The organism is Laceyella sacchari (genome assembly GCF_004343255.1).
Lineage (GTDB): Bacteria > Bacillota > Bacilli > Thermoactinomycetales > Thermoactinomycetaceae > Laceyella > Laceyella sacchari.
On record NZ_SMDD01000001.1, the window covers coordinates 801,263 to 858,051 of the forward strand.

The window sequence follows — 56,789 nt, forward strand, 5'->3', positions numbered from 1 at the left end:
GTGCACAGTGCCGCATTCCGGCGCTTGCAGTCTAAAACGCAAGTGATCGGCAGTGTGGCTGGCGATTTTCACCGCACCAGGCTGACCCATTCCATGGAAGCGGCACAGATCGCGCGAGGAATCGTGATCCATCTCAATGCTCATCACCCGTTGTTTAATCAAGAAAATGCACTGGATGTGTCGTTGATCGAAGCGGCCGCATTGGCGCATGACTTGGGACATCCCCCTTTCGGACATCGGGGGGAAGAAGCCTTGCATGAATGCATGCGAGATTATGGCGGATTTGAAGGGAACGCCCATACATTCCGTATCCTCACCCGGTTGGAGGGAGAAGTGGAATTCGGCCTGAATCTGACTAGAGCATTGTTGCTGGCAATCATGAAATATCCCATTGTGCTGGATGAAGCGGTCAATGAAGAACAGTATCGCACAACGGGCAAAGTCTTACCCCCAAAGGCGAGCGTCTTTGCTTGTGACCGGCAGGTGTTTGCATGGGTGTGCTCTTCATTTACCAAAGAAGAGACCCGTCATTTTCTAGCTACGACGGATTATCCGGATCGGCACCGGCAGACCAAGCATAAAACGTTGGAGTGCTCTATCATTGAATTGGCGGACGATATCGCCTATGGAACTCATGATGCCGAAGATGCTGTCCATCTGGGTTTCATCCAGTTGGAGCAATTGAAGGAGTGCATTCGCCCCTTTGCCCGTTCTGAAGAATACCAAGAGTTGCGAGAAGCTTGGAATGTGTTGAACCCGTTGCATCAAGGGCATAATCATTTGCGATACAAATTGAAAAAAGTGATTACGGCATTGATTTCCACCTTCATCACCCACATTCAGGTGGAGTTGAATGAACGATCTTTTCACTCGCCCCGTTTGAAATACCGTGTGTATCTTCCGCCCGAGTTGCAGGCGCTTTTGGAGCAGTTGAAGCAATTGGTTTCAGACAAGGTAATTGATGCACAGCGGGTACAAACGATCTCATGGAAAGGGGCTTATGTCATCAAACAATTGTTCCAAGCGTTCATGAATGAAGAACGCCTGCTGACGGAACATGACCGCTACCTATTCCGCCGGGCTTCCACCGATGAACAACGTGCCCGGATCGTATGTGATTATATTGCAGGGATGACTGATTCCTTTGCGTTGCGCATGTATGACCGACTGTACGGGCAATCCCGCAGCTTTTTTGATATATAGGCTTGGTTGGGCTTTCGGCAGAAAGCCCTCCTCGACTTATTTTATCGAAGATTATTTATATTCAGATAAGGGTTTTGCTGTTGGTTTAGTAAGTGAATTTGTCAGAAGCAGAGTGATTTTGTTTTAACAGGCAAAAATAGTAATTGACAACAGGATTATGGTATGAGTAAGATCAATCTTAGAAAATCGTTAATGCATACCTGCTAACTTGGTATTATGCCGATAGGAGAGTTGGTTAAGATGAAAAAGATGAAACGCATGTTCGCTACCATCTTGTCGGCTGCACTGTTTGGCGTGTTGGCCACAGGATGCAGCGTGCAAACACAAGAAAAAGATCTGCTGAGCCAGATCAAAGAGCGCGGAACCATCCGCATTGGGACTGAGGGGACTTATAAGCCGTTTACTTTTCATGATGAGAAAAGCGGAAAATTGACCGGATATGATGTTGAAGTGGCCGAAGAAGTAAGCAAGCGAATCGGTGTTAAAGCGGAGTTTGTAGAAACACCGTGGGAAGGGATGCTCACCAGCTTGAAAACGGGCAAAGTTGACATGGTGGCCAATCAGGTGGGCGTCAAGCCGGATCGCCTAAAGGTCTTTGATTTTTCCAAGCCATACACGGTGTCTTTTTCCCAAATCGTTGTCCATCAGGACAATGAGGATATTAAAAGCATTGAAGATGTAAAAGGGAAAAAAGCGGGACAAACGCCGACAAGCAATTATGGACAAATGGCGCGTGACGCTGGTGCCAATCTCATTGCTTATGAAGACATGATGGGCGCGATGAAAGACGTGGCCGCAAAACGGGTTGATTTGAGCATCAATGACCGTTTGGCAGTGGCCGAAATGCTCAAGTCTGTGAATATGCCTTTGAAAACGATCGACGTAAAGGCTGATCGTTCAGAAAGCGCGTTTCCGGTGCCCAAAGGGAACAAGGCCTTGGTCGATGAAATCAACAAAGCATTGGATAGCATGCGCCAAGATGGTACACTATCCAAAATATCCCAAAAATGGTTTGGGCAAGATATCACGAAGTAATGGGATCGTTTGCTGGCAGTAAGGACTCTTCCTTTATCAGAGGAAGAGTTTTTTCATACCTTGAAGGCGCTGGAGATCGCCAAAAATGGAGGGCATGGAAAAAAATTCTGCCGAAAATCTTGCGCATTTCTTCATCTTGAAGCAAAATAGGGTTGTTTTGAAGTTGTTTCATTTAGAGCGAGTTTACTTATCTTACCGAATGATCATAGGTGCTCAAACACATATTAAGCGCAAAGACGTGTTCGAGCTATGTTATTCAAAGGAGTGAAACCATGTGTCCCACCATGCCCGAGTGAGTGAACCGTTTTCCATGGTCATTTTTGGTGCGACTGGGGATTTGGCCAAGCGGAAATTGTTTCCTGCCCTCTTCAGTCTTTATATGAATAAGTTATTACCTCCGGCTTTCCGAATCATCGGTGTCGGACGCAGGCCGCGAACCCATGAACAATTTAGGGAAGCTGTCCGCAAATCAGTGGATGAATTCTCTCGCATCAAGGTGGCTGATGAGGCATCATGGCAACAATTTATTAAAAACTTCACTTATACGGTTGCCGATGTGACAAATCCTTCGGATTACGAGGGAATCAAGTCATTGATTGAAGGATTTGAAACAGAGCATGGGGTAGAGCCTTGTCGCTTGTTCTACCTGGCGATAGCCCCGGATCTGTTCGCTACGGTTTCCCACAATCTGAAAGCGATTGGCCTTGGCGATACACGTGGAGTCAAGCGATTGATCATCGAAAAGCCAATCGGCAATGACTTCCTCTCTGCCAAAGAGATTGATGAACAGATCAAACAGACGTTTACAGAAAAAGAAATTTATCGGATCGACCATTATCTTGGTAAGGAAATGGTGCAAAACATCAATGTGATCCGTTTTGCCAACAGCATTTTTGAACCACTTTGGAACCACCATCATATTGCATGCGTCCAAATTACCGCCAGCGAAACGGTAGGTGTGGAAGAGCGCGCCGCTTATTACGACCGTGCAGGCGCTTTGCGGGATATGGTGCAAAACCATATGCTACAAATGCTGATGATGGTGTGCATGGAACCGCCAAGCCGCTTGAAAACGGAAGCGATTCACGACGAGAAGATCAAAGTATTGCGTTCGTTGCGCCGATACTCAGAAGAGGAAGTTGGTGCATATGTGGTGCGCGGGCAGTATCAAGCGGGTATCTTGAACGGCAAGGCCGTCCCGGCATACCGCGATGAGAAAAATGTGGATTCGGCATCTGAAACGGAAACCTTCGTGGCGGCCAAGCTGTATGTGGACAACCTGCGCTGGGCGGGAGTTCCTTTCTATATCCGTACCGGCAAGCGGATGGGCGCGAAGGCAACTGAGATTGTGATACAATTCAAAGAGATGCCTAAGAACTTGTATTTCAATAAGAATAACGATCTGGGCCCCAACTTGCTTGTTATCACCATCAATCCTGATGAAGGCATCCATATGGTGTTGAATGCGAAGAAGCCCGGCTCTGACAATCAGATTATGCCGATTGCGATGGAGTTCTGTAACAATTGTGAGCAAGGCACACCGGAAGCATATGAGTCCTTGATCCACGATGCGATCGTCGGTGACCAAACCTTTTTCACACATTGGGAAGAAGTGGCCTTGGCCTGGGAATTCATCGATCCGATTCGTCGGGCGTGGGACCGGAACCTGCACAAGCTCGACTTTTATGAAAGCGGCACTTGGGGGCCGGCGTCAGCCCATGCATTGCTGGCGGAAGAAGGGCACCACTGGTGGCCGGTCACCAAGGAACGACAGCACCGCGTTGTTAGAGCAACGGAAGTGATTACTACATAGAGGCAGGGGAGAGAACAAACCATGAAAATGTATGATGTGTCCATGACGATCACGGAAGGGATGCAAGTATACAAAAATAAAGAGTCCAAGCAACCCCGCATCTCGGTTGTACAGGACTTTGACACTGCGCCATGCCGCGAATCGCGGGTAGATATGGATGTCCATTGCGGAACCCATGTTGATTCGCCATTGCACATGTTGCCTGATGGTGGCACGATGGAAAGCATTCCGTTGGAACGGTTGGTGGGGCCCTGCCAAGTGCTTGACCTGACGGACGTCACAGGGGGGATCACCCGCGCTGATCTGGAAAAGTTCGACATTCGCCAGGGTGGGTTTTACCTGCTCAAAACCAAAAACTCTTTCCAGGAAGCTTTTGACTTTGATTTTGTTTTTCTGGCTGAAGACGGCGCCGAATATCTCGCCAGTAAGGGGATTAGCGGAGTAGGGATCGATGCGTTGGGTATCGAACGCGCGCAAGCCGGTCACCCCACGCATAAGACTCTCTTCCGTGCAGATGTCGTTATCATGGAAGGACTGCGTCTAAAAGAAGTGCCAGAAGGTGAGTATTTCATGGTGGCAGCGCCTATCAAATTGCTCACCACGGAAGCTGCGCCGGCGCGTGTCATCTTGTTTGAGGGCTTAACGGTTTGATTTTAGCCGAGAGCGACTTCTATTGGTGTGAATAGAAGTCGTTCTTTTGTTTGACAATAATAAATCCGAGATATATGATAGAAATTATTAACTATGAAATGGTAAGCGGTTGGAATCAATTTGGGGTGGGATGAATGGAGATATTGCGAGCAATACGATGGGAAAGTTTGTTTGATGTCGAATTGGCTATCAAAGCGGCGCCACAACTGTTGATTGGACTTATGGATACGATTTGGATTAGCTTATTGACGATGGCGATTGGGCTCGTCTTGGGATTGTTGACCGCGATGGCGCGCATGTCGAACAATCCGCTGTTCCGTTATCCGGCGCGGGCTTATATTTCGCTCATCCGTGGTACGCCGCTTCTGGTGCAGATTTTCATCTTGTATTTCGGCCTGCCGGTGATCGGGATTACCTTGACGCCGCTCTTGGCCGGGATCATCGGTTTGTCGTTCAATGTAGGGGCGTACTCAGCCGAAACGATCCGTGGTTCCATTCTTTCCATTCCGAAAGGGCAATGGGAAGCGGCAGCGTCACTCAATATGACATATTGGCAGACGATGCGGCGTGTGATTATCCCGCAGGCGACCAGAGTTGCCCTGCCTTCCTTGGCCAACACATTTATGAGTTTGGTCAAAGATACGTCCCTGTTGGCGATGATCACGGTGCAAGAGATGTTTTATCAAGCGAAAGTGATCGGTGCGCGGGAATGGGATTACATGACGGTCTTCATCATGATCGCGTTGTTTTATTGGGTGGTGTGCACCTTGTTAAGTTTTGCCCAAGATAAGCTGGAAGAACGTTATGGGCGCTATGCTTCGTAGGAAGGGGGAAAGACGGATGATTCGGGTCAAAGGATTGCAAAAGGCGTTTAAGCAAAATCAAGTGCTTAAGGGCATTGATTTGGAAGTGGCGCCGGGAGAAGTGATCTGTGTGATCGGGCCGAGCGGGTCCGGTAAATCCACTTTCCTGCGCTGTTTAAATATGCTGGAACACCCTGATGCCGGGGAGATCGAATTGGACGGAGATGTGTTGCAGTTCACCGGAAAAGATGTGCCCATGAAGCAAATGCGGAAGTTGCGGGCCAAAACGGGGATGGTGTTTCAAAGCTTTAACCTCTTTCCTCACATGACCGCACTGGAAAATGTGATGGAAGGGCCGCTGGTGGTTAAAGGGCATCCCAAAGAGCAAGTAAAGCGGTCTGCGGAAGCTTTGCTGGCGAAGGTAGGCTTGTCGGACAAAAAAGATTTGTTTCCGGGCCAATTGTCCGGTGGCCAACAACAACGGGTGGCGATTGCCCGCGCTTTGGCTATGGAACCAAGCGTACTCTTATTTGATGAACCGACATCCGCGCTAGATCCAGAGCTGGTCGGGGAAGTATTGAAAACGATGCAGGAATTGGCACAAGAAGGTCAAACGATGGTAATTGTCACCCATGAGATGGCTTTTGCGCGCGATGTAGCCGACCGCATTGTGTTTATGGATGGAGGGGTCGTGGTTGAGTCTGGCCCGCCTGAGCAGGTGTTCGCGCATCCCGCCGAAGAGCGTACCCGGCGTTTTTTAAGCAAGTTTCTCGTCAAACAATGATTAGAAGTAGTAGCGAACCGTTCGCCAAGTGGCGGGCGGTTTTTTGCGCTTTGCGGCCACTTGCAAGCGGTGCTCGTGGTTTCCTCTTTTTTGTCGTTTATGTTAACATATGTGTTAAGGGTGATTGTAAAGTTTGGCTAAGCAGTTGAATAGGATAAAATACAGGAGGATATCCTGACTGATGAGATTTAATGAATACGGCTTATTGGAACCAGGCGATTATCCACTTACTTTTGAGCAACTAAGAGAATCGATCCTTGTCAAAGGGGAAGAAAATTCCCTGCTTCCTTGGGATGGATACTGGCGAAGCCGTTTGGTCGAAAATCTGGAGATTTGTGTGAAGCAGCTGTGGGCCTGTGGGGTGGAGGAAATTTATATCGACGGTTCTTTCTGTACTGATAAATATCAGCCTAACGATATTGATGGCTACTTTATCCCCCCTGATCCCCAGGCGGTGTTTAACGGAAAGTTAATTGAGCAATTGAACCGCCTCGATCCCCACAAATGCTGGGGATGGGATCGTAATCGCTTTGATGCATACGGTAATCTGCAATTGGAGATGTGGCACCGCTACCGGGTGGAATTGTACCCTCACTGCAAGGGAGTGTACTCCGGGGTTAAAAACGGCCAAGGGCAGAACATGAAATTTGATGAGTTTTTTCGCCGGGACCGCGATTTTGACATGGTCAAGGGGATCGTGAAGTTGATGAAAGGATGATTGCGATGATTAAGACGGAGCAGGAGTATAAGCGTTGCATGATGCAGGTTGCGCAACAGGAACAGCTCTTGGCGGAGCAAAGGGCCGAACTGGAAAAGATGGGATTGACAAAAGAGCAAATCGAACGGGGATTGGCGCCGGCGAGGTTCTTTGGAGAGCGACTAAGGCGGGAAATCCATGAGTATGAAAGCTATAAGTCCGGTCAGTTCGATATGCGCTGTACATTGGATAATATCGGCCGCCAATTGATCGCTTTTCGCATCTACAAAGGGATATCACAGGCGGAACTGGCCAAGCGGCTGGGCGTTTCCCCGCCACAAGTGTCCCGTGATGAGCGCAATGAGTACGGTGGCGCTAGCATGGAGAAAATCAAACAGGTGTTGAAGGCGTTGGAGATGGAAGTGTGGATTGTACCGAGTGAATTGGAACAGGTGTCGGGTTAACGGCCCCACGGATGGTCATAATGGGTTGAATATCAGCTGGGACAAGGAAAAGGCAAGTGGCACGTGGGGCAAGCGTGTCGCTTCTTTTTTTGTTTAAGAAAATGTTTGGGTTTCAGCGTAAAACAGGCCGGCGTTGATGCAATGCAGCTCTGCGCGGGGAGCGTATTGCCACACGATTTCCTCGCGGCGCTGTTTTCTGTCTCGCTCTGCTTCTTCAGATAACGAGTCTGGATAAAACGAATCCAATTGGGCCAATTCCGCTTCACAGCGTTCTTGTGCTTGCTCGGCCCAGCTCAGGTCTTCGTTTTGAATCTGTTCATGGACATAATACTCCAATTCACCAACCGCTTCATTCAGAGAAAGCCGCGGCGGCAATAGATGGCGGTGGGCGGGTAGTCTGCTTTGCCACTCATAGGACTGGGCTTGTTGGTAAAAGTCAGGGGTGATTTCCCCACTGATCAGATTGATGCCCAGCGACAGCAAGCGGTCTTTTTTTTGGTCGCAGATGTAAGAAAGTTTGTAATTGACCCCCAACCACGGGGTATACGCCTTGGATTGGGAGGCGAACGCTTCTTTGCCTTTGGGTACTTGATACAAACGGGCAAAACGTCCGTGTTTTTGGGCGGAGCGCAACATTTGTGAAAATCGGGGAGCGCCGAAAAAGAGGGCTTCTCCTTTCAACCCTGGCGGTTGATTTGCGGGATCAAACACCAAGTTAAGTGTAACAGGTTGCGGTTCGATGTTCATCTTTTCTACATACATCCAATAAAACGGGCGGTTTAGCAAATCTTTGTCCGCTTGAATCGAGAGCCGGGTGGTGATATGCGCTGGCCCAGACTCGATGATATGGCATCCTTGCAATTGTAGATATCGTTCGGTAAACGACCTAATTTGTTGTTGGTTCATAGCGCAACAATTCCTCTTTCGCTTCGTTTTCGATGGTGACGGCATGGCGCACCTGATGGAATGTGTCACCCCAGCGATCCAGGTGTTGCCGAATTTGTGCTTCATCGTGCGTTTCCAGCATAATGCGCATGAGGTTGTGTTCCAAAGATTCGTCTTCCATCTTTTCCAAAATGGTTTCCAGCTCGCCGATAACTGTTTCAAATAATTGGATTTTCTCTTGTAGCAACCAAATGATATGTTCTTCGATGGTGTTGAGGGTGGAAAAGTTGTAGATGGAGACATCATGCTGCTGGCCCAACCGATGAATGCGCCCGATCCGTTGTTCGACGCGCATAGGGTTCCAAGGCATGTCAAAATTGATCATGTGGTGGCAGAATTGGAGATTGATCCCTTCCCCGCCTGCCTCTGTCGCAACCATCACCTGGGCTCGTTTTTGGAAAAGCTCCATCATCCAATCTTTTTTGTTCCGATTGAAACCGCCGCGAAAGGGTACCGCTGGAATCCCCGCTTGGGTCAGCTCGCGCAACAACATGTCTTGGGTTGCCCGGAATTCGGTGAAGAGAATCACTTTTTCGGGCGACAATTCCTTGATGAGGCGAAGTGCTTGCTCCACTTTGGAAGAGGAGCGAACACTGCGCAACAACTGAATCAAATGTGCCACTTCGGGCGAAACTTCCTCTTTTTGTTCTTCTGCTTTTTTGACCAATTTGAATAACGTGTGGAAGACTGCATCACGGCTGGAACAAACCTCTTTCTGCAACACCAAGAGCGACAGCATGCTTTTCAGATCGGTGCCTTCTCGGTATTTGGAACGTACGAATTGGGTGATGCCGTCGTATAGAGCCCGTTCTTCCGGCGACAACTCAATGGTGATTGTTTTCACCTTCCGCTTCGTCAGATTCAAGTGACTGTCGCGACGCCGGTTGCGGATCAACACCCGGCTGATTTCTTCCCGTAATTGGGCTTCGTTCTTCGCTTTTCGCTTGCCCGCTACATAATCACTCTGAAAATCGGTCTGTTTTCCGAGTTGTCCCGGCTTTAGCAAAGTGACCAGATTATACAATTCGGCCATTTCATTCTGCACCGGTGTCGCTGTGAGCAGGAGACAGTATTTTTTTCGCAATGCATTGATGAACTGCCAGTTTTTCGTGCGTCTGTTTTTCAGCTTATGAGCTTCGTCGACGATGACGATGTCATAATGTTTGCTGAGGACGCAGGAGCGGTGCGGGTCCCGTTTGGCAGTATCCAAGGAAGCGACGATAAAATCGTATTGATCCCACATCCATCCCTTTTTTTGTGCGACCGCCGGAATTTGAAATTTTTGATTCAGTTCGCGTGTCCACTGTAGCACAAGCGAAGAGGGGACGAGGATCAGCGCACGCTTCACCAAGCCGCGGATGATGTATTCTTTTAGAATTAAGCCCGCTTCGATCGTTTTACCCAGGCCGACTTCATCAGCCAGGATGGCCCGGCCGCGCATCTCATTGATAACGCGTTTGGTTACATCAATTTGATGCGGAAGTGGATCAAACCCTTGAATTTGTTTCAAACTTTGGATAGATTCAAACGTAGGGACAATTTCTGCTTCGGCTGCTTCGACAGCGAGCTGGAAGCGTTCCCAATCAGCCCAGTCGCTGTCACGGTCGACTCTTGTTTGAAATTCGTCCACCCAAGTACGATCCATGCGAATTGGGAGAGATTTCATTGTAAATCTACCCACCTTTCTTCGGCCATGAGTTCCCATTACAGTATGGGTTAAAATGAGGAAAATCATGTGTCTGGAGAAAAAACGAACTTTTTTGGTCGAAGGTATCGAAATTCATCGGGAAATGTGGCACAATGTGGTTGTGACAAGTTCATATTGTTCGGCGGTTGAATGCGGGAGGAGAGACCATGCCATTGGTATGGCGCCGAAGGAGCAAGCCAGTCACAGGTGAATCTCTCAGGCAAAAGGAGGCCCGCTGGACGCCACTCTGGAGAGAGCCCGTATTATCGCGGGCCACCAACGGGGCAACTCCATCCGACGGAATGGAGCAACTCTCAGGTAATCAGGACAGAGCAATCCCGATGTAGCTTCATCAAGGGACGTTTCTGTCTTTTTTATATTTGTTGAAGAACGCGAGGTGGAACAGATGTCTGAGTTGAAACGAACGCCGCTTTATGAGACGTACCGCACCGAGGCAAAAATGGTTCCTTTTGGCGGATGGGAAATGCCGGTGCAATTTGTCGGCATCAAGCAAGAACATGAGGCGGTTAGAACGAAAGCGGGTCTGTTTGATGTGTCCCATATGGGTGAAGTGCGGATCAGCGGTTCGGGCGCGCTCTCCTTTATCCAAAAGATAACCACCAATGACGCCAGTCGGTTGCAAATCGGGGATGCGCAATACGCGATCATGTGCTATCCCGATGGGGGTACAGTTGATGACTTGCTTGTTTACCGCACCGGAGAAAATGAGTATCTGCTTGTCATCAACGCATCCAACATCGATAAAGATGTCGCTTGGATGAAAAAGCACCAAACAGACGAAGTTAAGATCGAGAACATTTCGGATGACATCGCGCAACTCGCTTTACAAGGTCCGTTGGCGGAGAGCGTACTGCAAACACTGACGGAGACCGATTTGTCGGAAATCAAATTTTTTAAATTCAAGCAAAATGTGAATGTTGCTGGCGTTCCCACGTTGGTTTCCCGGACAGGCTATACGGGGGAAGATGGGTTTGAGCTGTATTTCGCACGTGCCGAAGCGCCCAAGCTGTGGCGGGAGATTCTCGCAGCTGGCAAGGAGCAGGGCGTATTGCCGTGCGGTTTGGGAGCTCGGGATACCCTCCGCTTTGAAGCGCGCCTCCCTTTGTACGGCCAGGAATTGTCGCCGGAAATTTCACCGCTTGAAGCAGGTCTGGGATTTGCTGTCAAGTTGGACAAAGGCGACTTCATTGGCCGCGATGCGTTAGCAAAACAAAAAGAATCGGGACTTGCCCGCAAGCTGGTCGGCATCGAAATGATCGACCGCGGCATTCCGCGCAGCCACTATCCGGTCTACGCAGGCGATGAACGGATCGGTGAAGTGACCACCGGAACGCAATCTCCCACTTTGAAGAAGAATGTTGGTTTGGCTCTTCTGAAGACAGAGTTCACTGACTTGGATCAAGTGGTCGAAGTGGAGATTCGCGGTAAACGCTTAAAAGCGCGCGTGGTGAAAGTGCCTTTCTATAAACGGCCGAAGTAAGCGCCGTACAGCTGAAGATGGTAGGGGGAGAACTGAAGATGAAATTTCGCTATTTGCCGCAGACGGAGCAAGATCGAAAGCAAATGCTGGAAACGATTGGCGTAGACTCTGTTGATGAACTGTTTGCCGAAATCCCTGAAAGCGTGCGTTTTAAAGGGAAAATGAACCTGCCGGCGCCGATGAGCGAGCCAACATTGGTGAAGCACATGAATCGTATGGCTGGACGCAACACTTCAATGGATCAGGCCGTTTCGTTCTTGGGGGCAGGTGTGTATGAACATCACATCCCAAGCGTGGTCGGGCATGTTGTATCGCGCTCGGAATTTTACACCGCGTACACCCCGTATCAACCAGAAATCAGCCAAGGGGAATTGCAAGCCATTTTTGAGTTTCAAACCATGATCTGCGAATTGACAGGCATGGATGTGGCGAACTCGTCCATGTACGATGGCCATACGGCGCTCTCGGAAGCAGCGAGCATGGCAGCTGCCACCTCCCGCAAACGGAAAATCGTCATCTCGCAAACCGTCCATCCCGAGGCGCGGCAAATCCTGTTGACCAGCGCCAAGGGCTTGGGACTGCAAGTGGTCGAAGTGCCGCATCAAGATGGCGTAACGGACTTGGCTGCGCTCTCCGCTGAGGCGGATGAAGAGACGGCGGCGGTGATTGTGCAATCACCCAACTTCTTCGGGAATATTGAAGATTTGGCGCAAGTGGAGCGCATCGCCCACGCTCACAAAGGCCTGTTTATCGTCAGCGCTAATCCTTTGTCGCTCGGCCTGTTGAAGCCGCCGGGGCAATACGGCGCCGACATTGTGGTTGGCGATGCTCAACCATTGGGGATTGCACCGTCCTTCGGTGGACCGCACTGCGGCTATTTTGCGACGACCAAAGCGCTGATGCGCCGCATTCCGGGCCGGATCGTCGGACAGACGGTCGATGAAAACGGCAAGCGCGGGTTTGTACTCACTTTGCAAGCGCGTGAACAACACATCCGCCGCGACAAAGCGACATCAAACATCTGCTCCAACCAAGCGCTGTTGGCCTTGGCAGCATCGGTTTACATGTCAGCGTTGGGAAAACAAGGGATGCAAGACGTGGCGCGCCTCAATCTGCAAAAAGCACATTATGCCAAAGAGCGACTCAGCCAGGTTGAAGGGATTGAGATCGCATTCAGCCAGCCGTTTTTCAACGAGTTTGTGGTCAAATTGCCTCATCCCGTAAGTGAAGTAAATCGCAAGCTGTTGGAACAGGGCATCATCGGCGGCTATGATCTGGGACGTGATTATCCGGAGCTGGCCAACCATATGCTGATTGCGGTGACGGAAGTACGGACGAAAGAAGAAATTGACATGTTGGCGAATGGTTTGGAGGGTCTGCTGTGATGAAAACAACCGAAGAAAAAGCACTCATTTTTGAAATGAGCCAGCCAGGACGTGTAGCATACAGCTTACCAGAATCGGATGTACCAGATGGGGATTTTTTGCCGCCGGAACTGATGCGGGAAACTCCGGCTGAATTGCCCGAGGTATCCGAATTGGACTTGATGCGCCATTACACGGAGTTGTCCCGTCGCAACCATGGGGTAGACAATGGATTTTACCCATTGGGTTCCTGCACGATGAAATACAATCCCAAAGTGAATGAAGATGTGGCCCGTTTCCCTGGGTTTGCCAAGATTCATCCGTATCAAGCGGAAGAGACGGTGCAAGGGGCACTGGAATTGTTGTACGAATTGCAACGGGATTTGGCCGAAATCACAGGTATGGATGCGGTGACGTTGCAATCCGCGGCGGGTGCCCAAGGCGAATGGACCGGGTTGATGATGATTCGTGCATATCATGAATCCCGCGGGGAGTCTAAGCGCGATAAAGTCATTGTGCCTGATTCGGCGCATGGAACGAACCCGGCGAGTGCGACGGTGGCAGGCTTTAAAACCATCACCATCCCCTCCAATGAGAAAGGCTTGGTGGATGTAGAGGAATTGAAAAAGGTGTTGGGTGACGATACGGCGGCGTTAATGCTGACCAACCCAAATACCTTGGGCTTGTTTGAAGAAGAGATCAATGTGATCGCCGACTTGGTTCACGAAGCGGGCGGACTGCTGTACTACGATGGAGCCAACGCCAATGCTATTTTGGGAATCGCCCGTCCGGGAGACATGGGGTTTGACGTCGTTCACTTAAATCTGCATAAAACGTTTACCACCCCGCACGGCGGAGGCGGCCCAGGAGCTGGACCGGTTGGCGTGAAAAAAGAGCTGTTGCCGTTTTTGCCGAAGCCGATGGTGGCCAAGGCTGAGGATGGTAGCTACTACTTCGATTATGACCTGCCACAATCAATTGGCCGTATCAAAGGGTATTACGGAAACTTTGGCATCTTGGTTCGCGCGTATGCGTACATTCGCACCATGGGGCCTGAGGGATTGCGGCAGGTGTCCGAAAACGCTGTGATGAACGCCAATTACATGATGCGACGGTTGGAGCCGTATTATGATCTGCCGTTCAAGCAGCATTGCAAGCATGAGTTTGTATTGTCGGGCAAAAGACAGAAGAAGTTGGGCGTTCGGACGCTGGATATCGCCAAACGCTTGCTTGACTTTGGATTCCACCCGCCAACTATCTACTTCCCGCTGATTGTGGAGGAGTGTCTGATGATCGAGCCGACTGAGACGGAATCCAAAGAAACGCTGGATCGTTTTATCGACACCATGATCCAAATCGCGAAAGAAGCGGAAGAAACGCCAGAATTGGTTCAGGAGGCGCCGCACCATACGGTGGTGAATCGTTTGGACGAAGTGACTGCGGCCCGCAAACCGGTGTTGCGCTGGTACAAGCAAGATTAAAAATGTAAATGGTTTAAAAGCGGATGGGCAAGGGTTCTCATCCGCTTTTTTTATTGGTGTTAATAAAATTAATAAAAATATATCCATATTTAAAAATGGGATAGGCTTAGTATGATAGGCGCCTGCGTTAAATTGGTATAAGAAAAATAGCGTGATTTATGTTATTAACTCCATTTAATCCTACCTTTTTTCTTGGGTTTAAGCAGGAAGAAGAGTAGGTTTTTTTAGGGAGGATATATGAAATTTTATACCATTGCGGTTATGAATGTTGTACAATGACAAAAGAAAATGTGGGAAAGGGAGAAACCCATGAAGCAGGGCAGGGGAAAATGGTGGCAACTCTTTCTTTCTTTTTGCAAAGTCAGCCCCGTCACTTTTGGCGGGGGCTTTGCTGTGTTGCCGTTGATTGAAAAAGAGATCCTTCACAGACGCCAGTGGATGGATGAGCGGGAGTTTGGAGAAGCGACCGCCATTGCCCAGTCGATCCCGGGGGCCATTGCGGTGAATGTGGCCATGGTGATCGGCTATCGGTTGGCAGGCATGGTGGGGGTGTTGTGCGCGACGGTGGGCATTGTGTTGCCTGCGTTTGCGATTGTGTTGTTGATGTGTTTCGGGTTTTATCACATTCATACTTGGAATTGGGTAAATGGCGCATTGGAAGGCGTGAAAGCCGCCATTGTCGCCTTGATCGTCTACGCGGCGATTCGTATGGGCAAATCGGCACTTTGTGACAAGTGGACTTGGGTTATCATGGGTGGAGCGGTCGGTGGATTGCTCTTTTTACATGTTCATCCCTTGCTTGTGATGGTGGCAGGGGCCCTGGCTGGGATGGGTTTTGCCAGTGGAAAACGAGTGTTGGCGGCACTTAGGCAGAGTAAAAGTGAGTAATGGGAAGGGGGATATGGGCATGCTCATCGAGTTGTTCGTCACTTTTTTTAAGATCGGCATATTTTCGTTTGGCGGGGGATACGCCATGATTCCAGTAATTGAACATGAAGTGGGGCTTCATGGTTGGATGGGTACCGGGGATTTTTCAGAGATGATCGTGTTGGCAGGGATGGCACCTGGTTCTCTGGCGATGAACAGCGCGGTGTTTGTCGGCTATCATGTGGGAGGAGTGCTTGGTGCGATCGTTGCCTTGTTAGGCATGGTGTTGCCCTCGTTGATTTTGGTGATGTTGGTTACAGCGTTAATCTTTCGTATGCACAAACACCCGTTGTACAAGTCGGCATTGTATGGATTAAAGCCCATCATCATCGGCCTGATCGTGTATGCGGCGATTCGCTTTGCGGATGGCAGCCTGTTCGTCGGACCATGGGACGGGCATACCATAAGCTTGATTGTGATCAGCCTGTGCGCGCTTTTGGCCTTGATGCGGTTTAAACTCCATCCGGTCATGGTGATGGCTCTGTCTGGTATGGTGGGCGTTTTTCTATATCAATGATTCACTCTTCACTTATAAATAGTGAAGAGTTTTTTTAATTAAATGATGTTAGCGAATACATTTTATTATAAAATAATGAATGAGTATTCAATCAATATAAAAGGAGCGTGTCGATATGAAAGGGAAAACAGCGATTGTCACAGGTGGCAGCAATGGAATGGGCAAAGCGATTGCCGCTCGTCTGTGTCAAGAAGGTGCGAACGTCGTTATCACCGCGCGCAATGAAGAGCGCTTGGAGGCGGCACGCCAAGAAATGGAAACGTTTTCAGGGCAAGTGTTGGCGGTTCCGATGGATGTACGGGAGTTGGATCAAGTAGAGGCCACAGTGCAAAAGGCAAAAGAAGTATTTGGTCGGGTGGATTACTTAGTCAACAATGCGGCGGGCAACTTTGTGGTTCCGGCAGAGAAATTGTCTCCCAATGGTTGGAAAGCAGTCGTCGACATTGTCCTTCATGGTACGTGGTTTTTCACGCAAACGGTGGCAAAAGACTGGATCGCCAATGGGCAAGCGGGCTCCATTGTCAATATAGTAGCTACTTACGCTTGGACCGGAGCAGCCGGAGTTGTTCACTCCGCCGCGGCCAAAGCGGGGGTATTGGCGATGAGCCAGTCGCTCGCAGTGGAATGGGGAAGCAAAGGGATTCGCATCAATTGCATCGCTCCCGGACCAATTGAAAACACAGGCGGTGTAGAGAAATTGATCGCCGATGAGCGTGCGTATGAGGCTGTCAGACGTGCGGTGCCGTTGCAACGATTCGGGAAGCCCGAAGAGATTGCTGCACTGGCCAAGTTCTTGTTGTCGGACGAAGCTAGTTATATCAACGGGGACTGCATTACCATGGATGGCGGCATGTGGATGAATGGAAGTCGTTTTTTATAAGACATGGATGGCTGTGTGGGTGAAAGTGCTCCAAACGTCATATTGATCGCGAAGTGGTGACCGACATTAAACTTAGCTTAGACCGCGATACAGGTCATGCCAATATTTTGCATGACCTGTTTTATCTAAAGATTTATGTAATAATTTTAAATATTATGAGATTATAAGTGAGAAGCCGCGCCTGCTGAGAGATGACGCTGTATAAGGGTGGTTGAGATGTTTGAAATGGGAGACCTCTATTTCAAATGTAAATAAAACGATTGCAAACACATGCTCCACATCAATAATTCGGGATTGATTTCTCACGGCTTTTTATCGTATATTGCTTGTTATCGGATCAGTGCTTGAGAGAGAGGTCGAAGCAAACATGAGTGAGCCATTTCGCATCAAAAAGGTCCTCAATAATAATGTCGTTATCGCGGTGCATCCAGCGTTGCGGGAAGTGGTCTTGATTGGCAAGGGCATCGGGTTCCAAAAAAAAGTGGGCGAACTGATCCAAGAGGAAACCGTGGAAAAATGTTTTGTTCTGCAAGACAAAAAAGAGCAAGAACAATACAAACAGCTGTTATCGCAAGTGGATGAGCGCTTAGTTGAGGTGATGAATGATGTGGTTCTTCATATTCATAAGCGTTTTCAGACACCCCTAAATGAACATATTCATACGGCGCTGATGGATCATATCGGTTTTGCTATCAAGCGGTTGGAGCAAGGGATTGCGTTCACCAATCCGTTTTTGGTTGAAACCCGCGCGCTGTACGAACGGGAATATGAAGTGGCGGAAGAGATTGTCGACATGATCGAAATGAAGATGGGAATTCGTTTGCCAGAAGCGGAAGCAGGCTTCATCGCCATGCACATTCACAGCGCTTTGACCCGCAGACGCCTGTCGGAGATCCACCAGTATTCACGCCTGATCCTCCGGCTTATCCGCATGGTGGAAACGGCACTGAACAAAGAAGTGGATCGCAAAAGCATCTCCTACTTGCGCTTGGTTACCCATCTGCGCTTTGCCATCGAGCGCACAGTGGCAGAGGAAGATATTACCGAACCGGAAGGGTTCACAGAATTGTTGCGTTCTCAATATCCGATGTGTTATGATATAGCATGGAAGCTGTCAAAAGTGATGGAGAGGGAATTGAAGAAAGCGGTTCCCTTGGCAGAAGTGAGTTACTTGACATTACATTTGCAGCGAATTATCAGCAACTGAATAAGGGCTGTTTCAATCCCCGTCCCAATAAAAAGGGTGCGAAACAGCTTTGTGGCTCTTGTTTTCACGTGTTACTGATTCGATCAGGCATGAGTGAAAAAAGGCTGGATGATCAGCGTGGCCAAAGGGATTTGTCCCCTTTTGCAAGCGCTCCCATCTGTCTTTTTTTGCTCATGCCTTATTTATTTTTTGACGGGTTGGGCAAAACAAGAAATGATTGCGTGGAGCGAAAAGTTCTCACGGATTTGCACTTATTCATGTTTTGACAAACCATGATAGGAGGAGACGTCTAAGATGTTTAAAAAACTTTTTGGCATCCTGCAACGCGTCGGTAAGTCGCTGATGCTGCCGGTAGCCATTTTGCCGGCAGCCGGTTTGCTGCTCGCGATCGGGAATAAATTGCAGATTGGGATTTTGGAAAACGCCGGGGGTATTGTATTTTCCAACCTGGCTTTAATCTTCGCGATCGGGGTGGCGATCGGTCTGTCCAATGGCGAAGGAACCGCTGGTTTGGCAGCCGTTGTCGGTTATCTCATCATGAATACAACCTTGGGTGAGATGGCTAAGCTCAACGGAGTGGAAACGGTAGATGTGTTGGGGATACCGAGCTTGCATATGGGGGTTTTCGGCGGGGTAATTATCGGGATTGTGGCGTCATTGCTATATAACCGATTCCATGATATCGAATTGCCGCAGTACCTCGGCTTTTTCGGTGGCAAGCGTTTTGTGCCGATCATCACGGCAGTGGCCGCCTTCCTGATGGGCTTGTTGTTCTTTTTTGTCTGGCCTCCGATCCAAACGCAGATCGACAAGCTGTCCCATATTGTGACGGCGCAAAATACTGCAGTGGCCGCGTTTATCTTTGGTGTGATCGAACGGGGATTGATTCCTTTTGGTCTGCATCACATTTTCTACAATCCGTTCTGGTATGAATTTGGTACCTGGACCAATGCGGCGGGTGAGATTATCAAGGGCGACCAAACGCGTTTCTTCCAAGGTGACCCGACAGCGGGTACATTTATGTCTGGTAAATTCCCGTTTATGATGTTCGGCTTGCCAGCGGCGGCTTTGGCTATTTACCATACAGCTCGCCCTGAGAAAAAGAAGCTGGTCGGCGGTATCATGGCATCTGCGGCTCTGACTTCGTTTTTGACGGGGATTACCGAACCGCTTGAGTTTTCCTTCTTGTTTGTAGCTCCGGTTTTGTATGCAGTTCACTGCATATTCGCAGGTCTGTCGTTTATGTTGATGGATGTGCTGGGCGTGAAAGCGGGAATGACTTTCTCCGGCGGGATCATCGACTTGATCATGTTCTGGGACATCGATACCAAACCATATCTCATCATTCCAGTCGGTTTGGCGTTTGCAGTCATTTATTACTTTGGCTTCCGGTTTGCCATCAAGAAGTGGAACCTGCGTACACCGGGTCGGGAAGATGATGAGCTGGAACACACCAACGAAACGGCGGCAACCGGCGATTTGGCTGAAAATGTGTTGAAAGCACTGGGTGGTAAAGAAAACCTCTCCAACCTGGATGCCTGCATCACCCGCTTGCGCATTTCGGTTAATGATGTGAAAAAAGTGGACAAGGAACAGTTGAAACAATTGGGAGCATCGGGTGTGCTGGAAATGGGTAACCATTTGCAAATCATCTTTGGTCCTAAATCAGATATCATTAAAGAACAAATGAAGCAATTGATGATGGGTAAGAAACCGACCTCCGCGCCTGTTGAAACGAGCGAGCCGGCGAAAACAGAGGCTACAACGGTAGAGCAAGGCGAGTTTGCAGCTCCGATGACCGGGAAGCTGTTGCCGCTCAGCGAAGTGCCGGATCAAGTATTTTCTCAAAAAATGATGGGCGACGGCTTTGCGATTGAACCGACAGAGGGAACAGTGGTTTCCCCGGTGGACGGCGAGATTGTCAACTTGTTCCCAACCAAACACGCTATCGGCATTCGCGCCCTTGATGGCCGGGAAGTGCTGATTCATGTGGGGATTGACACAGTGAACTTGGAAGGAAAAGGATTTACCTCCTTTATTGCTGAAGGGGACAAAGTGGAGAAAGGACAAAAACTGCTGGAAGTGGACTTGGCTTACATCAAGGAACACGCTACCTCGATCATCACACCAGTCATCTTTACCAATTTGCCGGAAGGAGCTGGCGTGAAGCTGAATAAGGACGAGTGCAAAAGCGGAGACGAAAAGATCCTTGCGATTGAGTAGGTGGCATGGCGCCCCGTAAGGAAAACGTGTTGACGGGGCCGGTGACAACGGCTTAATTCAAACGTTGTCGCTGGCCCTTTTTTATTAGCTGTAGCGTATGGTTTTGCTTAAAAAATTAGCAATCATCAGTTAATATGGAGTTGACAGGGTTGGTTTGTCATAAGGCGCACCTTTTCCACACGACATGTCATGTCATTACATCCTGCGAGGAGGAGTTTGGATGGCGAGATCGGCAAGTGGATGGTTATCCTTGGCTCTGGCTTTGGCGGTGGTATTTCAGACAGGATTTATGCCGGTGAATGATTCCACGGCGCCGACTGGGCAATTGGCGCGTATGACATTGGAAGAAAAAGTGGGACAAATGATCATGGCTGGTTTTTATGGAGAGAAACCGACGGAAGAGGCGCGCAAACTGATACAGCAAGGTCATGTGGGTTCGATGATATTGTTCTCTTATACCGGCAATGTGAAGGAACCTTTGCAAACAGCTCGGTTGACCAACGGCTTGCAAGCCATGGCGCAAAAGACACGTCTGGGCTTGCCGCTTCTGATCGCCACCGACCAAGAAGGGGGAGTGGTCGCCCGGCTGACGACTGGAGCGACGGAGTTGCCGGGCAATATGGCACTGGGAGCTACCCGCATCCCGTCACTGGCTCGACAGGCCGCTGAAATCACAGCCAAGGAATTGAAAGCGATTGGCATCCAGATGAATTTGGCGCCCAATGTGGATGTGAATGTGAATCCGGCCAATCCGGTGATTGGTGTCCGTTCCTACGGCGAGGATCCAAAGCTGGTGGCTGAGTTGGGAGCGGAGCAAATCAAGGGCTTACAGAAAAATGGCGTCATTGCAACCGCAAAACATTTCCCGGGTCATGGGGATACCCATGTAGACTCGCATTTGGGCTTGCCGGTGATTGATAAAAGTCGGCAGGAGTTGGAACAAGTGGAGTTGGTGCCGTTTAAACGCGCGATCGCTGCGGGAGTGGATGCGATCATGACGGCCCATATCCATGTGCCCGCCCTCGATCCAACCCCCGATCTGCCGGCGACATTGTCTGAGCCCATTCTCACGGGGCTTCTGCGTAACAAGCTGGGGTATGACGGCTTGATCATCACCGACAGTATGGCGATGGCGGGGGTGGCTGGATATTTTGGCGGGGTGTCTCAAGCGGCGATAAAAGCGGTACAGGCCGGGGCGGATATCATTTTACTTACACCGGAGTTGACTACGGAAGAGCAGCTGGATGTGCACAAGGCGATTGTGCAAGCGGTGAAACGGGGAGAATTGAACGAAAAGCGGATCAACCAGTCGGTGTTGCGCATTTTGCGGGCAAAATGGAAAGTCGGTGTTTTCACTGATCGCTATGTTCCGTTGCATCAAGTGTCCAAAAAGGTGGGCATTCGCAAGCATCACTCGCGTGCCTTGGCAATGGCCCAGCAAGCAATTACCCTGGTTAAAAATGATGACAATCTGTTGCCGCTTCACTTGGATAAAGGGCAAAAAGTGGGAATTATCAGCCCTTACTCGCTACTTGAGTATGTTCAAAAGTATCACGCAGAGGCCGAAGAGTTGTACCTCAACCAGGTCAACCCCAGTGATGACATGATTCAAGCGGCGGTGGCCATGGCCAGGGATAAGGATGTGCTGTTGGTCGGGACCTACAGTGCCAACTTGTATCCGCAGCAAGCAAAATTGGTTCAAGCATTACAAGCACTGCAAAAACCACTCATCGTGGTCGGTCTCCGCAATCCTTATGACATCAAAGAATTTCCAGAAGTGAATGCATATCTGAACGCTTACGGATTCCGCAAGGTTTCCTTGCAAGCGGCGGTAGATACGGTATTTGGAGCAAATCAACCCCAAGGGAAATTGCCTGTTACCATCCCAGACTTGTATCCATACGGCCATGGTTTGTCTTATTCTCATTCAGCACAAGTATGGCCGCAGACCAAGTGAAAGGAAGAACCTTCGCCACGAAGCGACCCATTGCCAGGCTGCAGCCTATTAAGGCTGTAGCCCGGTTTATGCCATGGTATAGTAGAGAAGTTAAACATGACCGAGAAAGGGGAGTGCGCGGATGAAGGTATTGGTAACCGGTGGAACAGGGTTTTTGGGGCGTAATCTCGTCCATTGCCTGGTGGAGGCGGGATTGGAGGTGACTGTGTTACACAGGCGAACCTCTTCTCTGGATGGTTTGCCACCGGGAATATCCTTTGTGGAAGGGGATATCACTTGCCAGGAAAGCATTCGGGGCGTATGTGACGGCATGGACTGGGTTTTTCACGTGGCAGGAGAAGTGGCATGGGGAAAGTGGCACAAACAGTCGATGTACCAGATCAATGTGGAAGGGGCCGCAAATATCGCCAATGAAGCGTTGAGAAGTGGCGTGAAGCGATTTATCCATACGAGTTCGGCTGCGGCGGTGGGATTGGCGGAGCGAGATGCCATCGATGAATCGTTTGACTTTAATGGTGCAGAGTTGCAAGTGGAATACGCGATTGCCAAACGAGCCGGCGAGGACAAAGTGTTGGCTCTTGTTCAGCAGGGTTTGCCGGCGGTAGTAGTTAATCCGACAGTCATCGTGGGGGTGCGGGCAGATACGGGCGGGTTTGTGGAATCCGTGTTGCAACGCAAACTTTTTGTCGCCCCGCCAGGTGGCATCAATGTGTGTAATGTTGCGGATGTGGCGCGTGGACACTTGGCTGCGGCGGAAAAAGGGCGCATTGGCGAGCGATACATATTGGGGGGAACCAACGTATCCTTGCACGCTTTTCTGCAACAGCTGGCCGATTATGGACAAACGGGTTTGACCATTCGCCGTGTTCCGCAAAGCTGGGCGAAAGCAGCAGCCATATTGGGAGAGCTCGGGGCGATGGTTACCGGAAAAGATCCGGCCTTTGCATGGGATTTGGCCAAATTGTGTGGACGCAATGTCTATTATTCCTCTGCCAAAGCAGAGCGGGAGTTGGGCTACACCATCACTCCTTTGGCGGAAACGGTTCAGGCATGTGTGGACTGGGTAAAGACGAGCCACCGTGCAGGAGGCAATCGGCCTGCTGTGTGATAGAATACAATTAAATGAAAAGAAGTAATGCTTATTGAGATGTCGAGAAAAGGTGTGAAAGGTTATGGATATTTGGCGGTTTCTTCCTTATGAAGCGCATGCGCCAGCGATGAACATGGCGATTGATGAAGCGATCTTACATTTGCATCGCGAAGGGAAAGTCCCCCCAACCATTCGCTTTTACGGTTGGACGCAACCCACCTTGTCGATTGGGTATTTTCAAAAAGCGCGCAAAGAAATCGATTTTGACACATTGCAAAACAAAGGATTTGGGTTTGTCAGACGGATGACCGGGGGACGGGCGGTGTTGCATGATCAAGAGTTGACATACAGCGTCATCGTGGAAGAAGCCCATCCCATGATGCCAAAGACGGTTAGCGAGTCGTACCGCGTTATCAGCCAAGGCTTGTTGGCCGGATTCAAGAGGTTGGGATTAGACGCCAGCCTCGCTCCGCCAAAAGGGCGGACAGGGGAAATGTCTTCAGCCTGCTTCGATTCCCCCTCAGACTACGAATTGGTCGTCAGTGGGCGGAAGATCGCCGGCAGTGCGCAAACAAGGCAGAAGGGCATCATTTTGCAACATGGGTCCATTTTATTGGATATGGATGTGGAAGCCTTGTTTGAAGTATTGCTTTTTCCGTCGGACCGGGTGAGAGAGAAACTGAAACAGGCTTTCACAGATAAAGCGGTGGCGATCCGCCAGTTGGCCGATCGGGAAATCGGACTTGAAGAAGTTAAACAGGCGTTTTTTGAGGGATTTGGGGAAGGCATGGGGATTCAGCTCCAGACCGGGGAACTGACCAACCAGGAAAAGGAGCTTGCCCAGCGACTCATGACAACGCGTTATGCCAATGATGACTGGAATTTCATGAGATAACTTGCCTTCAGGCGCGAATGCGATTGCACGGTTTGTGTCTATCTTGACATAATGTACATTTATATGTCATAAACCATTGCTGTTGTCTTTTAGTTCTATACTGTTGAATAATTTTCTTCTTGATTTTTCGGTTGCTTATGATAGCATAAAGGTGCTAGTAGCTATATGCTATTATTTTCTAATTCATTCTAACTTTCATCAAATCTATTATCATAAAGGTTAGGGGAAACTAGATTGAAACAGGATACAAATGTGAAGCGACGATATTATGAAAGATTCCAAGTGGAAGATGTGATCAATTTCTTTTCTGGTCAACTTCTGCAGGCGAAATCTTCGGATGGTGCCCAAGTTTTCCTACAAAGCATCAAAATCACCCGCCGTCCTCTTCCAAACGGCTATCAAGAAGCTTTTCGTCGGTTGCAACATCCGTATTTGGCGCCGATCCTTGACCTGATCGAAGAGGAAAACGAACTGTTATTGGTTCACCCGCCGTTTGCTGGAGACCCCTTGCCTTTAACCGTAAATAAAGAGCGGGCAATGGATCCCGAAGTGGCTGTGCGCATTGTGGGGAAATGTTTTAAAACGTTGCGGGATTTGGAGCGGTTACCTTTGCCCCTGAGCGCAACGTTGGATCCGAAGAATATTTTGTTGAACGGACATAAGCCGCTCATTTTGTTCTATTATATGAAGGATCCCAAAACACCACGTTTTGATGAGAAATGGCGCGAGCTCCTTTACTATCTACTTACTGGTCAAGCTCCAATGGGTGGATTGAAACAATGTGAAGCCGAGCTGGAGCGCAGAAAAATCCCAAGTAGGGTAGCGAAGCTGGCGCTGATGAGTTTAGATCGCAAGCATCCGTATGCGGATGTGTTGCACGCGGTAGAGAGCTATATCGATGCCAAAGCCGGGAATCAAGGGAGCGGTCTCAGCCGTAAGAACGCGGCGTCGAAAAAGACGAAACGAAAAGGTGTCGTTACCACCGTTACCATTGCGGCCGCTGCGTTGGTGTTGGTGACTCTGGCCGTTTCACAATGGAAGCCGGAAGAAAGTTATACGGGATTATTTGAAAATCCGGATAATGCGGTAGGACAGCAAGGTGGAGAACAGATTAACACGGGGGACTCGCTGGTGCAGTCCATCCATTTCTCCAATGACAAAACCCATTTTTCATTGCCGTACACCTTAACGGGCAATTCCAACTTGCGCGGGGAGTTTCAACTGGCCAAGTTGAACGGGTTTTTCGGATACTTGGAGTCTTCGGATGGGAATGCACAATACGGAATTCACATCAACAAGCAAGGCTCGATTGAGCTTTACCATACCATGGGCTCCAAAATGACGAAAGTCGGCGTTTCTGGAGATGGATATAAAGTAAAGCCAGGCAAAAAGTACACCTTTGAGATTTTGTACTATCCCAACGAGCCGCTTCGTTTGGCATTCTCAGAAGAAGGGCAGCCGGAAAAATGGATTGCGACGGGGATCACACCCGTTTCAGGAGAGTTGAAAATGAGGTTCACAGGGAAAGAAGGAGCAGTCTTGTACTATCCTGTTCCCAACCCAGTGACCGACAAGCAGATGGTCGAGCGGGTCTGGATGAATCAGCAACCTTGGCACCTCGATTTTGGGCAAGCAGTCCTGACGCTGGACGACGAACAACGCTCGCGGTTGAAAGTGTTCCCAGCTACTCAGGTGCGCTTGGGCGGCAATGATGCCACCAAATTCTCTTTTGCCCCCATTACAGCTGATGATTTGTTCCAAATCGATATACAAACGATCAACAACGCCCGGTACCGGTTGGTGCTGGAGGGGAAAGAGAAAAAGGCAAGCTTGTTCAAGTTGGATGAAAAAATCGAGAAAGTTGCTGAGAAACCGCTGGACGGAGAGGGCGACAACCTTTACACTGTCATGATTAAACCGTCATTCACCAAACTGACGATTGACTTGGTGCGCGGATCCAATAAGACAACCTTGGAGTACACCGACAAAGCACCGATTTTGATCAGGGATGTCACTTTGCAGAATCGCAATGGGTTTGAGTTGGTGGAAGAGAAAGAGAAACTTAACGATACGCAATGAAAGACCGTGACAAAAAGTGCACGGTCTTTTTCTATTGCGTCACGTTTGCGGTGGAAGTCACATCGTAAACGGAGGAATCGAGCGACCGTCAATGTCGGTGAACCCGTATTCTTTGGCTAGATCGCCAACCCTCAGCACTTGGCCGCTTCTCTCAATGACGTCTGAATCGGCACATAGCGCCGCGACTGCCCGGCCGATATAATAGGGCGATTCTGTGTTTTTCAGTGCGTCGACTTCTTGCCAATGTTCTTCGTCCGTTTGGAATGCTTTTAGCACAAGTTCGGTTCTCATCCATCCGGGTGATACGGCCAACACAGCGATGCCGTCCGCCTTTAATTCGATGGACAGCCCATATGCCATGCGAATCAACGCGTTTTTGGCCAAGTCATAATATAAATGGCCGATGTATTTGTCTTGATCCCAAAAGGTGGTGTGGATGATGATTCCTCCCATGCCTTCGCGCAATAAGGGAATTGCAAAATGGTTGGTAGCCAGTTGCGCTCGCACGCCTGCGGTAAACATATGGTCCCAATGTTGAAGGGATTGTTCCCAAAAGGGTTCAGAGGTGATGGGGAGTTGATTTCCACCCCACACATTGTTGACGAGGATATCCAGACGTCCTTGTTCCCGGCGAATTCGCTTAATCACCGCTTCTGTGTCAGCATCGCGCGTATGATCACATTGGACAGGAATGCCCTTTCCGCCCGCGGCTGTCATGAGAGATATCGTTTCATTGAGGGTTCCGGGCTGATCGGGGTCGTTTTGATCGAGGCTACGGCCCGTGACGTACACGGTCGCCCCCGCTTTCGCCAGTTCTACTGCGATGCCGCGGCCCGCCCCACGACTGCCACCTGTGACAAGTGCCACTTTTTCTGTTAATGGTGCCAACATATTCAACTCCTTCCCTTAACATGTTCAGTATAAAATGGATATATGACACCCTTTGTCTTATATCGTGCGATCTTTTTTAAACGCTATCCATACAAAAAAAGCTACCGATTCACGGTAGCCTGTAAGATGACAGATAGGTTGATTTTTTGATGGTGGAGGCACGCTTTGTATGGATTCGGTTCAAAGGCATCAAGAGGATGATTCTGCAAGAGTGGTGCGTTTGATTTCATTGACAAATGCTTCTTGAAGTTGTTTGGTCACAGGACCGGGTACACCTTGGCCTACTGGACGGCCATCGATTTCCACGATGGGACAGATCTCCATGGTGGTGCTACTCAGGAAGACTTCATCCGCCGATTCCAGCGCTTCTTTGGAAAAAGTGGTTTCACTGATCGGTATTTCGCATTCGTCAGCCAATTTGAAAACCACTTGGCGGGTGATTCCATTCAGGATCAAGTGGTTGGCTGGGTGTGTGTGAAGTGTGCCATCTTTGATGATGAAGATATTGGTAGAGCTTCCTTCGGTTACGATCCCGTCGCGAACGAGAATTGCTTCTTTGGCTCCATGCTCGATGGCCGTCTGTTTGGCCAGCACCGCACCAAGCAAGTTGAGGCTCTTAATGTCGCAGCGTAGCCAGCGGATATCTTCCGTCGTGACGGCCTTAATACCGTGGTTCAATTCAGCCAATGGGCGTTTGGCGTGTTGTGTATAGGCGATCACTAGCGGGCGGGCCTGTTCCGGAAAACCGTGATATCGCGGTGCCGTGCCGCGGCTTACTTGAATGTATACATTGCCTTCTTCCAAGTGATTTTGTTGGATCAGGTCAAGCAACAGCTGTTTCAGGCGCGTGATAGGATAAGGTAACGACAGCCGAATTTCCGTGGCGCTACGTTCCAATCGGGCCAGATGTTCATCCATATAAAAGGGGCGTCCATGGTAGACCCGAATCATTTCATACACGCCGTCACCAAATTGGTAAGCCCGGTCTTCAATGTCAATGTTCGCTTCTTCACGGGAAACCAAACGTTCGTCATACAGAATCATTTTGCTTCATCCCCTCTTTATGTATCTTTCTTTTAGTTTGCCGGATGGTTCTGAAAAGTACAAGGCTTGATCTTGACTGAAAACTAACTTCGCTCACCTTGCCAAGCGGTGTTTTTTCTGAAACAATGGTGGTAACTTCTGTTTGCCGATACATAAGCGTCAATATCGATGAGGGATGTGGTAATGTGGCAATATACGCATTAAGTGACTTGCATTTATCATTTAACAAACCGGTTACCCTCTATGATGTCAACCCTGATCAAGATATAGAAAAGCCGATGGATGTGTTTGGCTGGACGCGGCATTATGAGCGGATTCGCGACGGGTGGCTCCGCTTGGTCGGTCCGGAAGACACTGTGCTGATTCCCGGGGACATCAGTTGGGCCATGAAATTGGATGTGGCGCGGTACGACTTTGACTGGATCAATCAGTTGCCGGGCTATAAAGTGATGTCGCCGGGCAACCATTGTTATTACGCTCACAGCAAAAAGAAAGTACGAGAGATGTTGCCGGAAGGAATGCAGTGGGTAGATGCGGACTATACGCTGGTTGAGGGGCGAGTGGTGGCTGCCACCAGGGGGTGGATGTTGCCAGGGGAGCGTTTTTTTAATGAGGAAGAAGATCGCAAGATCTATGAACGCCAAGTCGGCCGGCTACGACTTGCTTTGGAAGCAGCCGCGAAGGAGCAACCTGGACGAGAGAAGATCGTTATGCTCCATTTTCCGCCGTTGACGGCTTCCGCGAAGGAGTCTGGGTTTATGGAAGTGATGAAAGAGTTTGGGGTGACTTTGTGCGTTTATGGGCATATGCATGGCAAGGCCCGAGAAGAAGCGATTCAAGGGCGGGTGGATGGAATCGACTTGCGTTTGGTCGCTTGCGATGCCATTGATTTTTGTCCGGTCAAGTTGTTTGATTGAGAAGGTGCGGTCCGTGAGCTAAAGAGATGGTCGTACGAGGAGAGTCGTTCGGACGTATCGGCGCTTCACTGTCCAATGGTAGGCGGCGGGCGGGTCGCGATCAAGTGTGAGGGACCCGCAGACCTTCCATACTCGGCACTATCGGTGACTGAACTCCGCCGGCAACCATCAGTCCGAAGTTTGCCCGAAAGTCCGCCTCGCCGATGGGATCCGGCTTAACGGTAAAACGGTTGGGAATAGTGGTCAGCGCCGTTGGAGTTTCCCTTCAGTTGCTCGCGAAGTTGCTCCCGAAGTTGGCGGTTTTCTTCGCGGATTTGTTGCACGTCATAAAGCAACTGTTGGAGCAACTGCTCGATCTGGTTGTACCGTTCATGCTCATTCAACACGGATTGTGTTTGAATCGTCTTTTCAAACTCTATGTAATCTTTAATGATTTGATCTAGAAAATGATTCACTTCATCCACATCGTAACCGCGCATTTTCCGTTTGAACTCCTTGTTATGAATATCACGTGCCGTCAAACCAGGCATATCTATCCCTCCTCCACAATGTCTTTAAATTCAGTATACTCACTCAATTGAGAATGGTAAATACCTAAGAGACATGTCATAGGCATCTTTTCATGAATCTGGGACATTGGATCGGATGCGCAAGAATCGGCTGTAGAAGATCAGAGGGAAGACAAGATGGAAAACGGTGCTTTGTTTTCCTTCATGCGCGCTAGCATTGGCAGGGGATATTCGGTATACTGTATCGTGCGACAGAAACGAAAACAAGAAAGAGGTGGCAGGTGGGATGAAAATCCTGGCAGTCCCTGGAAGTTTGAGTGAACAGTCAACGACGCATATGGCAGTAGCGATTGTCGCCGAAGCGGCTCGTAAGATGGGTGCCGAGGTAGAAGTGTTTGACCTGCGGAAGGATCCGTTGCCGATTTATGATGGGCGAGTGGATGAAGCGTCTTATCCGGAGACCGTTCGGTTGTTCAAACAAAAAATGGCGGAAGCCGATGGATTCATTTTCGCGTCACCTGAATATCATGGCAGCATATCCGGTGTGTTAAAGAATGCATTGGATTTTATCGGAGCGCGTGAATTAGAAGGAAAATGGGTGGCATTGCTCGGCACGGCCGGAGGTGCGATGGGCGCTACAAATACGCTCAATACACTCAACACGATCTGCCGCTCACTACACGCGTGGCCATTGCCTTCCATGCCTTCTGTACCACAAAGTTACATGGCATTTAATTCGGACGGCACATTAAAAGACGAGAAACTGCAACAACGGCTGGAAGACTTGGGTACCAGTCTGGTGAAGATGATCCAACTGTACGGATCAGAGCTACGTGTCAATACAAAAGGATAGGAGATTAGCATGCTCTATCCGCAAAAATATGATAAACTACTTTTGAATTTCAGTTGCTACATAGATAGGGGGACTTTCGATGCCAACACCGAGCATGGAGGATTATTTGGAAAACATTTATAAATTGATTGAACAAAAGGGTTATGCCAGGGTGTCGGACATCGCAGAAGCATTGGAAGTGCACCCCTCATCTGTAACAAAAATGGTGCAAAAGCTGGATCAGAACAAATATCTGGTCTACGAAAAATATCGGGGTTTGGTTTTAACTTCTAAAGGGAAAAAGATAGGGAAACGCTTGATGGATCGGCACCAGTTGCTGGAGGAGTTTTTGCGTTTGATCGGAGTTAGCGAAGACCAGATATACCATGATGTAGAGGGGATCGAGCACCATTTGAGTTGGGATTCGATTACTTGCATCGAAAACCTGGTACAGTATTTAACGGCTAACAAAGAAATCGTGGATCACTTGCAATCCTTAAAAGAAGCAGATGAACAAGAAACGGATGAAATGAAATAACCCATGGACTCGTCTCCTTGGGTTTTTTTGCTCTTTATCACATACATTTTTTAACAGGGAGAATTTGAAAAGGAGGGGCGCTGATGTGGGCAGACGCCGTTTTTGAAGGCGGTGGGGTGAAAGGGATTGGTTTGGTGGGCGCTTTATCCGTCGCTGAGAGCAAGGGATACAAGTGGAAAAAAGTAGCCGGAACATCGGCGGGGTCGATCATCGCGGCCTTGCTGGCTGCTGGCTATACAGGCAAGGAATTATATGAAATTTTGATGGAGCAGGAATTTTTGCAGTTTTTGGCTCCGTCTTGGTATGATTATATTCCCGTGGTTGGTCCGGCCTTGCGGTTATGGTTGAAAAAAGGGTTGTATCCGACGACAGAGTTGGAGAAGTGGGTTTCCAATCTGCTCAAGGCCAAAGGGATTCAGACGTTTAAAGATTTGCCTGAGGGTGTGGAGCTTCACGTTATCGCATCGGACATTTCACGAAGCCAATTGTTGGTGTTGCCGCAGGATTTGAAACAGTACGGTTATGATCCTGAATCGTTCCCAGTGGCCAAAGCGGTGTGTATGAGCTGTAGCATCCCTTTCTTCTTTGAACCGGTCAAATTGATGCATTATCCTACCCGCAAAACCTCTTATGTGGTGGATGGGGGAGTGTTAAGCAATTTTCCGGTCTGGTTATTTGACAAGGATAATCCGCGATGGCCTACTTTCGGCTTTTCGCTCTGCGCAGAAGGAGAGGAGCAAATCCATCAGATTGACGGCCCGCTCAGCATGTTCCGATCGTTGCTCTATACGATGTTGGATGCGCGGGACAACCGGTATGTACAACAGCATGAAGAGATCCGCACCATTCAAGTGCCGATCAGCGGCGTGAAAATGACTGATTTTTCTTTATCCAAGGAAAAGAAAGAGGAATTGTTCATGTCGGGCGTGAAAGCTGCTGAGTTTTTCTTCAACAAATGGAGCTTCGATCAATATCTCAGCGCACGGGGTAAAAGCAAACAAATCACATACAAGATCAACCCATCCGACCAAGCTGGAGGATAAAGTCCGAAAGTTGGCTTAACATGGATATCAATGCATTTGGTTCTCCCGTTTTATGTCGATTGTCATTGCACCCGAGAATATGAAACAGCCCCCGCTTTACACCAGAGAGGAAGGCGGGGGCTGTTTCATTATAGCGATTTTTTATTGTTGTTGCCTTCAATCACACGAAATGGGTATTTTTTGCGCTTGCGTGGGTGGGTCTTGGCTTGTTTGCTTGCTAGGGGTGAGCGCATTGAGCCTAAGCGCAACAGCCAGCGCGGTGGGAATTTGTACAGGTAGATGACGATGCCGATGACTAGCGCCGGCAAGAGCAACCGACTGGGCTGTTGGATGAATTCGATCACGGCGCCGAACAAGACAAAAGCCAGTACGAGATAATGCCAATATGGCTTAGAGCCGGGGTTGGTCACGCATAACACCCTCTTTCTTATGGGCTAACTGGAGTGAACCAATTGGGAAGCTTGTTGAACATGTTGTCGAGCTTCTTGGGCGTCGAGTTCCCGCATGCGGACAAACGCGTGGATGGCTACTTCCACCTGAGTGTCATCGGGCTCTTTGGTTGTGAGTTTTTGCAACCATAAGCCGGGATATCCCAAATAGGTGAGTACGGGAACATCCCGCACGGCATTGGTCAGGCGCAACAATTCATAGGAGATGCCCAACACGGCCGGAAGCAACAACAGTCTTGTCACGATGCGATCCCACACTCCGTCGTAACTGAAGAAAGAGTACACAATCACGCCGACAATGATGCTGAGAATGATAAAGCTACTGCCACAGCGGTAATGAAGGGTAGAATATTTTTGCACATTGGTTACTGTTAATTCTTCCCCATGTTCAAAGGCGGTAATCACTTTGTGCTCCGCTCCGTGATATTGAAAGAGCCGTTTGATCATCGGGGTTTGCGAGATCAACCACAAATAGGAGAGCAACAATAAGGTTTTGATTACTCCTTCGAGCAAACTTTGGATGACCAAGTTTTGCACGAAGCGGTCAAACAAGACACTAGCCAAAAAGGCGGGAACTGCGGTGAACAATACTTTGCCAAACAGGAAGGACAGGATACCTACCAGGGTGACGCCCAAGATCATCATCCATTTGGATTGGTTTGAATTGGGCGCTTGTTCGGGATCATCTGGATCGGCATGATCCAGCTCGTATTGTTCGGTCGCGAATTGCAGGTGTTTCGCACCAGAGGCGCTGGCAGCGATGATCGCGACAATGCCCCTTAAGAAGGGAATCTTCATCAGGAAGTCAAGTGTTGGCGAGGTTTTCTTTTTGCATTCGAATAATTCGATGTTGCCGTCTTTGCGGCGAACGGCGGTTACTTGGGCGTGTTGCCCGCCAAACATCACGCCTTCGATGACGGCTTGCCCGCCGTAAGCAATGGGTTTATCTGACACGTAGGCGCACCACCTTGTTGTAATTGGCATCAAATAATGTGTATTTTATTCTAACACAATGGTTGGGGAAGTGTGAGAGGGGAGTGTGATGGAGGTGCGGATCATGCGTATGTATCGTATTATTTGAACACTGCTTCGATGGATTCCTGCTTGACAGGGTGGAAAGCGATTACCGTACGACCCGTGGACAAAACGGCAAGTTCATGGGAAAATAGATAGTTGTCTGGGCAATCATATTTAGGATAACCATCCGAGTGTACATTGGCGAAAAGCGTTGCGGGAGGTGGGCATGATGGTAAACGTCCTCGTATTGCACGGCCCGAATCTCAATCGCTTGGGCAAACGCGAGCAGGCGGTTTATGGGCGCACCACATTGGAAGATATTAATGCAGGGTTGATTAAAAAAGGGGAGGAGTGGGGCCTCCGCGTTGCTTGTTTCCAAAGCAACATGGAGGGGGAATTGATCGATCAGCTCCATCTCGCGGAAGGGAATTTTGATTACATAGTTTTTAACCCAGGTGCTTATACCCATTACAGTTATGCTTTGCGTGATGCAATTGCTGCGATTGATGTGCCGGTGATCGAAGTGCATATGACCAACATCCATGCCCGGGAATCCTTTCGGCACACTTCTGTGACGGCGCCGGTCACATGCGGGCAGATTGTGGGGTTCGGCGCGTTGAGTTATGAGCTCGCCTTGGCCGCCATCAAGGAGCTGGCGAACCGGAACATGGAAAACAAGGGGTGAAGATGTTGGAAAAACGCCTATCGAAACTGAGACAAAAACTGCAAGAGCGCGGCATTGAAGCGCTATTGGTCAGCCATCCTGTGAATCGCCGGTATTTGACCGGATTTACCGGGTCGGCCGGAGTGGTGCTGATCACGGCCACTGAACAGCTGTTGTTGACCGATTTCCGCTATGTGATCCAAGCGCAGGAACAAGCGCCGCAAATGACCTTGGTGCAACACCAAGGCATTTACCACACGGTGGGTGAGCAGTGTCGCAAGTTGGGCATCAAGGCTTTGTCTTTTGAGCAAGACCATCTGACGTTTGCCGAGTTTTTGCAGTTGAAAGAAGCTGTTGGCGACATCAAGTTGCAACCGACCAGCGGCATCGTGAAAGAATTGCGTATGGTGAAAGACGCGGATGAGTTGGCAGTGATGAGAGAAGCCGCCCGGATTGCGGATCAAGCCTTCAGCAAAATTTTGTCCGACATCAAGCCCGGTGTGCGCGAGAACGAGATTTCCTTTAAATTGGAGTTCTATATGCGAGAGTTGGGGGCAACATCTTCGTCTTTTGACATGATTGTTGCATCCGGCAAACGTTCTGCCTTGCCGCACGGAGTGGCCAGTGATAAAGTGTTAGAACTCTGCGATCTGGTGACACTAGATTTTGGGGCCTTTTATCAAGGCTATGCGTCCGACATTACCCGCACGGTCATGCTGGGGCGGCCGAGCGAGAAACAAAAAGAGATTTATGATATTGTATTGGAAGCTTGTAATCGCACGATTGCGGCGCTTCGCCCGGGGATGACTGGGAAAGAGGCGGATGCGGTCGCTCGTGATTACATCAGAGCGCATGGGTACGGCGAATTTTTCGGCCATAGCACAGGTCATGGACTCGGCATGGAAGTGCATGAGCTTCCGATGCTCTCCAGCCGTGGAGATATGGTTCTTCAGCCGAATATGGTCGTCACTGTGGAGCCGGGGATTTATCTGCCAGAGGTGGGCGGTGTCCGCATCGAAGACGATGTGGTCATCACGGAAACCGGCTGTGAAGCGCTGAACCAATCAAGTAAAGAATGGATTGTCATTGAATAAGGAAATGGAGGAAAGTAAAACATGATTAGCGTAAACGATTTTCGTACGGGTTTGACCGTTGAACTGGAAGGAGACGTTTGGCAAGTTATTGAATTCCAGCACGTAAAACCGGGTAAAGGGGCGGCGTTTGTTCGTTCCAAACTGCGCAACCTGCGCAACGGCAACATTCAAGAGCGGACCTTCCGTGCCGGGGAGAAAGTGCAAAAAGCATTGGTGGAAACCCGCCAAATGCAATACTTATACGAAAGCGGCGGCGAATACACATTCATGGACAATGAAACGTACGACCAAATCACCCTTCCAGGGGAGCGTTTGGAATATGAATTAAACTTCTTGCAAGAGAACATGAATGTGCAAATCGTTTCCTTTAAAAACGAAACGATTGGGATTCAGTTGCCAAACACGGTTGAATTGGAAGTGGTGGAAACAGAACCGGGCATCAAAGGGGATACTGCCACAGGCGGCAGCAAACCAGCAAAACTGTCCACCGGTTTCACCGTGCAAGTGCCTCTCTTCATCAATGTCGGTGACCGCCTCATTATTGACACGCGTAGCGGACAATACGTTTCCCGGGCTTAAGCCGTATGTTTTGCCTAAAACCTCTGAAGCCAGTGGCTCAGAGGTTTTACTTTCATAATAGGAGGGAATGCCATGAAAATCGTCTCAATTGAACCGACGCCGAGCCCCAACGTGATGAAATGCAATGTCGATGAAACGCTGCCCGCCGGAACGAGTTACAATGTTACCAAAGATCAAATGGCTGACGCTCCCCATTACTTACAGCGCTTGCTGGAGATCGACGGGGTGAAAAGCGTGTTTCAAGTGCTCGATTTTATCTCCATTGAACGACATCCCAAAGCGGACTGGCCCGATGTGCTGGCCCAAGTGAGGGAATTGTTGGGCGATGCGGTAATGACTACGGCACCTCAAAAGGAAGAGTCAGCAACGGATCAAGAGTCATTTGGCGAGGTTCAAGTGTTTATCCAAAAGTTGAAAGGCATCCCGATGCAAGTCAAATGCGTGAGAAATGGGGAAGAAATGCGATTTGGGCTGCCGGAACGGTTTAAAGCCGCCGTGATGCGGGCTCAGACTGCGACCAGCAACTTGGTATTTGAACGGGAGTGGGTGGAGCAACGTCCACGATACGGTGAAATGAGTGAAGTGGGAGAACAAGTCGTTGAAGAGTTGGCGGCCGCTTACGACGAAGTGCGCTTGTCGCAGATGGTGGAACGGGTGTTAAACCCAGAACAAGAACGGAAAGAACAGGCGTTGACTGCGGATGAAGTGATGCGAGCGTTTAATGACGAGAATTGGGAGAAACGGTATGCGGCGTTGGAGCAGTATGAGCCAAATGTGGATGAGCTTTATGTCTTGGATCGGGCACTCGATGATGCGAAAGCATCCATTCGCCGCTTGGCTGTGGTTTACCTTGGTTTTGTCGGAGGCAAAGCCGTGTTGCCTTATGTTATGCGGGCGTTGCGTGATGCTTCGCCAATTGTACGTCGGACAGCGGGTGACACCTTGTCAGACATTGGCGATCCAGAGGCTATTCCTGCCATGTGTGTTGCGCTGAAGGACACCAATAAATTGGTGCGTTGGCGTGCGGCGCGTTTCCTGTATGAAGTGGGAGATGAATCAGCGTTGCCGGCTCTGCGCGATGCGGTGGATGATCCCGAATTTGAGGTGCGCTTGCAGGCGCGATTGGCGCTGGAGCGGATTGAACGTGGAGAAGAAGCAAGCGGCACGGTGTGGCAACAGATGATGAAACGGATGGAAGAAGAAAAAAGGAAATAAGAGGTAACAACCTATTAACGCCGGTGCAATTGGTATTGGCATGCACCAAGGGCCCTTCCTGCACGGAAGGGCCCTTGTCCGGTCAACGGTGGTTCAATGCGTTAACTGCATTGATCAAACCGAAACCCGATTGTTTATCATAACCTTTTTTATAAATATCTTCGGCAGATTGTTTGATGATCGACTTGACTTGGGTTGGGGAAATCTGGTTTTTTCCGTGTTTGGAGATCACCAAGCCTGCGACCGCCGCTACTTTGGGCGCAGCCATGGACGTGCCCGCGTACCAAGCATAACCGTGTGTCACATTGTCGTTTTCGTCCACAATCGGCACGGTGCTGAAGCAGAGATAAGTCTGGTCATTGTTGTTTGGACCACGGTCTCCTCCAGGTGCCATCACATCGATTTTTCCGACCCCATAGTTGGAGTAATAGGTTAATTGCTTATCCTTGTTACCGGCGGATACACGAATGAGCAGATTGCTGGCCGGGTCGCGGTGGGTGGCGCCACGATTTTCTTCATCAAAAAAGCGGGTCAGGCGGCCCGGACTGGTGATGTCAGCTCCTGCGTTACCGGCGGAACCGACAACGGTGACCCCTTTCTTATGCGCGTAGGCAATCGCCTTTTTAAACAGATTCATTTCTGCGCGGATGTCGCTGGCATGGCTTGCAGGATCTTGCAAGAAGAGATAATCACCCAAACTCATATTAACCACATCATAATCTTTGTCAGCCGCATATTTCAGGGCTTCAGCGATGGTTGCCGTCGAAGCGCTGCCCTCGCGGGGGAAGACTTTGAGTGCCGCGATGCCTAGAGACGGCCCCACACCCAGGGCTTTTCCATTCGCCGCGATGGCACCAGCCACATGGCTACCATGGCCTTCATAATCTTGCGCGCTTTCTCCGGGGACGAAAGATTTGGCGTCGACGATGTTATCTTTCAAGTCAGGGTGTTCCAAATCAATGCCTGTGTCAATCACTGCTACGACCACATCTTTTTTACCTTTTCCTCCGGGAAGATTCCAGCTTGCCCCGTTTTGGGTTACTTGTTTAATGTCCCATTGATATTGGTCATAGTAACCATGGTCTCCGTCCGTCACGGCGATCTCTTTTGCTACAGCCTTTTCCATTGTGATGCTCAGTTGCCTTCCGGCATTCTCCACTTCTTGGTTGGCTTGAATCTTGCTCAAAAATTGGGGATGAGATGAAGACGCTTTCACATAGGCAAGCGCAGCATCCTTTTTAAGCACAATACCTCCTGCTTCTTGAATAATTTGTTCGGCGTTGGCAGGAAGGCTATTACCTTTGAAGTTGATGGTGTACGTTTGGCTGTGACTGTTTGCATGTGCAGGAGTGATGTTTCCGGTGATGGCAAATGCAGTGCTGGTAATGAGAGAAAGTCCGAGTGTAAACCACTTCTTCATTTAAATGCCTCCTTCAGCAAAATCATTAATATATATAACAATAGGTATATTCTGCAAACTAAACAGGAATTCCTATATAGATTTTTAATTAAATTATTTTCTGAAGTTGTTTTTATCTAGTGGGTTCAATTGGAATAGCCTATGACCAATGTTCTGAAGTTTACTCTCCATGTGCGGAGGTATTTGCCGTTTGCGAACTGAAAGGGAACAGGCGGCGGTAGCGACGGTGCACTGCTTGAAAATGGGCTTGCAACTTACCGTGAAAATAAAAGGCTATTTTTGCGAGCAAGAAGGAAAAAACAATGGCGACCAGTGGGCTGAGCAAGCGGGGAACTTCATATGTACCGATGTTAAACGGCACTGCAGCCCCAAACAGGCGTAACAATCCTGCAATCAATACAAGGGCTGCTGCCAAGGCAAACGCGGCGCTGGTTCCGCCTAAGAAGACGGTGATGACAGGACTGGTTATTCCGGCTGTCGAGAAGAAAACCATTTTCTTTAACCAAACAGAAGGTCGGGTAGGTGATTGACTGAGATAATATTCTCCGATATATCCTTTGGCCAGCTCAGCGGGAGAGCCTAAAGAGGTGAGTAATGTGTCTAGCGGCTTGCCGTGTTTAACTCCCTCGCGGAGATGACTTTCAATTTCATGGACAATTTCCTGTTGTTCAGAAGGCGGTAACGGTTTCAGATGGGTTTTTAGCCGCTGGATATAATCTTGTAGTTCTTCATTCTTCTTCATGTTGATCCCTCCATCGAAAAAATAGGTCGGGCTGATTCGTGCGCCCATGCACTGCGAGAGTGTCGCTTCTTTATTTATCCAGTCATGAGAAAAACCCTGCTTTTTGAAGCAGGGTCATCGGAAAATGAATTTTAATATTTGTAGGAAGAAAGCCGTGATGCCAGCTGCCATGAGTGGTCCCACCGGTATTCCCCGCATGAACAAGATGCCGAAAATGGAACCTATGACTAATCCGACAATCAATTGTGGATCTACTTTTAATAGGTCTAACCCTTTGCCATTCATGTAAGTGGCGAGTGCCCCTCCCAACAAGGCCAAAATGCCTGGCGTGGAGGTGAAAACCATCAGTATATCTTTGGTGTTGATCCGTCCGGAGGCAAAGGGAATCAACACCGAAAGGGTTAAAAACAGCAGGCCAAACTCTAACCCTCGCCGCTCTAAAGCGGGGAAATAGCGATCTAGATGAATCAGTTTTAATATGAGTAAAAAGCTTGCGGCGGTGGCGATCAGAGGAGATCGACCCACGATGCCAATGATGATTAGGACGACGAGTAAAATATCGGGATTCATATGGATAGCCCCTGTCCGAGGTTGTTTAGTTACACTTTATGATGGACAAGGTGGTTTTAGTCATCTTTTTCTCCAACACAGAACAGGAAGCTCATTATGATTTTAAATATTCCAACAATTTAGCTCGAGAGGAATTGAGATAACGTATCAGCCCGCAAACCTCGGCGTAAAGACTCCAACGACATCACATCATTGGGCTGGATGTTACCCAAGTTGATCGAATTACCAAGCAATTGTATGAGCTGTACCTGTTGTTTGACTTGGGGCGCTTCCCAAATCACATATTGTGTTGGGATTCGCTCCGCCAGCTTTTCCAGGTAGACGCAATCCGCATTTCCCGCTTGGTCATACACACCGATGTTTTGCCCGGACTCTCTGCTTTCCATGATTACGTAGGCAGCTCCTGCTTTGCGGTCCAACGCAAACATAGAAGCAAATTCGTCAACGGTGGGATGGTAGCCGTGCATTTTTTTCCCGATTTCGGTGATCACTTGTAAGCCCATCTGACAAGCTTGTTGAACCAAGCGGTAACGGGTATCAGCCGGGATTGTGACCGTGCCGTCCGAAATTTCGACCCAATCCAATCCCAAATCACGTACCATTTGATAATACTCAGACACTTTCCGTCGGCTATATGCGATTTCAAAAAAGGTTCCGCCAAAATAAAGATGAATGCCGTGTTGTTTACTCAAAGCGATTTTCTGTTGAAGGATTTGAGGGGGGGTAATGGTGGCTGTCCCGAAAGCGAGTTTGATGAAATCGATATATTCGCCTGTGAGCTGCAAGAGGTCTTGATAGGCGGATAAGCCCAACCCTTTGTCTATCACCATGGTGCAACCCGTTGACCGGGGTTTGGCGTTATCCGCACGCGTTCCACTCAAATCGGCAAGAACTTGCAATAGGCTTTTCACTTCCATCACGCTCTTCTCCCCCTTACGCCGTGTTCATCTTCACTCTATTTCATAATTGGCAGGAGAAGCAAGAGCTTCTTTAAGCTGGAGAGAGCGGTTTTTTGCGTATGAGTAAGCGTGAACGACCATCCTTCCCTTTGATCCGTTTGGGTGGGTGGATGATTACATTACATAGCCAGCCGATAAAGAATAAGACGACGCCCAACCCGATGAATAGCAAAAAGGGACGGTTAGCCAGAGCGCCAAATGCGGGTGGTCCCATGGCGACTCCAAAAAAACGCACGCTTCCATACAGCGACGTGACGATGCCGCGCTCCTGCATACCGACCGCTGAAGTAATCATCGTGTTTAAGCAAGGAAGAACCAATCCATTTCCAATTCCGATGAATGAAGCAGCGGTGATAAGCAGGGGGGCGTTTTTGGCCCAAGGGATGACGGCGACGGCTACCGCAGAAAGGCACAGGCCGATGGTGATCAGCCTTTTCATTTGCCGGGTATTCTCCTTTACATGCGAACCGGTAAAATAAGCCGTTCCACATAATGTTAGCAGGGGGATGGCCAGAATGAACCCCTTTTTGATGCCATCGATGCGATACGCTTTTTCCAAGAAATCGGATAGGTGAAACAATACTCCGAACATGGTAAACATCGTCAAAGCCCCGGCGATAAACGCCACACTCATCCAATTGCCTTGCCGCTTAAAAATCTTTTTAATGTGCTCACGGTATTGAGACAGTGGTTGCGGTTTCTCTTTTTTGGTAGGTTCTTTGACTAGTTTCCATAAAGCGAGTGAAGTTGGAATGCATAAGAGTGGAAAAGCGAAAAACATGGCGTACCAAGTGATCAATGCGATGAGCGAGCCCAGGATGGGACTTAGCACTTTCCCGAACGCATTGGAAGCTTCAATGATTCCCAGCGCTTTACTTCGGTTGTCTTTGGTGAATAAATCACTCACCAACACCATGGCGATGGGAGCGGTACCGGCCGCCCCTATGCCTTGCACAATGCGCGAAGCGAGCAGGAACCCGTAAGACCCCCCTCGATAAACCGCGGAGAATCCAGCCAGCAGCCCGCCGACTCCATACAGGATCAAACTGAAGATGATCACTTTCTTTCGGCCGATTCGGTCGGACAATACTCCGGCGATTGGAATAGCCAAAGCGGCGGGAATGGAAAAGAGCGTGATGAGCAAGCTCACTTGAAAGGCGTTGACATCCAACACTTTTCCTGCTGTGGGCAAAACCGGAATCAGCATGGAGTTTCCCAAAACCATGATCAACGGGATGGAACTTAATGTGATAAGGACAGCCCAGCTTGGCTTTGCCGTGGTTTGCATGTTGTTTTCTTGTGGCATCCCAAATTCACCTCATTTCAATCTGCTTCATCAGTTTGCCCTGAAAGGCCGGATGCTATTTGCCATTTATTGAATGGATTGGATCGGTCAGGCGGGTGGCACACTAGGAGCAAATCGAAGCCGCAAAGAGGTGAGTGAAAGATGTTCGAAAGCATTAAACGCGATTTGTCCTTCATCCAAGGCTTGTTGGAAGGAGATGTGAACCATCAGCACCATGTGGAGTACCGTGGATTATCACGGTTGGTTGATGTGGTGGACTTGCTGGTTGAATCCGTCGAGCAATTGGAGCGCCGGTTGTCGGAGCTGGAGGAATACGTGGAGACCATCGACGAAGACCTCAATGAACTGGAATTGCTTTGTTACGATGACGATGAGGAAGATGATGAGTGGGATCATGAGATTGAGGTGACTTGCCCTGAATGCGGTGAAGATGTCACTATCGACGAGGACGATTTGGAAGATGAAAATGTGGAACTGTTGTGCCCCAAGTGCCACACAGTTTTGGATCTTGAGGAGATCGACGAAGAAGATGTCGAAACCGTGATCAGTGAAGATTAAAAAGCGTCACGGATGCCATAAGCGCGGACAATGGACACGGAATGGCCTGCGCCTGTAGCAGTTCAAAAAAGACATAGGCAAAGATTGCATGGAAAGCGCGTGGCGTTTGTCATGAAAAAGCTCTCCCTTTCATCCATCGTTGAGAAGTCGTTCCATTCGGCAAAGGGTGTTGCACATATGTGATGAGGAAGATCCATCAATTTTTTTAAAACATACACTCGAAGTGTCCCTAAAAGAGGTGGGGCGCTTTTTTTTGTGGCTTAAAAACAGCGCGCCATTTTTGCGGCAACGGTTGGCATAAAAGATACAAGCTCACATATGAATGGGAATAAAGAGGAACCATGGGACAGGAGGTGTTCCATGCCATATCAAGCGATTTACAAAATTCTCCCCCCAGGGCTGCGCGAGGTGATTCATTCCCTGCCGCAGAGAGTGTCTGCCACCATCGAAGAAATTCGCGTTCGTCAAGGGCGACCCTTGGAAGTGATCACGCCGACCCATGCTTGGTTTGTGGACAAGGCAGGGGCATTGAGCAAAAGTCCGGATTGCGCTTGGATTCCCTCCCGCGGTGATTGTGTCAAATTGCTTAACCTGATAAGCAATCATTCACTGTATGCGTTGGAGGAAGAGCTTAAACGCGGCTTTGTCACGATCGAAGGTGGCCATCGCATCGGGTTGGCGGGAAGAGTGGTAGTGGAACAAGGCGGGGTTAAGCATCTTCGGGACATTACCAGCTTTAATATCCGCATTGCCCGACAAGTGAAAGGCGTTGGAGAGCGATGGATTTCTACCGTGTTGCACGAGGGGCGAATTGAAAATCTATTGATCGTGTCCCCACCCCAATGCGGCAAGACCACGTTGGTGCGTGATTTGGCACGTTTGGCCGGCACAGGTGGACAAGGATATCCGGCATATAAAGTGGGGATTGTGGACGAACGGTCGGAAATCGCGGGATGTTTGCATGGGGTACCACAACATGATGTCGGATTACGGACAGATGTGCTTGACGGGTGTCCCAAAGCAGAAGGGATGATGATGATGATCCGCTCCATGTCTCCTGATATTTTAGTCGTTGATGAATTGGGGCGGGCAGAAGACACGGAGGCGATTCATGAAGCGGTCTATGCGGGGGTTTCCGTCTTCGCCACGGTTCACGGGCGCTCGATTGAGGAATTGATGCACCGGCCCACGTTTGTCCCGCTACTGGGAGAAGGCGTGTTTTCGCGCATCATGATACTGAGTCGCGCACAGGGACCAGGGACGGTAGAGCGGGTGCTAGATGCGTCGGGACGGCTTCTTCACCCAAATCGGAGAGAGGTGGCTGCCGGGTGATGATGAAATTGATCGGCGGATTGTTGGTGATTTTGGCTACGAGCTGGTTGGGCTTCACTTTTGCCGGACGCGTACGCGACCGCCCCAAACAGCTGAGACAACTCCGTTCATACTTAGCCATCCTGAAAACAGAGATTGAATATGGGACAAGGCCGCTCGCTGAAGCTTGCGCTAGCATCGCTTCTCAGGAGGAAACGGCGGTGTCCCGGCTGTTTCAGGCCAGTGCCGATCAGCTGCTCAAGGGGGACGGATCTTCCACCTATGAATGTTTTAAGCGAGCCATTGAGCAAGAGTGGCAGCGAACCGCGTTACAACAAGCGGAACAAACGGTGTTGCTACAACTTTGTCAGGTGCTGGGATCATCAGACCGCCAAGACCAAGCGCATCATTTGACGATGGCCTGCAATCAATTGGAGTTGGAAGAAAACCGCGCCCGTGAAGAACAAGACCGGTATGAAAAAATGTATAAAACCATGGGGGTTTTGACGGGAGTCTTGTTGGTAATCCTCATGATTTGACCTAATTTTCAGAATGGAGGGTGCGTATGCCGTATCATCTGGATTCGGTGTTTCAGATCGCGGGCATCGGGATTATTGTCGCGATGATCCACACCGTGCTGAAACAGATGGGAAAAGAGGATTTTGCCCACTGGGTGACGCTGTTTGGCTTTGTTGTTGTCCTCTTCATGGTGGCTATGCTGGTGCAAGATTTGTTTCAAACCATAAAGAATGTGTTTCTGTTTCGTACATGATGGGAGGCGATCCGCTTGGAAATCATCCAGGTGGTGGGGCTGGGTCTCATTGCCACGTTTCTCATCCTGATCATCAAAGAACAGAAGCCGATTTTCGCTTTTCTGTTAGCGGCATTTGTGGGTGTCATCATCTTCATCTCCATTGCAGGGAAAATTGCCGAGGTGCTGGGGGTGTTGCAAAGTTTGGCTCACCAAGCGCGAGTAAACGACCTGTTTTTGGAAACGATCCTCAAAATTATCGGCATCGCCTACATCGCGGAATTCGGCGCGCAAGTGACCAGGGATGCCGGGCAAGAAGCGATCGCTTCCAAAATCGAACTGGCGGGGAAAGTGTTAATCATGGTGATGGCAATCCCGATTATCACGGTGATTATTGAGACGGTCATCCGAATTTTGCCTGCGTAAGGATGAAGATAGATGAAACGAATCGCTTGGATCTTTTCATTTCTGTGCCTTTTTCTTCTGCTGATACGCCCTTCGGTTTTTGCCGCCGAAGAAGAAAGTGGCTCTTCTGTTATTGATCAATTGGTACGAAAACAATTGAACCAAACGCAAGTGGAGCAAGTGGACACCTTTTGGAAACAGCTCAAGGGGGATTACGGTGAATATCTAGGAGGGGGACAGGGACAAAGTTTGTTTGATTTGTTACTGTCACCCAATAAAGAGTTGTCATTGGAACAGGTGCTGATGGGATTCGTCCGCTTTTTCTTTCATGAAATTTTGTACAATGGAAAGCTACTCGGCACGATTGTGGTGTTGACTGTATTGAGCATGTTGTTGAGGACATTGCAAACGGCTTTTGAGCAGAACCAGGTAAGCAAGGTGGCTTACGCCATCGTGTTCATGGTGCTGATCATCTTGGCGGCCAACAGCTTTCATGTGGCGGTTGATTCGGCTAAAACGGCAATTGGTCGCATGATCGATTTCATGCTAGCGTTGGTGCCGATGATGCTCACCCTCTTGGTGTCCATGGGCAACATCGGCTCGGTTGCTTTATTCCATCCGTTGATTGTGTTCATGATCCATACGATTGGCACATTCATCTACACCATTGTTTTTCCGTTGCTTTTTTTATCCGCCATTCTGAGCATAGTGAGTTGTCTGTCTGAGAAGTACAAGGTGAATCAATTGGCCAGTTTGTTGCGGAAAATCAGTGTGTCGGTACTGGGTGGGTTGTTGGCTATTTTCCTTGGTGTGATTTCTATCCAAGGGGCCACTGCTTCCATTGCGGACGGGGTCACGTTGCGCACAGCTAAATATATCACGGGGAATTTTATTCCGGTGATTGGTCGCACCATATCCGAAGCGGCGGATACGGTAATGGGCGCTTCTTTGCTGGTCAAAAACACGATTGGCCTGGCCGGCGTGCTGATCTTGCTGTTTATCTGTGCATTTCCCGCGTTGAAAATCTTGTCGCTCGCTTTCATTTATAATTTCACAGCGGCGGTGATGCAACCTTTGGGAAACAGTCCCATCATTGAGAGTCTGAGTACCATTGGCCGCACGCTCATATACATTTTCGCCGCTTTAGCAACCGTCGGCCTGATGTTTTTCTTGGCTATCACGATAATCGTCGCTTCGGGCAACGTCTCGGTGATGATGAGGTAGGTGACCCAAAGTGATCGAATGGATAAGCGAATGGCTCAAACAAATCATCATCTTGGTGCTGATTGCAACATTTATTGATTTGCTGTTGCCCAACAACGCCTTGGATCGCTATGTCAAGCTGGTGATGGGATTGCTGATCATCATGGCGATACTGACGCCGATTTTCCAATTGTTGTCGGAAAAATACGATTTGTCCGCGTTGGCGTTTACCCATGCGTCGCATGGAGAAAGATTGGCATCGTTGCAGCAAATTCGAGAGCAGGGAGAAAGGCTGAAAACCACGCAAGATCGCTTGATACAAGAGCAATCGTCAAAGCAAATGGAGCTGAGCATCAAGGAACAGGTGGAGCAAAAGTTTGGAGTGGAAGTGATGGAATCGAATGTGACGCTACAAACGGGACCGAAGGGGATGGCCGAAATCAAGCACATCCACGTGAGGGCTAGCGCGTCTGCCATTTCACCTCATCAGATGGGAGGCAAACCGGTTCAACCGGTGTACATTTCGGTCGGCGAAAGGGAGCCTGCTTCGCCCAAGGAGAACCAAGCGGGGAACAAGCTAGCCCAGGACATCGCCAATTACTTGTCGGATGCTTGGCATGTGCGGCAAGAACAAGTTCAGGTGACAATGGATGCATTGTAGGTGCGGGGAGGTGTAGCGTGTTGTTCAAATGGCTGAAGCAGTTGGAACAGAAATTGGCGAGCAGCGACAAGCAAAAAAGCAAGCTGGGCTGGATGGTGATCTTGGGAGGGGCCGGCGTGGCCATCATGTTGGTTTCCTCATTTGTGGGAGTCAAAGAAAGCGCCGTCCAACCGGAGCCGGAGGGGGTGATGCCCGCGACTGCGAAACCGCAAGTGAACCATCCCATGTCGTCGATGCAACAGTATGAACGGGAAGTGGAACAGCAGTTGTCGGAAGTGCTGGGCAAAATCGTCGGCGTGGATGATGTTTCAGTGATTGTCAACCTTGATTCCACGGAGGAGGAAGTGGTGCAAATCGATGAACGGCAATCGGAGCAAGTGACGACGGAACGGGATAAAACGGGAGGGAACCGTTCAATCACCCAAAACACGAGGGACAGAAAGACTGCGTATTATCGCAATGATGACGGTGAAAGGCCAGTGGTCGTGAAGAAGTTGAAACCCAAAGTCCGGGGTGTGCTGGTTGTAGCGCGCGGAGTGGAAAATCTGCAAGTCAAGGCCATCGTGATCGAGGCTGTCCAGCGCACATTGGACATTCCCATGCACCGCATTTCTGTTTTGCCAAAAGGATAAGGGGGAATTGTGCATGTCAGTGAACAAACAAACGGTTTGGTTGGTGACGATGTTATCCATCATGGTGGTACTGTCAGCTTATTATATTGTGACGGGACCTGTGGAGCCGGTTCGGCAAGCGGCCAAACAAGTGGAGCCGGCGGGTGATGTGGACGTCAATATTAAACCAATCCATCAACCAGCGTCGGCAAACAGCTCCAAGGATAAACTGAACAAGAAAGACCAAGACGATTATTTTGTCGGATACCAATTGCAACGGAGCACGTTGCGCCAGAAGATGGTAGAAGAATACATGAAAGTGCTGACCAATCCAGATGCTTCCGAAAAAGAACTGCGGGAAGCCAATGCGAAAATTGAAGAACTGATGAAAGTGGACAATGCGGAAACGGTGCTGGAAGAACTGATTCGCAAAGAGGGGTACCGTGATGCCGTGGTGGTAAGCAACAGTCCGCATGTCGATGTCGTCGTACAAACTGAGCATCTAAGCAGAAAGCAAGTGGTTGGACTGATCAGTTTGGTGAAACAACATCTCAACGTTTCTCCGCTCAATGTATCGGTCGCCTATCGCAAATAAAGTGGAAAAGAGCCGGTTTCCTTCACGGAAACCGGCTCTTAGCAATAAGGCTACATTTTCATTTGGAGGGGAAATGGGATGACTTTTTTATTATACTCGTTGGTCAAATTGAGGGGAAGATAGTTGCAAGTGAAATGTTTTACAAATGTATTAACAACATGAGATGTGGGGAAAGAGAGGGCTTTGGATTAGTATCTGGTCTTAATAGTTGATATTAGGAAAAGAAACAAGTAGGATGAATGTGTGGAGCTGTCAACTCACCCGCAAGGCTTTAAAAGGCAGAGGGTCGATGGGGCTCCGTTTATGCTCAAGGGGTGGTCAAACCACTAAAAAAACGGTATGCTATTAGCGTTATTATCATACTTGAGTATCCTTGCCAAGACAATACAAGGAGTGATAGGCAATGGCATTTAAAATGCATGAAATCCGTGAACTGATTCGGTTGATTGATGAGTCGAGCATTGAAGAATTTGAAATTGATAAAGAAGGTACAAAAGTTACCATCAAAAAATCAGGGGCTCCTGTTATGGCTGTTGCGCCACAAGCTCCGGCAAGTGTTGTTCCACAAGCTCCGGCTCCGGCGCCCGTTCAGGAAGTACCTGCGTCTCCAAAAGAGCCTCAAGTGGCAGCGCCCGCTAAAGCAGAGGAAGAGGTAGACGATGCCAATCTACATAAAATCGTTTCGCCCATGGTGGGAACCTTCTACCGCGCTCCGGCTCCGGATGCAGACCCTTATGTGAAAGAAGGCGATACGGTAAATGGGGATACGGTCGTCTGCATCGTGGAGGCGATGAAGTTGATGAATGAGATCGAAGCCGAAGTGCGTGGAACGATTGTGAAAGTTCTCGTCGAAAACGGTCAGTTGGTTGAGTTCGGCCAGCCTCTGTTCCTGGTGAAAACAACTTAGGCCAAGGGAGGAGGTTTACGCTATGTTTAATAAAATTTTAATCGCAAACCGCGGTGAGATTGCCGTTCGCATCATCCGCGCTTGCCGCGAACTGGGGATCAGCACCGTCGCCGTCTATTCAGAAGCGGATCGCGATGCGTTGCACGTGACTTTGGCGGATGAAGCGTATTGCATTGGCCCGGCGGCGGCTCGAGACAGCTATCTAAACATGACCAACCTGCTGAGCACGGCGACCTTGGTGGGAGCAGACGCCATCCACCCTGGCTATGGTTTTTTGGCGGAGAACGCCGATTTTGCGGAATTGTGTACGGCATGCAACATCACTTTCATCGGCCCTTCGCCAGAAGCGATTGTTAAGATGGGGGATAAGACCACGGCGCGCGAGACCATGAAAGAGGCGGGAGTGCCGACCGTTCCCGGGACTGAAGGCGTGATCGATGATCTGGAAGAAGCGGCCAAAACCGCGGCAGAGATCGGGTACCCTGTTATTGTGAAAGCGACAGCTGGTGGCGGCGGTAAAGGAATGCGTGTCGTTTACAACGAAGAAGAGCTTACGCGTGCAATCACCTTGGCGCAAAAGGAAGCGGAAGCCAACTTCGGAAACTCCGGTGTTTATCTGGAGAAATTTTTGGTTGAGCCCCGCCATATTGAAATTCAGGTGCTGGCTGACAATTACGGCAATGTGATTCATTTGGGTGAGCGGGATTGCTCCATCCAGCGCCGCTACCAAAAACTGATCGAAGAGGCGCCTTCTCCAGCGCTGAGTGAAGATTTGCGCTCCCGTATGGGTGAGGCAGCAGTGAAAGCGGCGGAGTCTGTACAATACTCCGGTGCGGGGACAGTCGAATTCTTGCTGGACAAAGACGGTAATTTTTATTTCATGGAGATGAACACCCGGATTCAAGTGGAACATCCGGTGACCGAGTTGATCACTGGAATCGATTTGGTCAAAGAACAGATTCGCATTGCTGCCGGAGAAAAATTAAAATGGAAACAGGAAGACATTCGTTTCGACGGTTGGTCGATTGAATGCCGGATCAATGCGGAGCGGCCGGACAAAAACTTCATGCCGTCTCCGGGTAAGATCCAATTCTACCTACCTCCGGGCGGAAATGGCGTGCGCATTGACAGCGCCTGTTACCAAGGGTATCAAATTTCCCCATTTTATGATTCGATGGTGGCCAAACTGATCGTTTGGGGGAAAGACCGGCAGGAGGCAATCGAACGTATGAACCGCGCGCTCAAAGAATTTGCGATCGATGGCGTGCACACGACCATTCCGTTCCATCTGAAGGTGTTGAACCATCCCAACTTTGTGTCAGGTGACTTCCATATCCAATTCTTGGAGAAGACTAATTTAAACGAGGAGGATCGGCATGAGTGATTTGTACCAAAACGACGCGAACCAACTTGGCAAAGTAGAGATCGCTCCAGAAGTGATTCAATTGATTTCGGGCATCGCAGCTTCCCAGGTGGACGGTGTGATCACCCTTAGCGGAGGGGTTGTTGGGGACATCAACCAACTGCTGGGACGTAAAAACCTGAAGAAAGGAATTCGCGTTGATCTGGAAGACCAACTTACGATTGACTTGGCGGTTGTGGTACAATATGGTTTCCATATTCCAGATGTGGGCCGCGAAATCCAAGAGCAAGTGAAGACGGCAGTAGAGAGCATGACCGGTTTGACAGTCGATAAAGTAATTGTTCGCGTAGATGGGATCAAGATGCCGCCGGAGAAATCCGAGTGAAAATCCTTTTACTCTTTCCCACGCGCGTAGAGTCGAGAACCATGCAAGAGACGGTGTTTCTCTGGGCAAAATACGAATGAGGCAGGCACCGCTTTGATGCGCGACGGCCGATCAAACAAGCTCGATAATATGGATGCGCAAAATTATGGGACCGGGCAGACACTGCTCGGGCTTCTTTTTGGAGGAAGGTTTTAATGAGCAGAAGAATCGCACGTGAAAGAGTGATTCAAGCATTGTACGAATGTGAGTTTCATCCCGATGAAGAGACGGATGTGATCCGGACGCGAGGTGAAAAGCTGGAACAGGAAGATCAGGCATTTTACCTCCGTCTGGCGCAAGGGGTGAGGGAGCACCAGGCTACCATTGATCCGATGATTGAACGTCATTTAAAGGAAGGCTGGTCACTCTCCCGCATCTCTTCCGTGGATCGGGCGATCATGCGGTTGGCGGTCTATGAGTTGATGCATGAAGTGGACACGCCGCGAGCCGCTATTTTAAATGAGGCGGTCGATTTGGCCAAGGCGTTTGGCGGTGTTGAATCTGGCCGTTTTGTCAACGGGGTGTTAGGGCGGTTGGTTGCTGATCTCCCTCCCCAACAGCAAGTGGACAATCAAGAGATCAACTCATAAGAGGGAGGGGTGCCCCCCCTCTCATTTTATCTTTACATCCAAGAGTGAACAGGATAAACTGAACATTAATGAGTGAAATTGCTATTAATGTTAAGAAATAAGGATGTGGATAAAATGACGGCAACCATTATCGACGGAAAAACAATCGCAAAAGAAGTGCGTAGCGAATTGAAAATCGAAGTGGCTAAATTAAAGGAAAAAGGCTTGATTCCAGGCCTTGCAGTGGTGTTGGTAGGCAATCATCCAGCATCGGAATCCTATGTGAAAGGGAAAATTCGCGCTTCTGAAGAAGTGGGAATCAACTCCCAGCTAATCCGCCGCGAATCGTCTATTTCCGAACGAGAGCTGTTGGAGCTAATCGAAACGCTCAATGCCGACCCTGCCATCCATGGGATTTTGGTACAATTGCCATTGCCAGTTCATATCAATCCGGACAAGGTGATTGCTACCATTTCTCCCGCCAAAGATGTGGATGGATTTACACCAGTCAACGTTGGCAACATGGTTATTGGCCAAGAAGCACTTTTGCCTTGCACGCCTCATGGCATCATGCATTTATTGCAACGAAGCGGCGTACCAATCGCTGGAAAGCACGCCGTTGTCGTCGGTCGGAGCAATATTGTGGGCAAACCGATCTCCCTGCTTCTCCAACGTGCTGACGCCACTGTCACCATGTGTCATTCCCGGACGGCTGATTTGGCTTCCCATACCAAGCAGGCCGATATAGTGATCGCGGCAGTAGGGCGGCCGGAGATGCTGACTGCCGAGCATGTTAAACCGGGTGCGGTAGTCATTGACGTTGGCGTTAACCGCCATGAGGGGAAACTGGTTGGTGATGTCAAGTTTGACGAAGTTAAGGAGATCGCTTCCGCCATCACTCCTGTTCCGGGCGGGGTAGGCCCGATGACGATTGCCATGTTGATGCGCAACACGGTAGAAGCGGCCAAAAGAATTGGCAAATAGGCATGGACGGTAGCCGCAGAACATGATAAGGTGAGAAAAGGTTTTACTCATTCTTACAGACAAAGTGAGGGAAGATGATGATCCGTGAACCCGAACGTTGGTCGGTAACGGATTTGGTTCAACATCTTTACCGCAAGCTGGAAGACGACGATAGCTTAAAAGGGGTGTGGGTGGAAGGGGAGATTTCCAATTTCTCGCAACACACCCATAGCCGCCACATGTATTTCACTTTGAAAGATGAAAATGCCACCCTGAATGCAGTGATGTTCGCAGGCAACAATCGCCGCTTGCGATTTGTCCCCAAAAATGGGGACCGGGTGCTGGTCAAGGGTTATGTTTCCATCTATCAAAAAAGTGGAAGCTTGCAACTTTACGCCCAAGACATGCGTTTGAGCGGAGTGGGCGACTTGCATGTGGCGTTTCAGCGCTTGAAAGAGCAGTTGGCTGCTGAAGGGTTGTTTGATGCCCCGAAAAAAGCTATTCCCGCGTTTCCCAGAACCGTTGGCGTGATCACTTCCGCACATGGAGCGGCGGTGCGCGACATTATCTCGACGATGCGCCGCCGCTATCCCCTCACGCGCATTTTGTTGCATCCTGTGTCGGTTCAGGGGGAAAAAGCGGCTTCGGAGATCGCAGCGGCGATTGACCGGATGAACCTGCACCTGGAAGCAGATGTGTTGATCGTGGGGCGGGGCGGCGGTTCGCTTGAGGAGTTGTGGGCGTTTAATGAAGAGATCGTGGCCCGCGCCATTTATCGTTCTCAGGTACCCGTGATTTCCGCAGTGGGTCATGAGACAGACGTGACGATCAGTGATTTTGCGGCTGACGTGCGAGCGGCGACACCAACCGCCGCTGCTGAGCTGGTGGTTCCCCATGTGGAAGATCTGAAAGCGCGGGTCGCATTGCTATCTCAACGGTTGTTACGGGCGCAAATGGCTGTACTTGATCGGGCTCGTGAGCGGTTGGAGAAAAGCGTGGATCGACCGATTTTTAAATATCCCCATGCCCGTTTGCACCAATACGTGCAACGGCGCGATGAGTTGGAGGCTAGATTGGAGCGTGCCATGGTGCAGCTTGTCAGGGAGAAACGCCAAAGCTTGGCAAATGAGCGTGTCCGGTTGGCCGCGCATCATCCCCAAGAACGGATCAGACAACTGCGTGAACGCGTCGCCGTCTTGGAGCGCAATCAGCGCCAGGCGATGTTGCAACAGTTAAACGGTATGCGCCAGAAGCATCTAGCATTGGTGGCTCAATTGGACGCCCTAAGTCCGCTCAAAGTGATGCAACGCGGCTATTCGCTCGTGTACCGACACGCAAACGGTGAGTTGGTGAAATCAAGGCAACAAGTCCGGCCTGGAGATCTGATCCGGGTACGGGTGGCTGACGGCCAACTCAAATGTCAAGTTTGGAGATCGGAGGCAAATGGCGATGAGTGATCCAATCGATCTGACGCAACTGGAGTCGCTCCCCTTTGAGAAGGCGTTGGAGCGGCTGGAAGAAGTGGTGCAGCTGTTGGAACGGGGAGACGCACCCCTGGAACAGGCCATCCAGTTGTTCGATGAGGGGATGAAGCTTTCCCACCTCTGCGGGAAAAAGCTTGAGTGGGCCGAACAACAGGTGGAAATGTTGATGCAAGAAAACGGGGAATGGATAAAAAAACCGTTTGTGGCAGAGGAGGACTTGGATTAGGTGCAGATACAAAGCTACATGAGAGAAAAAGCCAAGCTCGTACATCAGGCCCTTGACGATTACACAGCCGGATTAGAAGGGATTCCTTCTGTTTTGAAGGATGCCATGCGGTATTCTCTTTTAGCCGGAGGTAAGCGTTTTCGGCCTGTTCTTGTCTTGGCGACAGTGGAAGCGCTTGGGGGAAACACTCAGCAAGCGTTGCCTTTCGCTTGTGCCATTGAAATGATTCACACTTATTCCCTGATACATGATGATTTGCCAGCAATGGATGATGATGATGTGCGCCGTGGTATGCCGACAAATCATAAAGTCTATGGCGAAGCGCACGCGATATTGGCGGGTGACGCCTTGCTGACGGAAGCGTTCGGGATTATGGCCCGCGCGGCAGGAGAAACGGGAGTTGCACCGGAAGTGGCTTTGGCGCTGATCAATGAAGCCTCCGTGGCTGCAGGTGCCAAAGGCATGGTTGGCGGTCAGGTGGACGACTTGCTAGGCGAAGGGCGCACGGTGACGCTGGCTGAACTGGAAAGCATTCACCACCGGAAAACGGGAGACCTGATCGCGTTTTCTGTACGTGCAGGAGCAATGGTAGCTGGCGCAGATGAAGAGGCTTTGGCGGCTTTGACCCGATATGCGTATCGGTTGGGATTGGCGTTTCAAATTCAAGACGATATTTTGGATGTCATCGGAGATGCTGTGCTGATCGGCAAGCCGGTTGGTAGTGACGAAGCCAATCAAAAATCTACGTATCCCGCTTTGCTCGGGCTGGAGGAGTCTAAAAAGCGACTCAATGAAATAACCGAGCAAGCCAAAAACGCCATCATCGGGCATGATGGGATCAATCCGGAGCGGTTGCTTCAAATTGCCGACTATCTTTTGGCTCGCGACAGGTAAGTTCTGCAAGGTGCTAAGGCGATAAGCTTATGCTATAATAAAATGTACTACTGAAGAGTGGCGCAGTATTCTAGTCAGCCCACCACCTCTGAAGGCGGGCCTAAAAATCCGCTAAAGGGCACATCGATGAAGTTCTTGGTGTTGGCTTGTGGCGCCCAGCTATGGGCTGATGCTGAGAGTTAAGGTTGAAGGGCGATCCGCAATGGCATGCGGGCGTTGACCCTTCTTCCGCGGAGGCCCAATGTTCGTCGTGTACGCTCTCATGCGGGAACGACGGCTTGGGGTATGAACCTGCATCTCGGGATCAACTGGGTGTAGCGTAGCCTGCCTTGAGTGACAGGGTGGGGATATCGTGCTCCGCTTCAAAGCGGAACGCGGTTGAAAGCTCTGTTGCAAAAGAGGCTAGGAGACTGGAACGGGCTGTTGAGGAAAACTCCTAGACTGTTTGCCAAAAAGGCATGGCCATCTAGGGATTAAAGTGCGGACTGAGTGGCAGTCCAGTCCGGCATTCGGTGACGGTGCCGAGAGGGGTTGTAAAGGGAAACCGCCAGATCGGCGACGATCGGGATACCCCTTTGGGAAAGCCTACTGGACCTAAGCCGCAGAGTTTACCTAGGTTGTCGCCACTCTTCTCACATATAGGGTTGAAAACCGGGGAAATTACATAGGGATGAAGAGTTAAGCTGCGAAAACCGGTCCATCATGAGACCGGCATTTTTCTGGAATGTTGGGGATGAAGGGGATTTTTACCTGATGGTTTCATTACTCCGAAAATCTATGCGCTGGGCGATTACTGTCAGTCTGATATCCGCATTTATCGCCTGTATTTTGACCGTCTCTTCCCAAACCGTGCTTCGAGGGATGTCCTGGGGTGGGGGGATGATGGTCCTGCTGATGATTGTGGCGATCGGGATCGGATTTGACATGTTGGGCATCGCCGCCGCGGCCGCTTCTGAGAAACCGCTTCACGCCATGGCGGCCCAAAAGATTCCCGGAGCCAAAGAAGCCATTGGCATCGTGAGGCGGGCAGACCAATTCTCCAACTTCTGCAATGACGTCGTTGGCGATATCAGTGGAGTGATCAGTGGTGCAGTCGCTGTTGCCGTGGTGGCTTCATTTGTGATATCTTTCCCAGAATTAAAGCTAAGTAGCGGGGCGGTCGATATCGTGTTGGTTTCGCTCATCTCCGCGCTTACTGTTGGGGGAAAGGCGCTCGGCAAGACCTTATCCATTCATTATTCCAATCAGATCATATTCAGGGTTGGTAAATTTTTTTATTGGATAAACCGACAGTTTCGACTGTCTTTGTTTCATGTGAAATCGAATAAGAAAAGAAAGCGAAAGCGAGGCGTTATCCGTGCTCCTCGAACAGATTAATTCTCCGGATCAACTTAAACGGTTGTCTGTGGAAGAATTGCCGAAATTAGCAGAGGAAATCCGTCAATTTCTTATAGAGAGTTTATCCAAAACAGGAGGCCATTTGGCGTCCAATCTGGGCGTGGTTGAGTTGACCATCGCCCTGCATTATTTGTTTGACAGTCCACGGGACAAAATGTTGTGGGACGTGGGGCATCAAGCATATGTGCATAAAATTTTGACAAATCGCCGGGAGATGTTTCCCACCTTGCGGCAATACAAAGGATTGTGTGGATTCCCGAAAATGCGGGAAAGTGAACACGATGTGTGGGAAACAGGGCACAGTAGTACATCCCTGTCTGGTGCGATGGGGATGGCTACAGCCCGTGACCTCAAAGGCGAGGACAATAAAGTGATCGCCATCATCGGTGATGGGGCTCTGACAGGTGGAATGGCGCTGGAGGCGTTGAACCACATCGGCGAAACCAAGAAAGATCTGATGGTCATCTTGAACGA

General features: G+C 49.6%; 58 protein-coding genes, 1 pseudogene and 1 riboswitch (2 of these 60 running past the window's edge). Of the genes and pseudogenes, 47 read left to right on the plus strand and 12 right to left on the minus strand.

Features of this window, described 5'->3' with window-relative positions; translation table 11 throughout:
* The 8 genes from EDC32_RS03820 to EDC32_RS03855 all read left to right on the plus strand — a co-directional run.
* Window positions 1-1,203: the 3' portion of an anti-phage deoxyguanosine triphosphatase gene (locus EDC32_RS03820; RefSeq protein WP_132220071.1), read on the plus strand. It extends 126 nt beyond the left edge of the window; 1,203 of the gene's 1,329 nt are visible here — the last part of the coding sequence; the start codon falls outside the window, past its left edge; it ends in the stop codon at window positions 1,201-1,203.
* 240 nt (window positions 1,204-1,443) lie between these two features.
* A complete protein-coding gene (locus tag EDC32_RS03825) occupies window positions 1,444-2,238 on the plus strand; it encodes a transporter substrate-binding domain-containing protein (protein WP_132220072.1) in 795 nt (264 codons plus the stop codon).
* A 274-nt stretch (window positions 2,239-2,512) separates the two neighbouring features.
* Window positions 2,513-4,051, plus strand: coding sequence for a glucose-6-phosphate dehydrogenase (gene zwf, locus EDC32_RS03830; RefSeq protein WP_342774492.1), 1,539 nt, complete (start codon window positions 2,513-2,515; stop codon window positions 4,049-4,051).
* Window positions 4,052-4,072: 21 nt separating this feature from the next.
* Window positions 4,073-4,702: a cyclase family protein gene (locus EDC32_RS03835; protein ID WP_132220073.1), complete on the plus strand. Its 630-nt coding sequence runs from the start codon at window positions 4,073-4,075 to the stop codon at window positions 4,700-4,702.
* A gap of 134 nt (window positions 4,703-4,836) precedes the next feature.
* Window positions 4,837-5,526 carry an amino acid ABC transporter permease gene (locus EDC32_RS03840; RefSeq protein ID WP_211341886.1) on the plus strand — a complete coding sequence of 230 codons (690 nt, stop codon included), beginning with the start codon at window positions 4,837-4,839 and terminating at the stop codon, window positions 5,524-5,526.
* Window positions 5,527-5,542: 16 nt separating this feature from the next.
* Entirely contained in the window at window positions 5,543-6,289 is a 747-nt protein-coding gene (locus EDC32_RS03845) for an amino acid ABC transporter ATP-binding protein (RefSeq protein ID WP_132220074.1), read from the plus strand.
* A 181-nt stretch (window positions 6,290-6,470) separates the two neighbouring features.
* A complete protein-coding gene (locus tag EDC32_RS03850) occupies window positions 6,471-7,007 on the plus strand; it encodes a DUF6932 family protein (RefSeq protein WP_132220075.1) in 537 nt (178 codons plus the stop codon).
* Window positions 7,008-7,012: 5 nt separating this feature from the next.
* Window positions 7,013-7,450, plus strand: coding sequence for a helix-turn-helix domain-containing protein (locus EDC32_RS03855; RefSeq protein ID WP_158283217.1), 438 nt, complete (start codon window positions 7,013-7,015; stop codon window positions 7,448-7,450).
* Between the two features lie 93 nt (window positions 7,451-7,543).
* On the opposite strand, the gene EDC32_RS03860 is transcribed toward EDC32_RS03855, so the two are convergent.
* Together EDC32_RS03860 and EDC32_RS03865 are read right to left on the minus strand one after the other, a co-directional pair.
* Window positions 7,544-8,356 (minus strand): YqhG family protein, encoded by an 813-nt coding sequence (locus EDC32_RS03860; RefSeq protein WP_158283218.1) that lies wholly within the window; start codon window positions 8,354-8,356, stop codon window positions 7,544-7,546.
* A complete protein-coding gene (locus EDC32_RS03865; protein ID WP_132220078.1) occupies window positions 8,337-10,061 on the minus strand; it encodes a DEAD/DEAH box helicase in 1,725 nt (574 codons plus the stop codon). The genes EDC32_RS03860 and EDC32_RS03865 overlap by 20 nt, the downstream gene beginning before the upstream one ends.
* A 167-nt stretch (window positions 10,062-10,228) precedes the next feature.
* Window positions 10,229-10,324, plus strand: a riboswitch (glycine riboswitch).
* A 164-nt stretch (window positions 10,325-10,488) separates the two neighbouring features.
* On the opposite strand from EDC32_RS03865, the gene gcvT reads away from it, so the two are divergent.
* From gcvT to EDC32_RS03925, 12 genes are all read left to right on the plus strand, one after another.
* Entirely contained in the window at window positions 10,489-11,583 is a 1,095-nt protein-coding gene (gene gcvT / locus EDC32_RS03870; RefSeq protein ID WP_132220079.1) for a glycine cleavage system aminomethyltransferase GcvT, read from the plus strand.
* Window positions 11,584-11,621: 38 nt separating this feature from the next.
* Window positions 11,622-12,968: an aminomethyl-transferring glycine dehydrogenase subunit GcvPA gene (gene gcvPA, locus EDC32_RS03875; RefSeq protein WP_132220080.1), complete on the plus strand. Its 1,347-nt coding sequence runs from the start codon at window positions 11,622-11,624 to the stop codon at window positions 12,966-12,968.
* Complete coding sequence (gcvPB, locus tag EDC32_RS03880) at window positions 12,968-14,428, plus strand: aminomethyl-transferring glycine dehydrogenase subunit GcvPB (protein ID WP_132220081.1); 1,461 nt, start codon at window positions 12,968-12,970, stop codon at window positions 14,426-14,428. Before gcvPA ends, gcvPB begins: the two co-directional genes overlap by 1 nt.
* A gap of 309 nt (window positions 14,429-14,737) precedes the next feature.
* On the plus strand, window positions 14,738-15,316 hold the full coding sequence (locus EDC32_RS03885; protein ID WP_158283219.1) for a chromate transporter: 579 nt from the start codon (window positions 14,738-14,740) through the stop codon (window positions 15,314-15,316).
* A gap of 19 nt (window positions 15,317-15,335) precedes the next feature.
* On the plus strand, window positions 15,336-15,872 hold the full coding sequence (locus EDC32_RS03890) for a chromate transporter (protein WP_132220083.1): 537 nt from the start codon (window positions 15,336-15,338) through the stop codon (window positions 15,870-15,872).
* 115 nt (window positions 15,873-15,987) lie between these two features.
* Entirely contained in the window at window positions 15,988-16,752 is a 765-nt protein-coding gene (gene fadH / locus EDC32_RS03895; protein WP_132220084.1) for a 2,4-dienoyl-CoA reductase, read from the plus strand.
* 367 nt (window positions 16,753-17,119) lie between these two features.
* Entirely contained in the window at window positions 17,120-17,959 is an 840-nt protein-coding gene (gene glcT, locus EDC32_RS03900; protein WP_029071785.1) for a glucose PTS transporter transcription antiterminator GlcT, read from the plus strand.
* A gap of 294 nt (window positions 17,960-18,253) precedes the next feature.
* Window positions 18,254-20,182, plus strand: coding sequence for a glucose-specific PTS transporter subunit IIBC (gene ptsG / locus EDC32_RS03905; RefSeq protein WP_132220085.1), 1,929 nt, complete (start codon window positions 18,254-18,256; stop codon window positions 20,180-20,182).
* A gap of 220 nt (window positions 20,183-20,402) precedes the next feature.
* Complete coding sequence (nagZ, locus tag EDC32_RS03910) at window positions 20,403-22,139, plus strand: beta-N-acetylhexosaminidase (RefSeq protein WP_158283220.1); 1,737 nt, start codon at window positions 20,403-20,405, stop codon at window positions 22,137-22,139.
* Window positions 22,140-22,260: 121 nt separating this feature from the next.
* Complete coding sequence (locus tag EDC32_RS03915) at window positions 22,261-23,247, plus strand: NAD-dependent epimerase/dehydratase family protein (protein ID WP_132220087.1); 987 nt, start codon at window positions 22,261-22,263, stop codon at window positions 23,245-23,247.
* A 64-nt stretch (window positions 23,248-23,311) separates the two neighbouring features.
* Complete coding sequence (locus tag EDC32_RS03920) at window positions 23,312-24,124, plus strand: lipoate--protein ligase family protein (protein WP_132220088.1); 813 nt, start codon at window positions 23,312-23,314, stop codon at window positions 24,122-24,124.
* 234 nt (window positions 24,125-24,358) lie between these two features.
* Entirely contained in the window at window positions 24,359-26,203 is a 1,845-nt protein-coding gene (locus EDC32_RS03925) for a hypothetical protein (protein ID WP_132220089.1), read from the plus strand.
* Window positions 26,204-26,260: 57 nt separating this feature from the next.
* On the opposite strand, the gene EDC32_RS03930 is transcribed toward EDC32_RS03925, so the two are convergent.
* Together EDC32_RS03930 and dat are read right to left on the minus strand one after the other, a co-directional pair.
* Complete coding sequence (locus tag EDC32_RS03930) at window positions 26,261-27,094, minus strand: SDR family oxidoreductase (protein WP_246026838.1); 834 nt, start codon at window positions 27,092-27,094, stop codon at window positions 26,261-26,263.
* Between the two features lie 189 nt (window positions 27,095-27,283).
* Window positions 27,284-28,138 (minus strand): D-amino-acid transaminase, encoded by an 855-nt coding sequence (gene dat / locus EDC32_RS03935; RefSeq protein ID WP_132220091.1) that lies wholly within the window; start codon window positions 28,136-28,138, stop codon window positions 27,284-27,286.
* A gap of 185 nt (window positions 28,139-28,323) precedes the next feature.
* Between dat and EDC32_RS03940 the strand changes: the two genes are divergently transcribed.
* The gene (locus tag EDC32_RS03940) at window positions 28,324-29,055 is read left to right on the plus strand and encodes a metallophosphoesterase (protein ID WP_158283221.1); all 732 of its coding nucleotides are present in this window, start codon (window positions 28,324-28,326) and stop codon (window positions 29,053-29,055) included.
* A gap of 419 nt (window positions 29,056-29,474) precedes the next feature.
* Here EDC32_RS03940 and EDC32_RS16885 read toward each other — a convergent pair.
* Window positions 29,475-29,585 (minus strand): annotated as a pseudogene (locus EDC32_RS16885) (DivIVA domain-containing protein); the annotation flags it as partial.
* Window positions 29,586-29,850: 265 nt separating this feature from the next.
* On the opposite strand from EDC32_RS16885, the gene EDC32_RS03950 reads away from it, so the two are divergent.
* The 3 genes from EDC32_RS03950 (at window position 29,851) to EDC32_RS03960 (ending at window position 31,977) form a co-directional block, all read left to right on the plus strand.
* Window positions 29,851-30,417 carry an NADPH-dependent FMN reductase gene (locus EDC32_RS03950; protein ID WP_132220094.1) on the plus strand — a complete coding sequence of 189 codons (567 nt, stop codon included), beginning with the start codon at window positions 29,851-29,853 and terminating at the stop codon, window positions 30,415-30,417.
* A 79-nt stretch (window positions 30,418-30,496) separates the two neighbouring features.
* Window positions 30,497-30,934 (plus strand): transcriptional regulator MntR, encoded by a 438-nt coding sequence (gene mntR, locus EDC32_RS03955; protein ID WP_022736142.1) that lies wholly within the window; start codon window positions 30,497-30,499, stop codon window positions 30,932-30,934.
* An 83-nt stretch (window positions 30,935-31,017) separates the two neighbouring features.
* The gene (locus EDC32_RS03960; protein WP_132220095.1) at window positions 31,018-31,977 is read left to right on the plus strand and encodes a patatin-like phospholipase family protein; all 960 of its coding nucleotides are present in this window, start codon (window positions 31,018-31,020) and stop codon (window positions 31,975-31,977) included.
* Window positions 31,978-32,105: 128 nt separating this feature from the next.
* On the opposite strand, the gene EDC32_RS03965 is transcribed toward EDC32_RS03960, so the two are convergent.
* Complete coding sequence (locus EDC32_RS03965; protein ID WP_022736144.1) at window positions 32,106-32,387, minus strand: hypothetical protein; 282 nt, start codon at window positions 32,385-32,387, stop codon at window positions 32,106-32,108.
* A gap of 24 nt (window positions 32,388-32,411) precedes the next feature.
* Window positions 32,412-33,329: a DUF1385 domain-containing protein gene (locus tag EDC32_RS03970; protein ID WP_246026878.1), complete on the minus strand. Its 918-nt coding sequence runs from the start codon at window positions 33,327-33,329 to the stop codon at window positions 32,412-32,414.
* 343 nt (window positions 33,330-33,672) lie between these two features.
* Here EDC32_RS03970 and aroQ point away from each other — a divergent pair, with 343 nt between their 5' ends.
* The 4 genes from aroQ to EDC32_RS03990 all read left to right on the plus strand — a co-directional run bounded on the left by aroQ (window position 33,673) and on the right by EDC32_RS03990 (window position 36,995).
* The gene (aroQ, locus tag EDC32_RS03975; protein ID WP_132220942.1) at window positions 33,673-34,128 is read left to right on the plus strand and encodes a type II 3-dehydroquinate dehydratase; all 456 of its coding nucleotides are present in this window, start codon (window positions 33,673-33,675) and stop codon (window positions 34,126-34,128) included.
* Window positions 34,129-34,130: 2 nt separating this feature from the next.
* Window positions 34,131-35,201: a M24 family metallopeptidase gene (locus EDC32_RS03980; protein WP_132220096.1), complete on the plus strand. Its 1,071-nt coding sequence runs from the start codon at window positions 34,131-34,133 to the stop codon at window positions 35,199-35,201.
* Window positions 35,202-35,222: 21 nt separating this feature from the next.
* A complete protein-coding gene (gene efp / locus EDC32_RS03985; RefSeq protein ID WP_022736148.1) occupies window positions 35,223-35,780 on the plus strand; it encodes an elongation factor P in 558 nt (185 codons plus the stop codon).
* Between the two features lie 72 nt (window positions 35,781-35,852).
* Entirely contained in the window at window positions 35,853-36,995 is a 1,143-nt protein-coding gene (locus EDC32_RS03990; protein ID WP_132220097.1) for a conserved virulence factor C family protein, read from the plus strand.
* Between the two features lie 82 nt (window positions 36,996-37,077).
* Here EDC32_RS03990 and EDC32_RS03995 read toward each other — a convergent pair whose 3' ends face one another.
* The 5 genes from EDC32_RS03995 to EDC32_RS04015 all read right to left on the minus strand — a co-directional run bounded on the left by EDC32_RS03995 (window position 37,078) and on the right by EDC32_RS04015 (window position 41,992).
* Window positions 37,078-38,415 carry a S8 family serine peptidase gene (locus EDC32_RS03995; RefSeq protein WP_132220098.1) on the minus strand — a complete coding sequence of 446 codons (1,338 nt, stop codon included), beginning with the start codon at window positions 38,413-38,415 and terminating at the stop codon, window positions 37,078-37,080.
* A 160-nt stretch (window positions 38,416-38,575) separates the two neighbouring features.
* A complete protein-coding gene (locus tag EDC32_RS04000) occupies window positions 38,576-39,157 on the minus strand; it encodes a DUF1700 domain-containing protein (RefSeq protein ID WP_158283222.1) in 582 nt (193 codons plus the stop codon).
* Between the two features lie 114 nt (window positions 39,158-39,271).
* Complete coding sequence (locus tag EDC32_RS04005) at window positions 39,272-39,727, minus strand: DUF441 domain-containing protein (protein WP_132220100.1); 456 nt, start codon at window positions 39,725-39,727, stop codon at window positions 39,272-39,274.
* A gap of 119 nt (window positions 39,728-39,846) precedes the next feature.
* Window positions 39,847-40,644: a phosphosulfolactate synthase gene (comA, locus tag EDC32_RS04010; RefSeq protein ID WP_246026879.1), complete on the minus strand. Its 798-nt coding sequence runs from the start codon at window positions 40,642-40,644 to the stop codon at window positions 39,847-39,849.
* Between the two features lie 73 nt (window positions 40,645-40,717).
* Window positions 40,718-41,992, minus strand: a complete 1,275-nt coding sequence (locus EDC32_RS04015) for an MFS transporter (protein ID WP_246026839.1) — start codon at window positions 41,990-41,992, stop codon at window positions 40,718-40,720.
* A 141-nt stretch (window positions 41,993-42,133) separates the two neighbouring features.
* Between EDC32_RS04015 and EDC32_RS04020 the strand changes: the two genes are divergently transcribed.
* The 19 genes from EDC32_RS04020 to dxs form a co-directional block, all read left to right on the plus strand.
* The gene (locus EDC32_RS04020; protein ID WP_132220102.1) at window positions 42,134-42,550 is read left to right on the plus strand and encodes a CD1247 N-terminal domain-containing protein; all 417 of its coding nucleotides are present in this window, start codon (window positions 42,134-42,136) and stop codon (window positions 42,548-42,550) included.
* A 360-nt stretch (window positions 42,551-42,910) separates the two neighbouring features.
* The gene (spoIIIAA, locus tag EDC32_RS04025) at window positions 42,911-43,882 is read left to right on the plus strand and encodes a stage III sporulation protein AA (RefSeq protein ID WP_132220103.1); all 972 of its coding nucleotides are present in this window, start codon (window positions 42,911-42,913) and stop codon (window positions 43,880-43,882) included.
* Window positions 43,882-44,400, plus strand: a complete 519-nt coding sequence (gene spoIIIAB, locus EDC32_RS04030) for a stage III sporulation protein SpoIIIAB (protein WP_246026880.1) — start codon at window positions 43,882-43,884, stop codon at window positions 44,398-44,400. Before spoIIIAA ends, spoIIIAB begins: the two co-directional genes overlap by 1 nt.
* A 26-nt stretch (window positions 44,401-44,426) precedes the next feature.
* Complete coding sequence (gene spoIIIAC, locus EDC32_RS04035; RefSeq protein ID WP_022736159.1) at window positions 44,427-44,633, plus strand: stage III sporulation protein AC; 207 nt, start codon at window positions 44,427-44,429, stop codon at window positions 44,631-44,633.
* Window positions 44,634-44,648: 15 nt separating this feature from the next.
* Window positions 44,649-45,038 carry a stage III sporulation protein AD gene (gene spoIIIAD / locus EDC32_RS04040; RefSeq protein ID WP_132220105.1) on the plus strand — a complete coding sequence of 130 codons (390 nt, stop codon included), beginning with the start codon at window positions 44,649-44,651 and terminating at the stop codon, window positions 45,036-45,038.
* Window positions 45,039-45,050: 12 nt separating this feature from the next.
* Window positions 45,051-46,241 (plus strand): stage III sporulation protein AE, encoded by a 1,191-nt coding sequence (gene spoIIIAE / locus EDC32_RS04045; protein WP_132220106.1) that lies wholly within the window; start codon window positions 45,051-45,053, stop codon window positions 46,239-46,241.
* 10 nt (window positions 46,242-46,251) lie between these two features.
* Window positions 46,252-46,881, plus strand: coding sequence for a stage III sporulation protein AF (gene spoIIIAF / locus EDC32_RS04050; protein WP_132220107.1), 630 nt, complete (start codon window positions 46,252-46,254; stop codon window positions 46,879-46,881).
* Between the two features lie 17 nt (window positions 46,882-46,898).
* Entirely contained in the window at window positions 46,899-47,513 is a 615-nt protein-coding gene (gene spoIIIAG / locus EDC32_RS04055; RefSeq protein WP_132220108.1) for a stage III sporulation protein AG, read from the plus strand.
* A gap of 13 nt (window positions 47,514-47,526) precedes the next feature.
* The gene (locus EDC32_RS04060; RefSeq protein WP_132220109.1) at window positions 47,527-48,087 is read left to right on the plus strand and encodes a SpoIIIAH-like family protein; all 561 of its coding nucleotides are present in this window, start codon (window positions 47,527-47,529) and stop codon (window positions 48,085-48,087) included.
* A 403-nt stretch (window positions 48,088-48,490) separates the two neighbouring features.
* Entirely contained in the window at window positions 48,491-48,994 is a 504-nt protein-coding gene (gene accB, locus EDC32_RS04065) for an acetyl-CoA carboxylase biotin carboxyl carrier protein (RefSeq protein WP_132220110.1), read from the plus strand.
* Between the two features lie 22 nt (window positions 48,995-49,016).
* A complete protein-coding gene (gene accC / locus EDC32_RS04070) occupies window positions 49,017-50,378 on the plus strand; it encodes an acetyl-CoA carboxylase biotin carboxylase subunit (protein ID WP_022736166.1) in 1,362 nt (453 codons plus the stop codon).
* Window positions 50,371-50,742 carry an Asp23/Gls24 family envelope stress response protein gene (locus tag EDC32_RS04075; RefSeq protein ID WP_022736167.1) on the plus strand — a complete coding sequence of 124 codons (372 nt, stop codon included), beginning with the start codon at window positions 50,371-50,373 and terminating at the stop codon, window positions 50,740-50,742. The genes accC and EDC32_RS04075 overlap by 8 nt, the downstream gene beginning before the upstream one ends.
* 194 nt (window positions 50,743-50,936) lie before the next feature.
* Complete coding sequence (gene nusB / locus EDC32_RS04080) at window positions 50,937-51,371, plus strand: transcription antitermination factor NusB (protein ID WP_022736168.1); 435 nt, start codon at window positions 50,937-50,939, stop codon at window positions 51,369-51,371.
* A 114-nt stretch (window positions 51,372-51,485) separates the two neighbouring features.
* Window positions 51,486-52,334: a bifunctional methylenetetrahydrofolate dehydrogenase/methenyltetrahydrofolate cyclohydrolase FolD gene (gene folD, locus EDC32_RS04085; RefSeq protein ID WP_132220111.1), complete on the plus strand. Its 849-nt coding sequence runs from the start codon at window positions 51,486-51,488 to the stop codon at window positions 52,332-52,334.
* Between the two features lie 74 nt (window positions 52,335-52,408).
* Window positions 52,409-53,770 (plus strand): exodeoxyribonuclease VII large subunit, encoded by a 1,362-nt coding sequence (gene xseA, locus EDC32_RS04090; RefSeq protein WP_132220112.1) that lies wholly within the window; start codon window positions 52,409-52,411, stop codon window positions 53,768-53,770.
* Window positions 53,763-54,023: an exodeoxyribonuclease VII small subunit gene (xseB, locus tag EDC32_RS04095; RefSeq protein WP_246026840.1), complete on the plus strand. Its 261-nt coding sequence runs from the start codon at window positions 53,763-53,765 to the stop codon at window positions 54,021-54,023. The genes xseA and xseB overlap by 8 nt, the downstream gene beginning before the upstream one ends.
* Window positions 54,024-54,917, plus strand: coding sequence for a polyprenyl synthetase family protein (locus EDC32_RS04100; RefSeq protein WP_246026841.1), 894 nt, complete (start codon window positions 54,024-54,026; stop codon window positions 54,915-54,917).
* Between the two features lie 753 nt (window positions 54,918-55,670).
* On the plus strand, window positions 55,671-56,294 hold the full coding sequence (locus tag EDC32_RS04105) for a hypothetical protein (RefSeq protein WP_246026842.1): 624 nt from the start codon (window positions 55,671-55,673) through the stop codon (window positions 56,292-56,294).
* Window positions 56,275-56,789 carry the 5' end (the start) of a 1-deoxy-D-xylulose-5-phosphate synthase gene (gene dxs, locus EDC32_RS04110; protein ID WP_132220114.1) on the plus strand. 1,372 nt of this gene lie beyond the right edge of the window, so 515 of the gene's 1,887 nt are visible here — the first part of the coding sequence; the start codon lies at window positions 56,275-56,277; its stop codon lies off the right edge, out of view. Before EDC32_RS04105 ends, dxs begins: the two co-directional genes overlap by 20 nt.

What these genes read in the sequence shown, in the direction of transcription:
- EDC32_RS03825 (WP_132220072.1), top strand. Translation starts at nt 1,444, where the DNA reads ATGAAAAAGATGAAACGCATGTTCGCTACCATCTTGTCGGCTGCACTG.
- EDC32_RS03835 (WP_132220073.1), top strand. Translation starts at nt 4,073, where the DNA reads ATGAAAATGTATGATGTGTCCATGACGATCACGGAAGGGATGCAAGTA.
- EDC32_RS03840 (WP_211341886.1), top strand. Translation starts at nt 4,837, where the DNA reads ATGGAGATATTGCGAGCAATACGATGGGAAAGTTTGTTTGATGTCGAA.
- EDC32_RS03845 (WP_132220074.1), top strand. Translation starts at nt 5,543, where the DNA reads ATGATTCGGGTCAAAGGATTGCAAAAGGCGTTTAAGCAAAATCAAGTG.
- EDC32_RS03850 (WP_132220075.1), top strand. Translation starts at nt 6,471, where the DNA reads ATGAGATTTAATGAATACGGCTTATTGGAACCAGGCGATTATCCACTT.
- EDC32_RS03855 (WP_158283217.1), top strand. Translation starts at nt 7,013, where the DNA reads ATGATTAAGACGGAGCAGGAGTATAAGCGTTGCATGATGCAGGTTGCG.
- EDC32_RS03860 (WP_158283218.1), bottom strand. Translation starts at nt 8,356, where the DNA reads ATGAACCAACAACAAATTAGGTCGTTTACCGAACGATATCTACAATTG.
- EDC32_RS03865 (WP_132220078.1), bottom strand. Translation starts at nt 10,061, where the DNA reads ATGAAATCTCTCCCAATTCGCATGGATCGTACTTGGGTGGACGAATTT.
- gcvT (WP_132220079.1), top strand. Translation starts at nt 10,489, where the DNA reads ATGTCTGAGTTGAAACGAACGCCGCTTTATGAGACGTACCGCACCGAG.
- gcvPA (WP_132220080.1), top strand. Translation starts at nt 11,622, where the DNA reads ATGAAATTTCGCTATTTGCCGCAGACGGAGCAAGATCGAAAGCAAATG.
- gcvPB (WP_132220081.1), top strand. Translation starts at nt 12,968, where the DNA reads ATGAAAACAACCGAAGAAAAAGCACTCATTTTTGAAATGAGCCAGCCA.
- EDC32_RS03885 (WP_158283219.1), top strand. Translation starts at nt 14,738, where the DNA reads ATGAAGCAGGGCAGGGGAAAATGGTGGCAACTCTTTCTTTCTTTTTGC.
- EDC32_RS03890 (WP_132220083.1), top strand. Translation starts at nt 15,336, where the DNA reads ATGCTCATCGAGTTGTTCGTCACTTTTTTTAAGATCGGCATATTTTCG.
- fadH (WP_132220084.1), top strand. Translation starts at nt 15,988, where the DNA reads ATGAAAGGGAAAACAGCGATTGTCACAGGTGGCAGCAATGGAATGGGC.
- glcT (WP_029071785.1), top strand. Translation starts at nt 17,120, where the DNA reads ATGAGTGAGCCATTTCGCATCAAAAAGGTCCTCAATAATAATGTCGTT.
- ptsG (WP_132220085.1), top strand. Translation starts at nt 18,254, where the DNA reads ATGTTTAAAAAACTTTTTGGCATCCTGCAACGCGTCGGTAAGTCGCTG.
- nagZ (WP_158283220.1), top strand. Translation starts at nt 20,403, where the DNA reads ATGGCGAGATCGGCAAGTGGATGGTTATCCTTGGCTCTGGCTTTGGCG.
- EDC32_RS03915 (WP_132220087.1), top strand. Translation starts at nt 22,261, where the DNA reads ATGAAGGTATTGGTAACCGGTGGAACAGGGTTTTTGGGGCGTAATCTC.
- EDC32_RS03920 (WP_132220088.1), top strand. Translation starts at nt 23,312, where the DNA reads ATGGATATTTGGCGGTTTCTTCCTTATGAAGCGCATGCGCCAGCGATG.
- EDC32_RS03930 (WP_246026838.1), bottom strand. Translation starts at nt 27,094, where the DNA reads ATGTTGGCACCATTAACAGAAAAAGTGGCACTTGTCACAGGTGGCAGT.
- dat (WP_132220091.1), bottom strand. Translation starts at nt 28,138, where the DNA reads ATGATTCTGTATGACGAACGTTTGGTTTCCCGTGAAGAAGCGAACATT.
- EDC32_RS03950 (WP_132220094.1), top strand. Translation starts at nt 29,851, where the DNA reads ATGAAAATCCTGGCAGTCCCTGGAAGTTTGAGTGAACAGTCAACGACG.
- mntR (WP_022736142.1), top strand. Translation starts at nt 30,497, where the DNA reads ATGCCAACACCGAGCATGGAGGATTATTTGGAAAACATTTATAAATTG.
- EDC32_RS03960 (WP_132220095.1), top strand. Translation starts at nt 31,018, where the DNA reads ATGTGGGCAGACGCCGTTTTTGAAGGCGGTGGGGTGAAAGGGATTGGT.
- EDC32_RS03970 (WP_246026878.1), bottom strand. Translation starts at nt 33,329, where the DNA reads ATGTTTGGCGGGCAACACGCCCAAGTAACCGCCGTTCGCCGCAAAGAC.
- aroQ (WP_132220942.1), top strand. Translation starts at nt 33,673, where the DNA reads ATGGTAAACGTCCTCGTATTGCACGGCCCGAATCTCAATCGCTTGGGC.
- EDC32_RS03980 (WP_132220096.1), top strand. Translation starts at nt 34,131, where the DNA reads ATGTTGGAAAAACGCCTATCGAAACTGAGACAAAAACTGCAAGAGCGC.
- efp (WP_022736148.1), top strand. Translation starts at nt 35,223, where the DNA reads ATGATTAGCGTAAACGATTTTCGTACGGGTTTGACCGTTGAACTGGAA.
- EDC32_RS03990 (WP_132220097.1), top strand. Translation starts at nt 35,853, where the DNA reads ATGAAAATCGTCTCAATTGAACCGACGCCGAGCCCCAACGTGATGAAA.
- EDC32_RS03995 (WP_132220098.1), bottom strand. Translation starts at nt 38,415, where the DNA reads ATGAAGAAGTGGTTTACACTCGGACTTTCTCTCATTACCAGCACTGCA.
- EDC32_RS04000 (WP_158283222.1), bottom strand. Translation starts at nt 39,157, where the DNA reads ATGAAGAAGAATGAAGAACTACAAGATTATATCCAGCGGCTAAAAACC.
- EDC32_RS04005 (WP_132220100.1), bottom strand. Translation starts at nt 39,727, where the DNA reads ATGAATCCCGATATTTTACTCGTCGTCCTAATCATCATTGGCATCGTG.
- comA (WP_246026879.1), bottom strand. Translation starts at nt 40,644, where the DNA reads ATGGAAGTGAAAAGCCTATTGCAAGTTCTTGCCGATTTGAGTGGAACG.
- EDC32_RS04015 (WP_246026839.1), bottom strand. Translation starts at nt 41,992, where the DNA reads ATGCCACAAGAAAACAACATGCAAACCACGGCAAAGCCAAGCTGGGCT.
- EDC32_RS04020 (WP_132220102.1), top strand. Translation starts at nt 42,134, where the DNA reads ATGTTCGAAAGCATTAAACGCGATTTGTCCTTCATCCAAGGCTTGTTG.
- spoIIIAA (WP_132220103.1), top strand. Translation starts at nt 42,911, where the DNA reads ATGCCATATCAAGCGATTTACAAAATTCTCCCCCCAGGGCTGCGCGAG.
- spoIIIAB (WP_246026880.1), top strand. Translation starts at nt 43,882, where the DNA reads ATGATGAAATTGATCGGCGGATTGTTGGTGATTTTGGCTACGAGCTGG.
- spoIIIAC (WP_022736159.1), top strand. Translation starts at nt 44,427, where the DNA reads ATGCCGTATCATCTGGATTCGGTGTTTCAGATCGCGGGCATCGGGATT.
- spoIIIAE (WP_132220106.1), top strand. Translation starts at nt 45,051, where the DNA reads ATGAAACGAATCGCTTGGATCTTTTCATTTCTGTGCCTTTTTCTTCTG.
- EDC32_RS04060 (WP_132220109.1), top strand. Translation starts at nt 47,527, where the DNA reads ATGTCAGTGAACAAACAAACGGTTTGGTTGGTGACGATGTTATCCATC.
- accB (WP_132220110.1), top strand. Translation starts at nt 48,491, where the DNA reads ATGGCATTTAAAATGCATGAAATCCGTGAACTGATTCGGTTGATTGAT.
- accC (WP_022736166.1), top strand. Translation starts at nt 49,017, where the DNA reads ATGTTTAATAAAATTTTAATCGCAAACCGCGGTGAGATTGCCGTTCGC.
- EDC32_RS04075 (WP_022736167.1), top strand. Translation starts at nt 50,371, where the DNA reads ATGAGTGATTTGTACCAAAACGACGCGAACCAACTTGGCAAAGTAGAG.
- nusB (WP_022736168.1), top strand. Translation starts at nt 50,937, where the DNA reads ATGAGCAGAAGAATCGCACGTGAAAGAGTGATTCAAGCATTGTACGAA.
- folD (WP_132220111.1), top strand. Translation starts at nt 51,486, where the DNA reads ATGACGGCAACCATTATCGACGGAAAAACAATCGCAAAAGAAGTGCGT.
- xseA (WP_132220112.1), top strand. Translation starts at nt 52,409, where the DNA reads ATGATGATCCGTGAACCCGAACGTTGGTCGGTAACGGATTTGGTTCAA.
- xseB (WP_246026840.1), top strand. Translation starts at nt 53,763, where the DNA reads ATGAGTGATCCAATCGATCTGACGCAACTGGAGTCGCTCCCCTTTGAG.
- EDC32_RS04105 (WP_246026842.1), top strand. Translation starts at nt 55,671, where the DNA reads ATGGTTTCATTACTCCGAAAATCTATGCGCTGGGCGATTACTGTCAGT.